Source organism: Streptomyces sp. NPDC101194 (genome assembly GCF_044767885.1).
GTDB lineage: Bacteria > Actinomycetota > Actinomycetes > Streptomycetales > Streptomycetaceae > Streptomyces.
Genome location: NZ_JBIWOS010000002.1, coordinates 416,723 through 474,113, shown reverse-complemented (window position 1 = coordinate 474,113; position 57,391 = coordinate 416,723). Strand labels below are relative to the sequence as shown.

Below are 57,391 nucleotides of genomic sequence, written 5' to 3'. Positions count from 1 at the left end.
TAGCCGAAGGGCCACAGGGCGTAGACGCCGATGCGGAAGGCCGCGAGACCGAACGGGATGCCGATGATCGTGATGCACAGCAGGAGTCCTGCGGCCATGTAGCCGAGGAACATCCAGAAGCCGCACAGGACCAGCCATATGACGTTCAGGATTGTCTTCACGGGCGATGACCTGCCATCTGCTCGAGTCGGGCGATGCGCTCCGCCATCGGCGGGTGTGTCGAGAACATCTTGGCCATGCCCTGGCCGGGACGGAAGGGGTTCGCGATCATCATGTGGCTCGCGGTCTCGATCCTCGGCTCGGGGGGCAGCGGGAGCTGTTTCGTGCCGGCGTCGAGTTTCCGCAGGGCGCTGGCGAGGGCCAGTGGGTCGCCGGTCAGCTGGGCCCCCGAGGCGTCCGCCTCGTATTCGCGGGAACGGCTCACGGCCAGCTGGATGACGGACGCGGCCAATGGCCCGAGGATCATGATCAGCAGCATGCCCAGGATGCCGGGCCCCTCGTCGTCGTTGGACCGGCCCACCGGGATCAGCCAGGCGAAGTTGACCAGGAACATGACGACGGAGGCGAGTGCTCCGGCGACGGACGAGATCAGGATGTCGCGGTTGTAGACATGACTCAGCTCGTGCCCGATGACTCCGCGCAGCTCCCGCTCGTCCAGGATCTGCAGGATGCCCTCGGTGCAGCAGACCGCCGCGTTGCGCGGGTTGCGGCCGGTGGCGAAGGCGTTGGGGGCCTGCGTCGGGGAGATGTAGAGCCGGGGCATGGGCTGACGGGCCGCTGTCGAGAGCTCGCGGACCATGCGGTAGAGCTGTGGCGCCTCGAACTCGCTGACGGGGCGGGCCCGCATGGCCCTGAGCGCCAGCTTGTCGCTGTTCCAGTACGCGTAGGCGTTGGTGCCGACGGCTACGAGGAGCGCGACGATCAGGCCCGTACGTCCGAAGAAGCTTCCGATGACGATGATGAGTGCGGACAGTCCCCCGAGGAGTACGGCGGTTTTCAGCCCGTTGTGCCGGCGGTGCACGGTACGCCCTCCAAGTGGTGCGGCAGGGGAACCCTTTGCTTGGTGGTCTCCACTCCCCCAGTGGAGCCTCCCGTACAGGTCAACGCCAGGCGAGGAGAGCTAGTTCCCTTGTGCGTGCGGCCGTGGAACCGGGCCTGTCCGGCATATGCGGCCGGATCGGGCTCTGGGCCGTACGAGTGGAGGGGCCGCGTGCGACGGCCCGTGCCCGGTGGCTCAGCGCTGGGCGGGCAGGCCGGCGATTGCGAGGGCCTCGGGGTCCGGCTCGATCTCGCTGGTGCAGTGGGCGCAGCGCGAGGCGATGGCCGGGATCTCGGTGTAGCAGCGGGGGCAGTCGCGCACGGCGGCCTTGATGTCGACCTTCTCGTCCACCTTGGAGAAGCGGCTCTGGACCTTCGTCATGGGAACGACGACACCGAAGTAGAGCACCGCAGCGGTGATCAGGAAGGCGATGGCGGCGGCCAGGAACTTCCCGTACGGGAAGATGGCGCCCTCGATCGAGAACTCCGCCGAGCTGAAGTCGCCGACGGAGCCGGTGGCGAGCCCGATCAGCGGCGTGATGAAGGCGGTGCTGAATCCGGTGACGACTGCGGTGAACGCGGCTCCCACGGCCAGCCCGATGGCCATGGAGATGACGTTTCCACGCAGGATGAAGTCCTTGAACCCGTTCAGCACTGCTCTTGCTCCTCTGGAAATGGGTGCGGGTGGGGATGTGCGGGCATGACCTTGCCCTGTGCGGGCGGCGCCGGGCAAACCGATCTTGGGAACGTCAGAAAAGATTGACGGCGGCGAACCTGAGGACCGTCTGCGGGGCACCGGAGAGCAGCACGCCGACGACGGCGGTGAGGCCGATCGCGAGCGTGAGGTGGGCCGGGGCGCGGAGCCCGGCGGGAACGGCGGCGCCCGCGGGTCCGCCTTCCGCCACGGGTGCGGCTGCGTCCTTTGAGACCTCCTCCGGGGAACGGAAGAGCGCGGCGGTCCACTGCAGGTAGTAGTAGAGCGCGATCACGACGTTGACGGCCATGACGACGGCGAGCCAGCCGAGTCCGGCGTCGACGGCCGCGGAGAACACCGTGACCTTGGCGAAGAGGCCGACGATGCCGGGCGGCAGGCCGGCCAGGCAGAGCAGGAAGAAGGCCATCGCCAGGGCGGCGAGGGGGCGGGTGGCGTACAGGCCGCGGTAGTCGGAGAGCCGGTTCCCCGCGCTCGTACGGGCGACGAGGGCGGCGACCGCGAAGGCGCCGAGGTTCACGACGGCGTACATGAGGGCGTACGCGACGGTGGAGCCGATGTGCTCGTCACTGGAGTACGCGGCGGCGGCGATCGGCACCAGGAGGTAGCCGGCCTGGGCGACGGACGACCAGGCGAGCAGGCGTACGGCGCTGCGGACGCGGGTGGCGTCCTGGCGCAGGGCGGCCACGTTGCCGATCGTCATGGTGAGCGCGGCGAGGACGGCGAGGGCCGGTCCCCAGACGTCGGCGTACGCCGGGAACGCGATCACGGTGACGAGGATGAGGCCGGAGAAGCCGACCGCCTTCCCGACGACCGAGAGGTAGGCGGCGACCGGCAGGGGGGCGCCGACATAGGTGTCGGGCACCCAGAAGTGGAAGGGCGCGGCGGCCGTCTTGAAGGCGAAGCCGACCAGGGTGAGGACGACGCCCGCCTGGGCGAGCGTGTCGAGCTGCCCCGGCACGTCGTCGAGCCGGGTGGCGATCTCCGTGAGGTGCAGGGTGCCGGTGGTCGCGTACACGAAGCTGACGCCGAGCAGCATGACGGCGGTCGCGACGACGGAGGAGAGGAAGAACTTCAGCGCGGCTTCGGAGGACCGCCGGTCGCCGCGCTTCATGCCGACCAGGGCGAAGGCGGGCAGCGAGGCGACTTCGAGGGCGACGACGAGGGTGGCGAGGTCGCGGGCGGCGGGCAGGAGCGCCGCACCCGACGCCGAGGACAGCAGGAGGAACCAGAACTCGCCTGCGGGGAGCCTGCGTGTGTCGCCGAGGGAGAGCAGGGCGGTCAGCAGGGCGCCGCCGAGCACCAGGGCCTGGATGACGAGGGCGAAGTGGTCGGCGGTGTAGCTGCAGGCCCCGGTGCCACCGGTGCCGGTGGCCGCGGCGGTCAGGCAGAAGGTGGAGCGGTCTCCGTCGCGCAGCGGGACGAGGAGGGCGAGTGCGGCGACGAGTCCGGCCATGGTGACCCACCCGAGGAGCGGCTTGCGCTCCTCGGGGAGGAAGAGGTCGGCGACCAGGACGATCAGGGCGACGGCCGCGACGACGACCGGGGGCGCGATGGCGAGCCAGTCGACGGACTGGACGAGGCTGGTGGTGTTCTCGGCCGCTGTGGTGACGACGCCCGGGGGAACGACGGCTGTGGTCACGACTTGCCTCCTGCGAGGAGCTTCTGCACGGCGGGGTCGGTGAGGCCGAGGAGGACGGCGGGCCACAGGCCGGCGAGGACGGTGAGGGCGACGAGCGGGGTCCAGGCGGCGAATTCGTAGCCCTGGATGTCGGCGATCCGGTGCGCTTCCTCGCGCTTCTCGCCCATGCAGACCCGGCGCACGACCAGGAGCATGTACGCGGCGGTGAGCAGGGTGCCGAACGCGGCGATCGACATGAAGGTGAGGAAGGCGGGGCGGCTGAGACCCTCGGCCGGGTCGAACGAGCCGAACAGGGCGAGCATCTCGCCCCAGAAACCGGCGAGTCCGGGCAGGCCCAGGGAAGCGACGGCGGCGAAGGCGAGGAGGCCGCCGAGGCGGGGCGCACGGCCGTAGAGCGCGGCCCCGGTGGCGCCGGAGAGGGTGTCGAGGTCCGCGGTGCCGTACCGGTCCTTGACCGCGCCCACCAGGAAGAACAGCAGGCCGGTGATGAGGCCGTGGGCGATGTTGGCGAAGAGCGCGCCGTTGACTCCGGTGGGGGTCATGCTCGCGATGCCGAGGAGCACGAAGCCCATGTGTCCGACGGAGGAGTAGGCGATCAGGCGCTTGAGATCGCCCTTGGAGCCCGGCCGGACCAGCGCGAGGCAGGCGAGCGATCCGTAGACGATGCCGACGACGGCGAAGGCGGCGAGGTAGGGCGCGAAGGTGTGCATCCCGTCCGGGGCGATGGGAAGCAGGATACGGACGAATCCGTACGTACCCATCTTCAGCAGGACGCCTGCCAGCAGGACCGATCCGACGGTCGGGGCGGCGGTGTGGGCGTCCGGGAGCCAGCTGTGCAGCGGCCACATCGGGGTCTTCACGGCGAGCCCGACACCGATCGCCAGAACGGCGATGACCTGCACGGACGAGGTGAGGCCCCGGCCGTTGTCAGTGGCGAGTGCCACCATGTCGAAGGTGCCGCTCTTCAGCCCGATGAGGAGCAGGCCCAGCAGCATGATCACCGAGCCGAGCAGTGTGTAGAGGATGAACTTCCAGGCGGCGGCCTGCCTCGCGGCACCGCCCCAGCGGGCGATGAGGAAGTACATCGGGATGAGCACCATCTCGAACGCCAGGAAGAACAGCAGCAGGTCGAGGACGGCGAAGGTCGCGAGGGTGCCGGACTCCAGGACGAGGACGAGTGCGACGAAGGCCTTCGGGGAGGGGCCCGCAGGCATCTTGAAGTAGCTGTAGAGGGCGCAGAGGAAGGTCAGCAGCGCGGTCAGCACGAGAAGGGGGAGCGAGATGCCGTCGACGCCGAGATGGATGCGGACGTCGAGCGCCGGGATCCAGCTGATGTCGGTGGTGGCCTGCATCTTCGACGGATGGTCGTGGTCGAAGCCGACGGCCAGCACGATCGTGGCGAGAAGGATCGCGCCGGTGACGGTCACACCGTGGCGGAGCACGGCCTGGTCGGGGCTGGATCCCTTCAGTCCGGGCGGGGCCGGCAGCAGCGCGGCCACGGCGCCGACGAGGGGGGCGACCACGATGAACGCGAGAAGGAACTGCATCACGGATGCGCTGATATCGATCACGGCTCACGACCCGGCGTTGATGGTGGCGAAGACGACGGCGGCGACCGCCAGGACCAGGGAACCGGCGAGGAGTGCGCCGAGGTAGGTCTGCACATTGCCGGTCTGGGCGCGGCGGACGGCGGTGCCGAGCCAGCGGGCGCCGGTGCCCGAGCCGCGTACGTATGTCTCGACGACCTCACGGTCCAGGAAGCTGACGAGACTCGCCGCGGCCCGTACGGGGCGGACGAACAGCGTCGTGTACAGGGCGTCGAGGTGGAAGCCGGCGGCGGCGTGGCGGTGCAGCGGGCCGAGCAGCAGGCGGCCCGGGTCGGCCGGGTCGGGAACCTCTCCGTCCGCGCCGTAGGCGGCTGTGTGGGCCGTCATCGCCTGGGCTTCGACGAGGGCGGGTTCGGCGTCGGGGTGGGCGACGACCATGCCGGCCGGGGTGCGGGCGGCGAGCGCCGAGGTGTGGCGCCAGGCGCCGTACGTGACGAGGCCGCCGGCGAGCCCGACGCCCGTGGAGAGGACGGCGGTGGTCAGGGACGGGCTGAGGCTGTGCCCGTCGAACCAGTCGGTGATCGCTCCGACGGTCAGTCCGAAGGCGATGGTGGGGACGGCGAGGACCCAGAGGACGGCGGTCATCGCGACGGGCTGCCTGCCGTGATCGGGGGCTTCGGCGCCGCGACCCCGGAAGGCGAGGAGCCAGAGGCGGGTGGCGTAGGCGGCGGTGAGGACGGCGGCGAGCAGTCCGGCCACCAGGACGGTCCAGCCGGCGGCGGCCGGGGCGACGTGCCGGTCCCCGAGCGCGGTGTGCTCGGCGGCTACGAGGACGGCTTCCTTGGAGAAGAAGCCGGCGAACGGCGGGATGGCGGCGAGCGCGAGAAGGGCGACGGTCATCGTCCAGCAGGCGTCCGGGATGCGCTTCGCCAGGCCGCCCATGCGGGACATGGCGGCGAGCGAGTTGGTCCCGGCGGCGTGGATGACGACGCCCGCCGCGAGGAAGAGGACGGCCTTGAACGCACCGTGGGACAGGAGGTGGAAGACGGCGGCGCCGCGATCACCGACGGCCAGGGCGCCGGACATGTAGCCGAGCTGGCCGATCGTCGAGTACGCGAGGACGCGCTTGATGTCGTCCTGGGCGAGGGCGGCGAGTCCCGAGCCGATCATCGTGATCGCCGCCATCACGGCGAGCACGACGAGGGCCGCGCCGGACTGGGCGAAGACGGGCAGGAGCCGGGCCACGAAGTAGATGCCGGCGGCGACCATCGTCGCGGCGTGGATCAGCGCGGAGACGGGGGTCGGGCCGGCCATCGCGTCGGGCAGCCAGGTGTGCAGGGGGAACTGGGCGGACTTGCCTGCGACGCCCGCGAGGAGCAGCAGGGCGATGAGCGTGGGGTGGTCCAGACCGCCGTTCGCGACGGCGCCCAGGATGCGGGTGATGCGGAACGAGCCGGTGTCGGCGGCGAGCGCGAACAGGCCGATCAGGAAGGGGACGTCGCCGAGCTTGGTGACCAGGAAGGCCTTGAGGGAGGCGGCGCGGGCTTCGGCCGTCTCCCAGTAGTGGCCGACGAGGAAGTACGAGCAGATGCCCATGATCTCCCAGCCGACCAGCAGCACCATCAGGTCGCCGGAGTAGACGACGAGCAGCATGGCGGAGGTGAAGAGGGAGACGAGGGCCGCGTACGAGGGGTAGCGGGGGTCGTCGCGCAGATAGGCGGTCGAGTAGATCTGCACGCAGGTCGCGACGAGTCCCACCAGGACGGCGACGAGAACGGCGAAGCCGTCGAGGTGCAGGGCGAGGTCGATGGGGACCGAGCCGGTGGGGGTGAGCCGGGTCGCCGCGTCGATGGCCCGCCCGCCGCCCTGACGGGAGGCGATGACGGCGGTGAGCACGAAGGCGGTGAGCGTGGGCAGTACGGCCAGGGGGCGTACGTAGCCGGGCGCGCGGCGTCCGAGAAGGAGACCGGCCGCGGCGCCCAGGAACGGAAGGAGTGGGACGAGGACGGCGAGGGTCGTGGTGGTCACGCGGTGGCCTCTGCCTTCTTTGCCTTCCCTGCCGCAGCAGTGGCCTGGTCTTCGGTGCCGATGGCCTCGTCGCCGGGAAGGGATTCGGCGGCGTCGGTCTCGGCGGTGTCGCGGAGGCGGTCGACGTCGGAGCTGCCGCGGTTGCGGTGGACGGCGAGGACGATCGACAGACCGATGCCGATCTCCGCGGCGGCGATGGCGATGGTGAACAGCGTGAGGGCCTGGCCTGAGTGGAGGGTGTCGCGGAGCCAGACGTCGAAGGCGACCAGGTTGAGGTTGACGGCGTTGAGCATCAGCTCGACGGACATCAGGACCAGGATCGCGTTGCGGCGGGCGAGCACTCCGTACAGCCCGGTGCAGAAGAGGAGGGCGGCGAGCACGGCGGGATAGGCGAGGTGCATCAGCTCTGCTCCTTACCGCGCTTGCGGGACAGGACGATCGCGCCGACGAGGGCGGCGAGCAGCAGGACGGAGAGTGCTTCGAACGGGAGCACCCAGTGCCGGAAGAGGAAGGAACCGGTCGCCTCGGTCGAGCCCCGGGCCGGTCCGTCCAGGTCGATCCAGGTGGTGCGGAAGGCGTCGACGACGACCCAGACGAGCGTGCCGGCGGCGGCCGTCGCCACACCGAGGGCGGCCCAGCGGTTGCCCGAGTCGGCATCCGGGGAGCGGCCGATGGGGGCCTTGGTGAGCATCAGTCCGAAGAGCAGGAGGACGACCACGGAACCGACATAGATCAGTACCTGCACCCAGGCGATGAACTCCGCGGTGAGCAGGAGGTACTCGACGGCGAGACCACCGAGCGCCACGACCAGCCAGAGGGCGGCGTGCACCAGCTGCTTGGTCGTGACGGTGACGAGGGCCGCGCCGAGGGTGGCGATGCCGACGAGGACGAAAGCGATCTCGATGCCGGTCGGTGAGAGGAAGCCGGAGTGGGCGGAGTGGGCCGCGGTGGCTGCGAGTGTCACTCCTCCCCCTCTTCTTCCGTCGTGACCTGCTGGGACTGCTGGGCTTCCTGCGCCTGCTCGGCTTCCTGTGCCTGCCGGGCCTGTTCGGCTTCCTTGATCCGCTGGGCTTCGAGCTTCTCCGCCGTCTTGCGGGCGGCGGCGATCTCCTTCGGTTCCTCCGCGCCCGGGTCGAGCGCGGGCGGTTCCGGCACCGTCCACATCCACTCGCGGAGCTTGTCGCGCTCATGGGTGAGTTCGAGGATGTCCGTCTCCGCGTACTCGAACTCCGGCGACCAGAACAGTGCGTCGAAGGGACACACCTCGATACAGATACCGCAGTACATGCAGAGCGAGAAGTCGATCGCAAAACGGTCGAGGACATTGCGGCTGCGCTCGCGGCCGCCCGGCGTGGCGGCGGGCACCGTCTCCTTGTGGGAGTCGATGTAGATGCACCAGTCCGGGCATTCACGGGCGCAGAGCATGCAGACCGTGCAGTTCTCCTCGAACAGGGCGATGACGCCGCGGGAGCGGGGCGGGAGCTCGGGCTGGACGTCCGGGTACTGCGCGGTGACCGTCTTCCTCGTCATCGTCCGCAGGGTGACGGCCAGGCCCTTGGCCAGGCCGGAGCCGGGGATGCGGGGCCGGGGGGTCGGGAGCGGCTCGGCCATCAGTTGATCGCCACCTTCACGATGCCGGTGAGCGCGATCTGCGCGAGTGCGAGCGGAATGAGGGTGGTCCAGGCGAGCTTCTGCAGCTGGTCCTCGCGGAGCCGGGGATAGCTCACGCGCAGCCAGATGACGACGAAGGCGAGGACCGCGGTCTTGAGGAGCGTCCAGACCCAGCCGAGGCCGTCGGCACCGAACGGGCCGTGCCAGCCGCCGAGGAAGAGGACGGTGGTCAGTGCGCACAGGACGACGATGCCCGCGTACTCGGCCAGCAGGAACAGCGCGAAGCGCAGGCCGGTGTACTCGGTGTACGCGCCGAAGATGATCTCCGAGTCGGCGACCGGCATGTCGAACGGCGGGCGCTGCAGCTCGGCGAGCCCGGCCACGAAGAAGACCAGGGCGCCGACGATCTGCCAGGGCAGCCACCACCACTCGAAGGCGTCGAGGATGCCCGGGAGGGAGACGGTGCCGGCCGCCATGGCCACGGACGCGGCGGCGAGCAGCATCGGCAGTTCGTAGGCGAGCAGCTGGGCGGCGGTACGCAGGCCCCCGAGGAGGGAGAACTTGTTGGCCGAGGCCCAGCCCGCCATCAGCGAGCCCAGCACTCCGACGCCCATCACGGCGAGCACGAAGAAGATGCCCGCGTCGACGACCTGTCCGACCGCGCTCTCCCCGGGGCCGATCGGGATGGCCACGAGCACGAGGAGGTAGGGAAGCAGGGAGACGGCCGGTGCGAGCTGGAAGACGCGGCGGTCGGCCTCGGCCGGGACGATGTCTTCCTTCTGCGCGAACTTCACACCGTCCGCGACGAGCTGGGCCCAGCCGTGGAAGCCGCCCGCGTACATGGGTCCCAGGCGGCCCTGCATATGCGCCATCACCTTGTGCTCGGTCTGCCCCACGACGAGCGGGAGGACCATGAACACGGCGAAGACGATGACGAGCCGGAGGGCGACGTCGAGTACGTCGTTCACACGTCATCGCCTCCGGAAGGACGGTCGGGGTGCGGCTCGGACGTGGGATCCGGGGCCGGGGTGGTGGGCTGGTCGGGGGCCGTCTCGTCGCGGGTGTCCGCGGAGGACGGCTCGGGTTCGGGGGCGTCGGTGGAGGACGGTTCGGGTTCGGGGATGGCGTCGTAGGCCGGGCGGGCGTGGTGCCAGGGGGCGTCGCCGCTTCCCTGCTTCGGCGTCGGCTTCTTCCGCGACGGCTCCGGGGCCGGCCCGTCCGGACCTGCTCCGCCCGGACCTGACTGGTCCCGGGAAGCCCGGCTCCGGGCTTCCCGGTCCGCGGCCGATCCCATCGGTGTCGTCCCGGATGCGGCCGGTCCGGTCGTGGCCGGTCCGGTCGTGGCCGGTTTCTCCTGCTCGGGCCGCTGGCTCGCCGAGCCCTGCGACGCGCTCCGGGCACGGCGCGGGGCTGCGGGGGGCGTGGACCCGGCCGTCGGCGCCGCCGGCTCCGGCTGCTGGCTCGCCGAGCCCTCGCTCACACTGCGGGCGCGACGCACCGGGCGGTCACCCGCCGCGCGCGGGGTACGGGCCGGCCGGGACGGGGCGGGCGGGAGCTGGCCCTTCAGGGGGCCCCATTCGTTCGGGTCGGGGACGCCGGGCGGCAGCATCGTGCGCCGCTTCGGGCCGCCGTGCTCCGACTCGCCCGGCTCCTTCGCACCCGGCCATGCCTTCGCGACACGTGCCGCCAGCACGAAGTCCTTGCGCAGCGGATGGCCCTCGAAGCCCTCGGGCAGCAGCAGCGGCACCAGATGCGGGTGGCCCTCGAAGCCGATGCCGAACATCTCGTGTGTCTCGCGCTCGTGCCAGGCGGCGCCCGCGTAGATGTCGATGGCGGTGGGCAGGACCGCCGCGTCGTGCGCGACGGTCGTACGGATCAGGAGCCGACGGACCCTGCCCTCGGCCAGGGCGGCGACGTGGACGCAGACGCGGAAGCCCGTGCCCGGCTCGTCGACCGCGCTCAGCCAGTCGAAATAGGTGCAGCCCAACACGTCGCGGGCCGTTTCCAGGGCGGCGGTCCAGGAGGCGGCCGGTACGTCGACGGTCAGCAGGTCGTACGCCGACTCGGCCGTCGCTCCTTCGCCGAAGAGCTCGGCCGCGGCGTCCGGGAGGCGGTCGTAGGCGTCGACGGCAGAGGCGTCGGTCATGTGCGGTCCTCCCCCGGTGTCGGCGGGGCGGCCACCAGGCCGCTGCGCAGTGCGGCGGTGGAGGGACGGCCGCCGCCCGACGCGTAGCGCTCGCCCAGCGACTCACGGGCGATCTTCTCCTGGAGCTTGAGGATGCCCTGGAGGAGCGCCTCGGGCCGGGGCGGGCAACCGGGTACGTAGACATCGACCGGGATGATCTGGTCGACGCCCTTCGTCACGGAGTACGAGTCCCAGTACGGGCCGCCGCAGTTGGAGCAGGCGCCGAAGGAGATGACGTACTTGGGCTCGGGCATCTGCTCGTACAGCCGCTTCACGGCCGGGGCCATCTTGTCCGTCACCGTGCCGGAAACGATCATGAGGTCGGCCTGGCGCGGACCGGGCGCGAAGGGGATCACACCGAGCCGGATGAAGTCGTGCCGGGCCATGGACGCGGCGATGAATTCGATGGCGCAGCAGGCGAGCCCGAAGTTGAAGACCCAGAGGCTGTAGCGGCGGCCCCAGTTCAGGACCACCTTCATCGGCTCCGGGGCCAGGCGCGACAGGACGCCGAGCCGCTTGGGCTCCGGCAGGAACGTCGGAACGGGCTGCGGTTCGGGCCCCACCCCGGGCACCGGCTCCGTCCCCGGTCGCGTCGCGGGGTGGCGCTCGGGGGGCGGCGGGCTCGTCACGTCCATTCGAGGACGCCCTTCTTCCATGCGTAGAGCAGTCCTACGGCCAGGAAACCGAGGAAGATGAACATTTCCACCAGAGTCGTCGCCCCGTATCCGGGAGCGGCGAATACGGTCGCCCACGGAAACAGGAAGATCGAGTCGACGGCGAAGATCACGTACAGGAAGGCATAGACGTAATAACGGACCTGGGTATGTGCCCATCCTTCACCCACCGGGTCCACGCCGCACTCGTACGTCAGGAGTTTCTCCGGCGTGGGAACCACGGGGCGCAGCAGTCGGCCGGCCCCGAAGGCCACCGCGACGAACAGCACACCGATCACGGCGAGCAGTCCGACCACGGAATAGCCGTGGAAGTAGTCCGACGCGAGAACGGTCGATTCCAGCAGATCCGCCACGTCCGTCCCTCGCTCCCTCGAACCCGTTCGACGATCTGTACGCACGGGAGTCTAGGCCCTGCTAAAGGGAGGGTAAGCAGCCGCATCGGACAACGGGTGGGGTTATCCCTACTTCACGCCACCCACGAGCCCCATGGCATGCGCGGTCGCCGCCCGGCAGGCTGGGGCCCATGACCATGAGCCCACTGGTGCCCGACAACGACCGGCCGCAGCCCGCCCGCTTCGCCCTCGATCGGTGGACATGGAAGGAGATCGGCCATCTCCTGGCCGACCTCCCCATGGCCCTGGCCGGGTTTGTTTACACAGTTGTCATGATCGGCATCGGCGTGGGGCTCGCGGTCACGGTGATCGGTCTCCCTCTGCTCGCCGCCGGCCTGCAGGGAGCGCGGCTGATCGGCCGGGCCGAGCGGGGCCGGGCGCGGGCGATGCTCGGGGTGTGGATCGACGAGCCCAGCCCGACGGTCATGTCACGCCGCGAGCAGGGCTTCTTCCCCTGGCTGTGGTCGAGCCTCGCGGACCCGGTGGGCTGGCGGGCGGTGCTGTACTGCTTCATCCGGCTGCCCTGGGGCGTACTCACGTTCGTCGTGACCTTTGTGAGCTTCTTCCTGCTGTGGCCGGTGCTCCCCTTCATCGCGCGATTCCTCGCCAATGCCGACCGGGCGATGGCGCGCGGGCTGCTGTCGCCCTCCAATGAGCTGGAGCGCAGGATCGCCGAGCTGGAGTCGGACCGCGGGGTGGTCGTCGACACGGCCGCCGCCGACCTGCGCCGCATCGAGCGCGACCTGCACGACGGCGCACAGGCCCGCCTCGTCGCCCTCGCCATGGACCTGGGCCTGGCGAAGGAGAAGCTGACCGACGACCCCGAGGCAGCCGCCCGGATGGTCGACGAGGCCCACGGCGAGGTCAAGGTCGCCCTCCAGGAACTCCGCGACCTCGCCCGCGGCATCCACCCCGCCGTCCTCACCGACCGCGGACTCGACGCCGCGCTCTCCGCCATCGCCTCCCGCTGCACCGTCCCCGTGACGGTGGGGGTGGATCTGGCGTCCCGGCCCGCCGAGGCCATCGAGGGCATCGCGTACTTCACGGTCTCGGAGCTGTTGCAGAACGTGAGCAAGCACAGCGCCGCCCGTTCGGCGTCCGTCGAGGTGTGGCGGACCGCGGACCGACTGCTGGTCCAGGTCGTCGACGACGGGCAGGGCGGAGCCCGGATGGACGGCGGCACGGGCATGGCCGGGCTGGCCGAACGGCTGGGTGCCGTCGACGGGCTGTTCGTCCTCGACTCACCGGTCGGTGGGCCCACCACGGTCACCGCGGAACTGCCCTGGCGGGACCGGGGGGCGGAGAAGGAGCCGAACCGCCCCCGGGCGGCCGGGCGCCCGTAGGGCGGGCCCGGCACGCCCCGGGCCCACCTGATCCGGACCGGCGGGATCGTGCCGGACCGGCCCAGGCCCTGGGCCGCGCCCGTCCCGGCCCGCCCGGGGCTGCCCCGTCCCGCCCGGCCCGGCACGATCCCGCCCGGTCCGGCAAGCTCTCCGGGGCGGACACTCCCCGTCCGCGCCGCCGGGTGGGGAAAACCCCCGGTCGAAGACGGATACCGCCCTCATGGTGCGCCGGCCCCCGGCCCAGCACCCTTGAGGGAGCGGCCGGAGCCCGGAATCACCGGGCACCGGCCACCGCCCCGGAACTCCGGACCTCGGAAGGCCGGAGCCCGGGACCCCGGGGAACCCGGAGCACGAACCCCCGACCGCATCTCGGACCGCCGAGAAGAAACGGACAGCACCCATGGCCACGGCATATGGACCGGACACTCGGGACCACCAGCGGTCCGGAGCCGGTTTCGGGAACCACCCCCCGGAGAAGCACTTCTTCCCGGCCGCGCTGCGCGCGCCGCTGGAGGGCAGGACCTGGCGCGAGTTCGGCTATCTGCTGCTGAGCCTGCCGATCAGCGTGGTCCTGTTCAGTTTCTCGATCGCCCTGACGTCCCTGAGCGCCGGCCTGCTGATCACCTTTCTCGGCATCCCGATACTGGCCGGCACGCTGGTCATGTGCCGGGGGTTCGGCGCACTGGAGCGGGCACGGGCGCGCGGGCTGCTGAGGCTGGACGTGGCGGACCCCGCACCGGCGCGCGGCAGGACCGGCGGCCTGATGCCCTGGGTGGGAGCGGTCCTCAAGAGCGGGGTCTCCTGGCGGCATCTGCTCTACGCGCTGCTGCACTTCCCCTGGGCGGTCTTCGCCTTCACCGTCTCGCTGACGCTCTGGACGTGCGGGTGGGCCACCTTCACCTACCCGCTGTGGCACTGGGTCTTTCCCTCGTACGTGGGGATCGACGGCATTCAGCTGTACGGCGACAAGACCCACCAGGTCTACCTGGACTCCTCCTTCGAGCTGGCCGCGACCAGTGTGTGCGGCCTGGTGCTCGTCCTCGTCACCCCGTGGATCATCCGTGGTCTGACGAGCGTGGACCGGCTGATGGTGGCCGGGCTGCTCGGGCCCTCCCGACTGGCGACGCGCGTCTCGGAGCTGGAGTCGGACCGCGGGGTGGTCGTCGACACGGCCGCCGCCGACCTGCGCCGCATCGAGCGCGACCTGCACGACGGCGCACAGGCCCGCCTCGTCGCCCTCGCCATGGACCTGGGCCTGGCGAAGGAGAAGCTGACCGACGACCCCGAGGCAGCCGCCCGGATGGTCGACGAGGCCCACGGCGAGGTCAAGGTCGCCCTCCAGGAACTCCGCGACCTCGCCCGCGGCATCCACCCCGCCGTCCTCACCGACCGCGGACTCGACGCCGCACTCTCCGCCATCGCCTCCCGCTGCACCGTCCCCGTGACGGTCGAGGTGGATCTGCCGTCCCGGCCCGCCCAGGCCATCGAGGGCATCGCGTACTTCACGGTCTCGGAGCTGCTGCAGAACGTGAGCAAGCACGCCCGCGCGACCCATGCGTCGGTCGACGTGTGGCGGACCGCGGACCGACTGCTGGTCCAGGTCGTCGACGACGGGCAGGGCGGAGCCGACGTGTCGTCGGGGAGCGGGCTGGCCGGGCTGGCCGAGCGGCTGGAAGCCGTGGACGGCGTCCTCGTCGTGGATTCGCCGCAGGGCGGTCCGACGCGGATCACGGCCGAGTTGCCGTGGCGCGGCTGAGCACACCCCGCAGGGCAACGTGACGGGAGAACCCCAGGTCGCAGCGGCTTTCGCCGCTCCTCGTCCCCGGCTGCCGCACCGGCTCGATTCCGCGCCGGTACGGCCGCCGGGGGCACCGCGCTGTCGATACTGGGATGCTGGAAGCCGTACGGGCAGAACCAGCGAACAGTGGGGGAAACAGCGTCATGGTGGAGGACAGGGTGCGGGTGGTCATCGCCGAGGATTCGGTACTGCTCCGGGAGGGGCTCACCCGGCTGCTGACCGATCTCGGGCATGACGTCGTCGCCGGGGTGGGGGACGCCGAGGCACTGATCAAGACGGTGCGCGATCTCGCCGGGCAGGACGCGCTGCCCGATGTGGTGGTCGCCGACGTGCGGATGCCGCCGACCCACACCGACGAGGGCGTACGGGCGGCCGTACGGCTGCGCAAGGACTATCCCGGGATCGGGGTGCTGGTCCTTTCGCAGTACGTCGAGGAGCGGTACGCGACCGAGCTGCTGGCCGGGTCCAGCCGGGGCGTGGGGTATCTGCTGAAGGACCGGGTCGCCGAGGTCCGGGAGTTCGTGGACGCCGTGGTCCGGGTGGCGCAGGGCGGTACGGCGCTGGACCCGGAGGTGGTGGCGCAGCTGCTGGGCCGGAGCCGTAAGCAGGACGTCCTGGCCGGGCTGACGCCGCGCGAGCGCGAGGTGCTCGGCCTGATGGCGGAGGGGCGGACGAACTCCGCGGTGGCCAGGCAGCTGGTGGTGAGCGACGGCGCCGTGGAGAAGCATGTCAGCAACATCTTCCTGAAGCTGGGCCTGTCGCCCAGTGACGGGGATCACCGCCGGGTGCTGGCGGTGTTGACCTACCTGAACTCCTGAAGAGCTGACACTCTGTCAGATATCTGACGCGGGTCGCGCGCATCACCGAGGTCACCGCGGGGGCCGGCATCGGCCACCGCGGCGACCGGGATCCCGGCCGTCGAAGAGCGCCCCGGGGTCCTAGAACCAAAGAATGAGTGCACAGCGTCTTCATCGAACGGCTGGGGGGCTTGCGAAACATGACAAATCGCTATCAAATCGCGTCTCAAAACAACGTCCACCATATGATCGATCCAGGGAAGGCGACCCTTACCGACGTAGGGTGGGCCTTGGGACCGCCGGCGGGCCGGCCGGTCCCGAGCCGCCGCCCCGAGGGAGGTCCAGTTCAGTGACCAGCCAGGTCAGTAGCCCAGCCGAACAGGCCGATGAGGCCAGCGAGGCGCTCGTCGGGGGACAGCGTGCCCCCCGCCCCGGTCACGCGGGCGCCGGCGAGAAGGAGATCCGCCGTCTGGACCGGGTGATCATCCGTTTCGCGGGTGACTCCGGAGACGGTATGCAGCTCACGGGTGACCGGTTCACCTCGGAGACCGCTTCCTTCGGGAACGATCTTTCCACGCTGCCGAACTTCCCCGCCGAGATCCGCGCCCCCGCAGGCACCCTGCCGGGGGTTTCCTCGTTCCAGCTGCATTTCGCCGATCACGACATCCTGACGCCGGGCGACGCCCCGAACGTCCTGGTCGCGATGAACCCGGCCGCCCTCAGGGCGAACCTCGGCGATGTGCCGCGCGGCGCCGAAATCATCGTCAACACCGATGAATTCACCAAACGCCCGATGGCGAAGGTCGGCTACGAGACCAGTCCCCTGGAGGACGGCTCGCTGGAGGCGTACAACGTCCATCCGGTGCCGCTGACCACGCTGACGATCGAGGCGCTGAAGGAGTTCGGGCTCTCCCGCAAGGAGGCCGAGCGCTCGAAGAACATGTTCGCCCTCGGGCTGCTCTCCTGGATGTACCACCGGCCGACCGAGGGAACCGAGGCGTTTCTTCGCGCCAAGTTCGCGAAGAAGCCGCAGATCGCCGAGGCGAACGTGGCCGCGTTCCGGGCCGGGTGGAACTTCGGGGAGACGACGGAGGACTTCGCGGTCAGCTACGAGGTGGCGCCGGCCTCGCAGACCTTCCCGACCGGCACCTACCGCAACATCTCCGGGAATCTGGCGCTGTCCTACGGTCTGATCGCCGCGGGCCGACAGGCGGATCTGCCGCTCTACCTGGGCTCGTACCCGATCACCCCGGCCTCCGACATCCTGCACGAGCTGAGCAAGCACAAGAACTTCGGTGTACGCACCTTCCAGGCCGAGGACGAGATCGCCGGCATCGGTGCCGCGCTGGGCGCCGCGTTCGGCGGATCCCTCGCGGTGACGACGACCTCCGGGCCGGGTGTGGCCCTGAAGTCGGAGACCATCGGGCTCGCCGTCTCCCTCGAACTGCCGCTGGTCGTCATCGACATCCAGCGCGGCGGCCCGTCCACCGGCCTGCCCACCAAGACCGAGCAGGCCGACCTGCTCCAGGCGATGTACGGGCGCAACGGCGAGGCCCCGGTCCCGATCGTCGCCCCGAGGACCCCGGCGGACTGCTTCGACGCCGCGCTCGAAGCCGCCCGGATCGCGCTGACCTACCGCACCCCGGTCTTCCTGCTCTCCGACGGCTACCTCGCCAACGGCTCCGAGCCGTGGAAGATCCCCGAGATCGACGAACTGCCCGATCTGCGCGTCCGGTTCGCCACCGGCCCGAACCATGAACTGGCCGACGGCACCAAGGTGTTCTGGCCGTACAAGCGCGACCCGCAGACCCTGGCACGTCCGTGGGCGATCCCCGGCACCCCCGGCCTCGAACACCGCATCGGCGGCATCGAGAAGCAGGACGGCAGCGGCAACATCTCCTACGACCCCGCCAACCACGACTTCATGGTCCGCACCCGCCAGGCCAAGATCGACGGCATCGAGGTCCCCGACCTCGACGTGGACGACCCGGCCGACGCGCGGACGCTCGTGCTGGGCTGGGGTTCGACCTACGGCCCCATCACCGCCGCCGTCCGCCGGCTGCGCGCCGCGGGGCACCCGATCGCCCAGGCCCATCTGCGCAACCTCAACCCCTTCCCGAGGAATCTCGGCGAGGTGCTGAAGCGTTACGACAAGGTGGTCGTGCCGGAGATGAACCTGGGCCAGCTCGCCACGCTCATCCGGGCCAAGTACCTCGTCGACGCGCACAGTTACAACCAGGTCAACGGTATGCCGTTCAAGGCCGAACAGCTCGCGACGGTTCTCAAGGAGGCCATCGATGCCTGACACCAACGAACTTCTCCAACTGGTGCCCAAGGCCGAGGCCAAACAGTCCATGAAGGACTTCAAGTCCGACCAGGAGGTGCGCTGGTGCCCCGGCTGCGGTGACTACGCGGTCCTCGCCGCCGTACAGGGCTTCATGCCCGAGCTCGGACTGGCGAAGGAGAACATCGTCTTCGTCTCCGGCATCGGCTGCAGCTCCCGCTTCCCGTACTACATGAACACCTACGGGATGCACTCGATCCACGGCCGCGCCCCGGCCATCGCCACCGGCCTCGCCTCCTCCCGCCGCGACCTGTCCGTCTGGGTCGTCACGGGCGACGGCGACGCGCTGTCCATCGGCGGCAACCATCTCATCCACGCGCTGCGCCGCAACGTGAACCTCAAGATCCTGCTCTTCAACAACCGGATCTACGGACTCACCAAGGGCCAGTACTCCCCCACCTCCGAAATCGGCAAGATCACCAAGTCGACGCCGATGGGCTCGCTCGACGCCCCCTTCAACCCGGTGTCCCTGGCCATCGGCGCGGAGGCGTCCTTCGTCGCCCGCACCATCGACTCCGACCGCAAGCACCTCACGAGCGTGCTGCGCGCGGCGGCCGACCACCCGGGCACGGCGCTGGTGGAGATCTACCAGAACTGCAACATCTTCAACGACGGCGCCTTCGAGATCCTCAAGGACAAGGACCAGGCACAGAACGCCGTCATCCGGCTGGAGCACGGCCGGCCGATCCTCTTCGGCGCGGACGACGACAAGGGTGTGGTGCGCGACCCGGCCACCGGAGACCTCAGGGTCGTCACGGTCACGGAGGAGAACCGGTCGCAGGTCCTTGTCCACGACGCCCATGCCGCCAGCCCCACCACGGCCTTCGCGCTGTCCCGGCTCGCCGATCCCGACACCCTGCACCAGACCCCCATCGGGGTACTGCGCAGCGTCGACCGACCGGTCTACGACACACAGATGGCCGAACAGCTCGACACCGCCGTCGAACAGAACGGCAAGGGCGACCTGGCCGCACTGCTCGCGGGCAACGACAACTGGACGGTCGTCGGCTAGCCGACGCACCAGGGGTGCCTCACCTCGCCGGACGGGCTGAATTTCGGCCCGTCCGGCGTTTGCGGCCGGGGGTGCGACCGGGCACCGCGCACCATGTGGCCATGGCCCTGGACCGCCCCGCGTACCGCATCAAGCGGCGTCTGCTCGGCAGAGCGCTCACCACCGAGCGCATCAGCGAGGAGAAGCTCGACAACCGGACGGCGCTCGGGGTGCTCGCCTCCGACTGCATCAGCTCGTCCGCGTACGGCTCCGAGGAGATGCTCCGGGTCCTCGTGCCCGTCGTCGGCGCCGCCGCCTTCACCCTGCTCATGCCGGTGACCGGCGCGATCCTGCTCGTCCTGCTGCTGCTGACCCTCTGCTACAGCGATGTCGTGATGATCTACACCCGGGCGGGCGGTTCGTACGTCGTCGCCCGGGAGAACTTCGGGCCCAACGTCGCGCAGATCGCCGCCGTGGCGCTGTTGGTCGACTACATCGTCACCGTCGCCGTGCAGGTCTCGGCCGGCACCAACGCCCTGATCTCGCTCGCCCATCTGATCGGCAACGGCTTCACCGGCCTGGACCATCTCCAGCTGCCGGTCTCCGTCGCCGTCATCGTGCTGCTCGCGTACGGGAACCTGCGCGGGGTCCGCGAGGCGGGCCGGGCCTTCGCACTGCCCGCCTATCTCTTCATGACCGCCGTCGGCCTCATCCTGCTCGTCGCCGCGCTGCGCGGGCTCACCGGTGAGCTGCCGCGCGCCGATCTGCACGCCGACGGGGTCGTGCCGCTCGGCACCCCGGGCAACAGCTGGCTGTACGGCGCCTCGCTCTTCATCGTGCTGCGCTCGTTCGCCAACGGCGGCTCGTCGCTCACCGGGCTCGAAGCGATCTCCAACGGCATCTCCACGTTCCGTGAACCCCAGGGCCGCAACGCCCGCCGCACCCTCGTCGCCATGAGCGTGGTCCTGGGCATCCTCGTCCTCGGTGTCTCCACGCTGGCCCACTTCACCCATGCCGTCCCGTACACCGACGGCACCCCGACCGTCATCGCGCAGGAGGCCCATCTCGCGTTCGGCGGCGGCCCGCTCGGGACGGTCGGGCTGGTCTTCGTGCAGCTGGCGACCGCGCTGGTCCTGTACACCGGCGCCAACACCCCGTTCACCGGCTTCCCGTACCTCGCCAGCTTCGTCGCCGCGGACCGGTTCCTGCCGAGGATGCTGACCCGGCGTGGGCACCGGCTGGCGTTCTCCAACGGCATCATCGCGCTGACCGTCGTCTCGCTGGCACTGCTGCTGGTGACCGGCGCCAGCGTGGACCGGCTGGTTGCGCTGTACGCGATCGGCGTGTTCACCGCCTTCACCATGGCCGGGGCCGGCCTCACCGCGTACCACCTGAGGCGCCGGGAGCCGTACCGCAGGCTGAAGATCGCGGTCAACGGGCTCGCCGCGGCCAGCTCGGCCGCCGTCGTGCTGATCTTCGCGGTCACCAAGTTCACCGAGGGCGCCTGGCTGGTCGTGGTGGTCTTCCCGCTCGGGGTCTGGGCGCTGACGCGGATCAACCGCGAGTACCGGCACGAGGCCGCCGCGCTGCAGAGCATCCATGCTCCGGGCGCCGACCGGGCGCGCTACCGCCGCCATCTGGTCTTCGTCCTCGTGGAGACGCTCGACCTGGCGACGCTGAAGGCCCTGCGGTACGCCCATGAACTGCGCCCGGACGAGATCCGGGCGGTGCACTTCGCGATCGACGAGGCGTACGGCAGACGGCTGGCCGCCCGCTGGGAGGCGACGGACGCCACATCCGTCTCGCTGGAGCTGGTGCAGTGCCCGGACCGGCGGCTGCGCCACGCGATGAAGGAGCTGGCGTCCCGCACCACGGAGGACGGGGACACCTGGCTGACGGTGCTGGTGCCCCGCCGGACCTACAGCAATGTGCTCGGAAAGCTGCTGCACCGGGGCACGGGCGAGCAGATGGCGAAGACGCTGGCGCAGCTGCCGCACGTGGCGGTGACGATCCTGCCGTTCGACGTCTCGCGGGCCCTGCGGGCGCTGGAGGAGGGGCGGTCGCCTCAGCCGGACTGACCCTGGGGTTCCCGGGCGTCCTGCGCCTCGCGCGCCTTCTGCCGGTCATAGGTCCCGCGCGCCGTCTGCACGGCGTCCAGGCGGCGCTCCGTCCAGCGTGCCAGCGCCCACACCTGCTCGGCGGCCTCCCTGCCCAGCCCGGTGAGCGAGTAGTCCACCCGCGGCGGGATCACCGGTTTCGCGTCCCGGTGCACGAAGCCGTCGCGCTCCAGCGTCTGGAGGGTCTGGGCCAGCATCTTCTCGCTGACGCCGCCGACCTCGCGTCGCAGCTCGCTGAAGCGGTACGAGCGTTCCAGCAGGGCGGCGAGGACCAGCACGCCCCAGCGGCTGGTGACATGTTCGAGCACCAGCCGGGAGGGGCACATCTGGCGGTTCACGTCGGGCTTCCGGTTCAGGTCACTCACGCTCATGCCAGTACCTTACTTCAAAGTGGGTACTTTCGATTGGTTAGTGCACTCCGTAGAGTGAGTGACACCGGACCGAACAAGGACCAGTGCCACCGAAGAGGAGAACCCCCCATGAGCATCGTTGTCACCGGAGCCACCGGAGAGCTCGGCCGCCTCGTCGTCGACCAGCTGCTCACCACCGTGCCCGCGAACGAGATCGCCGCCGTCGTCCGCGACGAGGAGAGGGCCGCCCCGCTCGCCGCCCTCGGCGTCGAGCTCCGCGTCGCCGACTACGACCGTCCGAAGTCCCTCGAGAACGCCTTCCGGGCCGGTGACCGCGTCCTGCTCATCTCCGGCAGCGAGGTCGGCAGGCGTGTGCCGCAGCACACCGCCGTCATCGAGGCGGCCAAGGCGGCGGGCGTCGCCCAGCTCGCGTACACCGGCGTACTGGGCGGCCCCGACGCCGACTTCCAGCTGGCCGCCGAGCACAAGGTCACCGAGCAGCTGATCCTGGACTCCGGACTGCCGCACACCTTCCTGCGCAACGGCTGGTACACCGAGAACTACACCGCCAACCTCGCCCCCGTCCTGGCGCACGGCGCCGTCGTCGCCAACGCGGGCGACGGCCGGGTCGCCTCCGCCACCCGCGCCGACTACGCCGCCGCGGCGGCCGCCGTGCTGACCGGCGAGGGCCACCTGGGTACGGTCTACGAGCTGAGCGGCGATGTCGCCTGGTCGTTCACGGAGTACGCCGCCGAGGTCGCGCGGGCCACCGGCAAGGAGATCACGTACAAGAACGTGCCGGCCGCCGTGCACCAGGAGATCCTGGTCGGCGCCGGTCTGCCCGAGGGCTTCGCGGCGATCCTCGTCGACGTGGACGCGGCGATCGAGCGCGGGCTGCTCGCCGGGACGAGCGGCGACCTGGCCCGGCTGATCGGCCGCCCGACGACGCCGCTGGCCGAGACGGTGGCAGCCGCGGTGGCCTCGGCGTAACTCCGCCGGACCCCCGCTCTCCTTCCCCTCACGCCTCAGGGGCCCCATGTCACGACCGTATGGCGATACGGCTATGACATGGGGCCCCTTCGGCGTTACCGTCGTGCAGTCGGCGGAGCAGTTGACACAGACATGTCGGGAGGGTCCGTGAAGGGGACAAATGAACAGCGGGCCGGACTGCTGTCCGGCATCGGCGCCTACGGCCTGTGGGGTCTCGTCCCCCTGTTCTGGCCGCTGCTGGAGCCCGCCGGCGCGATCGAGATCCTCGCCCACCGCATGGTCTGGTCCCTCGCGGTCGTGGGCATCGCGCTGCTCGTGCTGCGCCGCTGGTCATGGATCGGTGAGCTGATACGTCAGCCGAAGAAGCTCGGCCTGATAGCGGTCGCCGCGGCCGTGATCACGGTCAACTGGGGCCTCTACATCTGGTCCGTGAACAACGGCCACGTCGTCGAGGCCTCACTCGGCTACTTCATCAATCCGCTGGTCACCATCGCCATGGGTGTCCTGCTCCTCGGTGAACGGCTGCGTCCCGCGCAGTGGGTGGCGGTCGGCACCGGTGTCGCGGCGGTGCTCGTGCTGGCCATCGGTTACGGACAACCGCCGTGGATCTCGCTGATCCTGGCGTTCTCCTTCGCGACGTACGGCCTGGTGAAGAAGAAGGTCAACATGGGCGGCCTGGAGTCGCTCACCGCCGAGACCGCCGTACTGTTCGTGCCGGCGCTCGGCTATCTGCTGTGGCTGGGCGCCCGGGGCGATTCGACGTTCGGCTCCGAGGGCCTCGGTCACGCGTCCCTGCTCGCCGCGACGGGGGTCGTCACGGCCACGCCGCTCGTCCTGTTCGGGGCGGCGGCGATCCGTGTGCCGCTCTCCACGCTGGGCCTTCTGCAGTATCTGGCACCGGTCTTCCAGCTTGTCCTCGGCATCCTGTACTTCCACGAGGAGATGCCGCCGGAGCGGTGGGCCGGGTTCGCCCTGGTGTGGCTGGCGCTCACCCTGCTGACCTGGGACGCGTTCCGGACGGCGCGGCGGACGAGGGCGCAGGCACTGGCTCTGGCCGCGCAGCCTGCGCAACCTGGACCGTCGGCCGGGGACGCCGCTTCGTCCTCGCCCTCCGCAACCCCAGCGCGGTGATCAGCGCCCCCGCCACCACCATCACCAGCGGGACGACGAGCGCCGCCCGGTAGGCGGCCAGAGCGGCTCCGGGCGAGCCGTCCGTGCCGGCCGACGCGATCCCGTACACGGCCGTCACCGCCGAGATCCCGACGGCCGAACCGAACTGCGTCGAGGTGTGCAGGAGCCCGCCCGCCAGCCCCTGCTCCCGGTCCGGTACGCCGTCGGTCGCCGCGATCGTCAGCGGACCGTAGGCCAGGGCGAAGGCGGTCCCGATGAGGATCAGCGTCGGGAACATGGCCGCGTACGACCAGTCCCTCCCGACCGGCAGGAACAGCGCGTACGAGACGATGGCGAGCACGAAGCCGCCGAGTACGACCCGGGCATTGCCGAACCGGTTCACCAGGCGCGGGGTGAGGGTCGGCGCGATGACCGCGTCGGCGCCCATCGCCACCAGGGCGAGTGCGGTCTGCAGCGAGGACCAGCCGCGCAGTTCCTGGAGGTAGAGCGTCACCACGAACTGGAAGCCGAAGAACGAGCCCACGAACAGCAGGGCGCCGAGGTCGGCGCGGATCATCGAGGCCCGGCGCAGCAGGGCGAGTTCGACCAGCGGGGCCGCGGAGCGCCGCTCGATCAGGACGAAGGCCGCGATCAGGAGCAGCCCCGCGGCGAACGCCCCCGCCGACCACCCCCAGCCCGACGCCCCGTGCTCCAGGCGCACGATCCCGTACGCGAGCAGCAGCATCGCCCCGGCGGCCGTGGCGGCCCCCGCCAGGTCGAAGCCGCCGGTACGCGCCGGACGCGCCTCGGCCGGGACGATCCGGAGCGCGGCGAGCAGGATGGCGCCGGCCAGCAGCACGGGCGCGAAGAACACCCAGCGCCATCCGAGCTGGGTGAGGAGCCCGCCGATGACGAGGCCGAGCGAGAAGCCGCCGGCGGCGGTGCCCGCGAAGACCAGGAGTGCCTTGTTGCGCTGCGGCCCCTCCGCGTAGGAGGTGGTGATGAGCGACATCGCGGCCGGGGTCATGAACGCGGCGGCCACCCCGGTGACGAAGCGGGCGACGAGCAGCATCCAGCCGTGCTCCGCGAAGCCGCCGAGGCCGGAGAAGAGCAGGAAGACGGTGAGCCACAGCAGGAACATCCGCCGTCTGCCCAGCAGGTCGGCGGCGCGCCCGCCGAGCAGGGTGAATCCGGCGTATCCGAGCACGTAGGCGCTCATCACCCAGGCCGCGCTGCCGGTCGACAGACCGAGATCGGCCCTGATCGAGGGCACGGCCACGGCGAGCATGGCGACATCGATGCCCTCCAGGAAGATCGTGCCGCACAGGACGAGGAGCAGGACGCGGGCACGGGCGGTCATCACGGGCGGTCGGCTCCGGGCAGGCGATTCGGGCGCGGCAGACACAGCTGTCCCCTTCGGGTACGTGAATGGATCGGTTACTCGGAATAAGGTCGGTTCCCTCTTGTAACCAACGCCATCGTGGGCCAGCATCGGTTGCCATGGAAGAAGGCACTTCGAAGTCACCGAGTCACCTCAAGGGCACCGGGAGCGCGGGCGAGTTGATCGGCGATCCCGATCCGTTCCAGTGGGACACCCGTGAGGGCTGCGAGGTGCGGCAGATCCTCGATCGCGTCGCCGACAAGTGGTCACTGCTCGTCATCGCCCTGCTGGACCGGCGCAGGCTCCGCTTCACCCAGTTGCGCCGCGAGATCGACGGCATCAGCCAGCGGATGCTGACGGTCACCCTGCGCCAGCTGGAACGCGACGGGCTGGTCGAACGGACGGTCCACGCGGTGGTGCCACCACGCGTGGAGTACGAGCTGACACCGCTCGGCGGCACGCTGCACGCCACGATCCGGGCGCTCGTGACCTGGACCGAGGAGCACCAGAGCGAGATCGCGAGGGCGCGGGCCGCGTACGACACCCGCGAGGCCGCGGACACTCAACTTTAGTTACCGAGTTGCTTTTATGACTCAGTTGCGTTTTTCTGGACTCCCACGAACCGCGACCGAGGAGCTCTCCATGCCCGCATCCGCCCCGGCACCCGCCACCCAGGTACTGATCGTCGGCTCGGGCCCGACCGGCCTGACCCTGGCCTGCGAGCTGGCTCGGCGCTCGATCGACGTACGGATCATCGACAAGTCCCCGGATTTCCCGCGCAGTTCGCGGGCCAAGGGCCCCAACCCCCGTTCCCTGGAGGTCCTGGAGGACCTCGGCGTCGTGGACCGGGTGCTGGCGGCGGGCTCGACACCGCCGCTCATGCGCAAGTACCGGAACAGGCTGCCGATCGCCGACGCCGACCCGTTCGAGGCGTCCGGCCCGACACCCGACGCCCCGTACGACCGGCCGTGGATGATCGCCCAGTGGAAACTGGAGGAGATCCTGCGGGATCGCCTGGCGGAGTACGGCGTGCGCGTCGAACTCGGTTCCGAGGCAGTCGGGTTGACCGCCGGCCCCGAATCGGTGACCGTCGCGCTCTCCGACGGCCGGAGCATCGGCGCCCGGTACGTGGTGGGCTGCGACGGCGGGCACAGCCCGGTACGCAAGCTGCTCGGTGTCGCGTTCGAGGGGAAGACGACCGAGGAGCAGGCGATGGTCTGCGGGGACGTGGAACTGGACGGCCTCGACCGCGACTACTGGCACCAGTGGTTCGACGAGGACGGCGCCGTGCTGCTGTGTCCGATCCCGGGCACGCGGGCGGGCTGGTGGTTCCAGGCGGGTCCGGAGCGGGACGGGACCGGAACCCCCGTCCCGCCCTCGCTGGAGAGCTTCCAGCGGCTCTTCGCCCAGCACACCGGACTGCCGGGCACGCGCCTGTCGGGCGCCGCCCTGCTGTCCACGTACCGGGTCAACGAGCGCCTGGCCGACCGCTACCGGGTGGGCCGCGTACTGCTGGCCGGGGACGCCGCGCACGTGCACTCCGTCGCGGGCGGGCTGGGCATGAACACCGGGATCCAGGACGCGTACAACCTGGGCTGGAAGCTGGCCCGGGTCGTGACCGGCCGGGCGGATCCCGGGCTGCTGGACACGTACGAGGAGGAGCGGCTGCCCGTGGCCTCCTGGACGCTCGGCATCACCTCCGAGCGGCTGCGGATCACGCTCGACGCGATTCTGCGGCCGGGCGGCGGCCTGGACTCGGCGGTCAGCGGCGAGACCATGGGGCTGAGCCTCGGCTACCGCTGGAGCTCGCTCTCCCCCGCGGGCTCCACCACCCGCCTGCGAGCGGGTGACCGCGCCCCGGACGCCCCCTGCCTGGACGCCAGAACGGGTGCGCCCACCCGTCTCTTCGAGGCGTTCGCCGGACCGCACTTCACCCTGCTGGGCTTCGGTCCGGGCACGACCCGGGCCCTCCGGGCGACGGAAGCGGCGTACGGCGACGAGGTGCGGGCCTACGGCGTGGGCGACGGCCCCGCCGGGGCGGACGGGGACGGCCCCGCCCGGCTGGCCGACGGAGCGGGCCACGCCCGGACGGCGTACGGCATCGAGCCCGGCACCGACACGCTCGTCCTGGTCCGCCCGGACAATCACGTGGGCCTGATCGCGCCCGCGACGGACCACCGGGCCGTCGGGGCCTATCTGGACCGCCTGGACCATCCGGACCACGTGAGCGGTACGGCATTCAGGCGGCTCTGAGCGCGTCGCGCCGAGCATGACCGGGATTTGTCACACTTTTATATTTTCCTGACATCTTATGAACCGACTCATGCTGATGTCCGTGAGCTCCCGCATGCTCCTGCGCACCCTCGTCGCGGCCCTGTCCACGTTGTCGTTCCTCGTCTTCGGAACCTCGCCCACCGCGCACGGGGACACCGGCACGGACCTGGCCCTCCCGTCCGGCACCGATTCCACGCACCGCGTCCACGCCGTCGAGGCATGGGCCCCGCAGCACACCCCCGGCCCCTTGGGCCGCCGCCTCGTGGCCGGGCACGTGCGGGCGGCGTGATCGCGGCCCTAGCCGTTCGGGACGTGCCGGGCGCGGTGAGCCCGGACCTTGTGGAGGTTTCCGCAGTGCTCCATCGCGCACCAGCGCCGCCGCCCCGGCCGTGAGGTGTCGACGAAGAGCAACTTGCAGTTGTCGGAGCCGCATTCGCGGAAGCGGTCGGCATAGGGGCCGGTGAACAGCTCCACCGCGTCACGGGCGACGGTCGACAGAAGGGCCGTTCCGGTGGCGGCCGGAGCCCAGGAGAGGCCGCCGGAGCCGGCGTCGATGCGAGGAACGAGCGGGGGCTCGGCCGCCACGGCGTTCACCGTGGCGAGGTCGGCCGACGGGAGCGGGCGGCCGTACGCGCGGGCGGCGGTCAGATTCCAGAGGGCACCGCGCAGTTCGTGCGCGCGACGCAGCTCCGCCGCACTCACCGAGAGGGACAAGCCGCCCGGCAGCCGGCTCTCGCCCGCCCATCGCACCAGGTCGGCGGGGGTGTGCAGCACCTCGTACGCCGCGTACCGCGCGTACCCGCCGGTGGGCAGCAACTCCAGGCACAGAGCGCCGGGATCGAAGCGGTAGGGGCGGCCTTCCCTGGTACGGAGGATCAGTCCCGGCGTGCCTGTTGCCGACTCGGTCATGTAACCACTATAAACGGTTTCCATGACTCTGCACTGGAAGCTCGTCATCGACGCGTCCGATCCGCACGCCCAGGCCGCCTTCTGGGCCGAGGGCCTCGGCTACCTGGTCGAGGACAACAGCACACTGGTCGAGCGCGTGCTCGGCCTCGGGGCGGCGCCGGAAGAGGCAACCGTCCTGGTCGACGGACGCCGGGCCTGGCGCGACCTCGTGGCGGTGCGGCACCCGGACGACCCGTACGAGGAAGAGAGCGGAATGGGCCTCGGACGGCGACTGCTGTTCCAGCGCGTACCGGAGGCCAAGACCGCGAAGAACCGCCTCCACCTGGATGTGCACGCGGGCCCGGGGCGGCGCGAGGCCGAGGTGAAACGGCTGGAGGCGCTGGGCGCGACGGCGCTCCGCGAGGTCGATCAGCCCGGGGGCAGGTGGACGGTTCTCGCCGATCCCGAGGGCAACGAGTTCTGCGTCCAATAGCGTCGGACGAAGTCGGCGCCACGGAGTTCCCGTCGCGTCCGGGTGGGTCGGCGCCGCGGCGCGCCCCGGCCCATGAACGCTCGGACCGACCGCGCGGCAGCGCGCGTGCCCGCCGGGCCCTGCTGCCCGCCTCCGGGGTGAGCGGCAGGGCCCGGCCCGGACCGGCCGGTTCAGTCCTCCACCACGTCCTGGGGATACCAGCGCAGCTCCACGGTGTTGCCGTCCGGGTCCCGGACGTACACCGACTGCGCCTCACCCCGGGCACCGGAGCGGCCGACCGGGCCCTCCAGCACGGTGAAGGTGCCGGAGTCGATGACCTGCTGCCAGTCCAGCGGTTCGACGACCAGACAGATGTGATCGACGTTCGATTCGGAGCGCGGCCGGCCCAGCAGATCGATGATCATGCTCGGGCTGACCCGCACCGACGGGAACGGGAACTCACCGGCCCGCCACTCCTCGACCCTGATCGGCTCCAGGCCGAGCGGGCCGCAGTAGAACTCCAGGGAGCGCTCGACATCCCGCACATTGAGCACCAGGTGATCGAAGTCCTTGACTCTCACTCGCACGGCACTACCTTTCGGCCATTCGGATACGGTTCGGTTCGGTTCGGTTCGGTTCGGTTCGGTTCAGGAAGCCTCAGGGGCCGGAGCCCCCGGAGGAACCGGAGGCCATGGGACCTCCGCCAACAGGGGGACGATCTGCTCCTCCTCGTGATCCAGATGCGCGTTCAGCTCCCTGGACATCCTGTCCAGCTCCGCGTGGAAACGCTCGGAATCCTTGATGCCGATGTCCGCCAGCAGCGCCACCAACTCGCCCCGGATGCGCGCGACCGTGCGGTGTTCGTCGGCGAGCCGGGCGAAGGTGTCGGTCAAGTGCGGGTGGTGGCGGGCGATCCCGGGGAACAGGTGTGCGTCCTCGCTGGTGTGATGGAACTCCAGGGCCTGACAGAAGGCCAGGCAGCGCTGTCGGATCTGGAGCCCCGGGCCCGGGGGCGGTGGTTCGCCGGGGCCCCGGTGGGCCGCGCGTGCACGGAAGTGCGCGTCGGCCTCCGACTTCACCTGACGCAGCTGACCCCGCAGCCAGGTGTGGACCTCCATGACCTTGTCGGCAAGGGAGTCGACCTCGCGCGGGCCCTCCCAGCCGTCGGGCTCGGCACGCTCCAGCACCACGACCGGCAGGAGCCGGGCCGTCAGGGCCTGGTGGTCGCCGTACCCCGGCGCCACCCTCACCACGTGCGCGAAGAGTTCCTCGCGCCGCGCCCCCTGCGCGGGGACCGCGAGGGCCTGGAAGGTACGCGTGCCGAGCTCCACCCGCACCACGGGGTGGGCGAGCAGATCGTGGTACCAGGCGGGGCGGGCCGGGGCACCGAGGTCGGAGCCGACGACCAGCAGCGAATCGCCGTGGCGGACATGGCCGAGAGGAGTGGTGGACTCCTTCCCCGACCTCGCGCCGGTGGTCGTCAGCAGGAGCAGGTCGGCGCCTTCGAAGGGCCCGCCGACCTTCCCTCCGTTGGCGCGGAACTCCTCGATGACTGAGGGATCGAAAGATGTGGGCATACGTCTCTGTGTCTCCGGGACGAAGGGTGGGAGCCCGCAGTGGCTGCGGGAACGACTGACCGTGCTGCGCAGGGGACGCAGCCACCGCACGGACTTCCACCGCGCGCGCGGCAGCACTCGGCGCGATGCGGGGAAGCCCCCGGGGCCGGCCTTCCGATGGCGCACATGACAGTGCGGGGAAGCGCGAAGGCCGGGGACGGACGTACGGCGGCCGCGCCGCGTCAGTTACAGGGTTCGGAGCAGGAACTCATGACGGACCCCTCAGAAAAGGGTGTTCGCCCGACCGCCGGCCGGCCCACCGCTCTTTGGCCGGCGTCACGCGACACCGGTTTCATTACACGCAGCCGGCCGTCGCCTGTCAACGCGGAAGCACCCGGGCACAAGCCTCGGCGGGAGGCCGTCGCGACGACGCCCCGGGGGACGACGAGGCATGCGCATTTCGGCCAACCCCGTTGCCCCATGGGCTCGTTGCCCGCCCTGCGAGACGTCTCCGTCTGCGGCGGACGCGTCGGCCACCCCGTACGATCAAGGGACGGCGGGACGCCCCGTCCCTGCCGCGCCCGCACGCACCCCACTCCCACCAGGGGAAAACCAGTGATCACCGTCAGCCGGACAACGGCTTTTCGGGCCTGATCCGTGCCCATACGACCCGCGTACGCCCTCGTCGCCACCGATCTGGACGGCACCCTGCTGCGCCGCGACGACACGGTGAGCCCTCGTACCCGTGCCGCGCTCGCCCTGGCCGCCCGGGCCGGGGCGCGGCACCTCGTGGTCACCGGACGGCCCGTACCCGGCATACGAGGACTGCTCGCCGGGCTGGGCTACCGGGGGCCCGCGGTCTGCGGGCAGGGCACCCAGCTGTACGACGCCGGGACCGGGCGCCTGGTGCACGCGATCACCCTCGACCGGGAGGCGGCCGACAGCGCGCTCGGCAAGATCGAGGCCCAGGTGGGGCCCGTCTTCGCAGCCGTGGACCAGGACGGCGTCGAGGGCCGGACGCTGATCGAGCCGGGATATCTGATGCCCCACCCCACGCTCCCCGCCCAACGGACGCGTCATCGGCACGAACTGTGGTCCGCCCCCGTCGTCAAGGTGCTCGTCCGGCACCCCGAGCTGGGCGACGACGCGCTGGCCGAGGCGGCCCGTACGGCGGTCGGCGATCTCGCCTCCGTCACGCTCTCCGGCCCCGGCACCGTCGAACTGCAGCCGCTCGGCGTCGACAAGGGCAGCGGGCTCGCCCTGGCCGCCGATTTCCTGGGCGTGGACGCGCGCGACGCGATCGCCTTCGGGGACATGCCCAACGACCTGCCGATGTTCCGTGCGGCCGGGTACGGCGTCGCGATGGCCGACGCCCATCCGGACCTCCGGGCCGCGGCGGACGAGGTCACGTCGTCGAACGAGACCGACGGGGTCGCCGAGGTGCTGGAGCGGGTGTTCCGCTGAGCGGCGGGCCCCGCCGGTGCTGTGGCCGGACCGGAACCCACCCGGTCGGCCCCCGTGCCCTCCGGCAGTCCCGCGCCCGGCCGGGCGTCAGAGGGACATCAAGCAGTAGAGCCGGTGCGGTTCGTGCCGGGTTGCGGCCTCCGCGGCCAGGGTCGCCAGTTCCTTGAGGAAGTCGGCCAGTGGACCCGGCTCGCAGTCGTCGCCGAACTCCTCGATGCGTGACCAGGGTTCGGCCACGGCCTCCAGCTGTCCGGGCCGCGCGGACGCGAGGGCGTCGCGCAGCTCGTCCGTGAGCGTGACCAGCCAGCTGGAGTCGTGCTCGGGAGAGCTGAGCAGCCGGTTGAAACGCGGGAGCGCGGTGACATCCGCGTACGGCACGCCGGTGAGCAGGCTCTCGGCCTGCCCCAGCTGCACGTACGGGTCGATGTTCCAGAGCGGGAGTGCCGGGAGCCCGGCCGCTTCGACACCCGGGTCGAAGACCGTCAGGGCCGTGGTGTCGTCAGGTGCGCTGAAGTAGTCGTACAGGCTTCCCATGCCCGCATGCTCGCACGCCCGTCCGACATCGCCGTGCCGTCCGGCCGGATCTCATGGTTCCGGTGGCGCCCCCAGCGCCCCCAGCGCCCGCAGCACGTGATCGACCAGCGCCCTGATCGTCTCCTCGTCCTGCACCGGCTTGCGCAGCACATGGCGGTAGTACACCGGGCCGTACAGCATCTCCACCGCCAGCGGGAGGTCGGCGTCCGGCGGGATCTGGCCTTGTTCCTGGGCCCGTCGCAGACGGGCGACCGCCTCTTCGAAGCGGGGGTCGATCAGCTTCGTCCGAACAGTTTCCGCCAGTGCGTCGTCGTGGTGGACCTCGGAGAGGATCCCGGCGTACGCGGGGCCGTAGGGCGGCGTGGAGAGCAGCTTCACCGCACCCATCACATTGGCTCGCAGGTCGGCGGCGATGTCGCCGGTGTCGACGAACGGCGTCGTGCCGACCAGCGCGTCGGTGAACGCCTCCAGCATCACCGCGCTCTTCGACGGCCACCAGCGGTAGATCGTCTTCTTGCTGACACCCGCCCTGGCAGCGATGGCCTCGATGGTGACGCGGCCGTACCCCTTCTCCGTGCACAGCGCGAGGGCGGCTTCCAGGGTCGCCCTTCGTGATCTCTCGCTGCGGCGCAGTGAACTCGGCGATGTGATCATTCGGTGAGCATAGGTGTGTTTGAGCCAATCCTTGTTGACAGTCCGTCGCCAGAAGTCGAACAATACTGAGGCGGAAACGGAACGTGCCGTGTCGTATCGTTCCTGCTGTTCGCACCGTTCGTGCCGTTCGTGCCGCGACGAGCCGATCGGGGGACGGCTCGCCCGGCCGACGGCGCGAGGGCGATGCCGTCGGATGTCAGGCGGTGATGTCCTTCGCCGTGAAGCGGGCCCAGGCCGCAGAGCCGAACACCACCGCGTACAAACCCTGAAGGCCCAGGTTCTTCACCACCTCGTCCCAGTAGACGGGCTCGCGCAGCAGGTCCGCGTACGACATCCAGTAGTGCGGGAAGAGATACGGGTGGATGCCGCTCAACTGCGGGATCGTGTCCACGATCTGCACGGTGATCAGCATTCCGACGGTGGCGGCCATCGCCGCGATTCCACTGCCGGTGAGGGTCGAGATGAACAGCCCGATCGCCGCGAATCCGATCAGTGACGCCGCGACCACCACCGCGATCAGGCCGGCCCGCAGCAGCCCTTCGCCGAAGCCGATCCGGGTCCCGGAGATGGTGGTGACCTCTCCCACGGGGAAGAGCAGCGACCCCACGGCGAGCGCCGAGAGGGCCACGACCAGGGTCGCGACCAGGCAGAACGCGAGGACGGAGGCGTACTTCGTCAGCAGCAGCCGGGTCCGGCCGGCCGGGGCGACCAGCAGATAGCGCAGGGTTCCGGCGTTGGCTTCCCCGGCGATCGAGTCGCCCGCCACGACCCCGACGGCCATCGGGAGGAAGACCGGGAGCGTCACCGCGAGGGCCGCGAAGACCAGGAACAGCCCGTTGTTGGTGACCTGGGAGAGGAACGCGGGGCCGCCCCCCTCACCGCCCGGTCCCGGTGAGGAGCCGTGGTCGGTCTCGATCTTCACCGCGATCCCGATGAGCACGGGAACGGCGGCCAGCACCCCGAGCAGCGCGAGGGTGCGCCAGCGGCGGAATGTGGTGCTCAGTTCGGAGCGAAGGATCCCGAAGGTCCACAGCGGGTTGCGCGTCCTGTCCGCCGCCACGGGTGCGACTTCAGCCTGCGACATCGAATCCCTCTCCGGTGAGTGCGACGAAGGCGTCCTCCAACGAGGCCCGTTCGATGCCGAAGGACCTCAGGCGTACGTCGGCGTGCACCAGCGCCGAGCTGAGGTCCGCGAGCTCGACATCGCCCGGCGGGGCCTCGGCGCTCACCCGGTCGCCGTCGACCGTGACGCCGGTGAGGCCCTGCTCCTTGAGGACGCGGGCGGCATCGCCCGGGTCCGGGGTGGTCACGGCCAGCCGGCCGCGGGCGCCCGCCGCCAGATCCGCGACCGGCCCCTGGACGACCAGTCGGCCCCTGGCCATCACCGCGACATGGGTGCAGACCTGCTCGATCTCGTCGAGGAGGTGGGAGGAGAGGAAGACGGTGGTGCCGTCCGCCGCCAGTTCCCTCACCAGCGTGCGGATCTCGCGCATGCCCTGCGGGTCCAGGCCGTTGGTCGGCTCGTCCAGGACGAGCAGGCGGCGCGGCTGCAGCAGCGCGGCGGCGAGACCGAGGCGCTGCTTCATGCCGAGCGAGTACGCCTTGGCCTTCTTGCCGGCCGCGGCGGCCAGCCCGACCCGGTCCAGGGCCTGTGCGACCCGGACCCGGCGGGTGCGCGGATCGGCGGTCGGATCGGCCGAGTCGTAACGCAGCAGATTGTCCCGGCCGCTCAGGAAGCCGTACAACGCGGGCCCCTCGATCAGCGCCCCCACCTGCGGAAGTACGGTGCGGGCCGCGTGCGGCATGGGCCGGCCGAGTACCTGCGCGGTGCCGGACGTGGGGTCGATCAGGCCCATCAGCATCCGGATCGTGGTGGTCTTCCCGGAGCCGTTGGGCCCGAGGAACCCGAAGACACTGCCGCCGGGAACGTCGAGGTCGAGGCCGTCCACGGCGAGCTGGCCGCCGCGGTACCGCTTGGTCAGGCCCCGCGTCTCGACAACGGCCCCGGCGGACCCGGTCACCGCCTGCGGCCCGATCGCGGTCCCAGGCTCTGTCATGCGTACTCCCCAAGGATCGAATAGGGCCGGGTCCGGCGGATCGGGGCCGGACAGCACGGCTCGGCGCGCACCGCCCCGCCGTACGGAGAGTACGGCGGGGCGGGTGAGCGGCAGCGCGAAACGCGGTGCGCCCCTGTGTCAGGCGGCGTTGTTCGCGGCCTTGACCAGCGCGTCCGGCGTCACCGCGCCGACGTACACCTTGCCGTCGTCCGTCATCAGGGCGTTGACCAGGCGGGTCTTGAAGACCGTGCCGGAGCCGAACTTGCCGCTGACCTTGTCGCCCAGCGCGTCCAGGAACTGCTGCGCCTCGGCCGGTACGTCACCCGACGCCTTCGAGGGGAGACCGGTGCCGCCCGGGGTCCTGATCTCGGCGATCGCGTTCCAGCCCTCGCCGATGACCTTCGTGTCCTTGCCGCCCTCGGCCCCGGCGCCCAGTCCGCCGGCCCCCAGGCCCTCCGCGCCCGGGAACATGCCCGGACCCTTGTCCCCGTCGGCCTTCCGCTGCGCCTTCGCGTCGTCGGCCTCGGTCACCTTGGTGCCCTTGGGCGGGGTGAACGTGAACGAGGAGGCGGCCGGCTTCCCGAAGTCGACCTTGGTGAACCCGGCGTCGACGACGGCCTTGCCACCGCTGCTCGGAAGCAGTGTGAACTTCAGCGGCACACCGTTCTTCGCGTCGACCGCGACCGTGACCGAGCCGATCGTGGAGCCGCTCTGCCGGGGCTTGATGACCAGCTTGTACGCGTCACGTCCGGCGATCCGCGCCGTGCCGTCGACCGTCACCGAGGTGGTGGGGCCCGCGGCCTTCAGGACCTGCTCGGCGAGTGCCTTCGGCGTGGTCGGCACGGACTCGGGGACCGGGGCCGGGCGCTCGGCCTTCTTCCCGCTCCCGTCCTCCGTGGCGTGGTACGCCTCGTTGGAGCCGCTGTCGTACGCCCAGACCTGATCGCCGTTGCGGATCAGGCTGTACTCCGCCGCGCCGTCCAGGATCGACACCCGCTGCTTGTCGGGGCCGTCGGCGGCCACCCGCAGGGTGTGCGTGCCGGACGCCAGCTCCGTCATCTTCTTCTGCGGGTCGGCGCCGGAATCACCCCTGCCGCTGCTGCCGCCCTGGGCGAAGGAGCCGGCCAGACCGCCGAGCGACGGAATGCCGAGGTCCGTGCTGATCTTCGCCGTGCCGGAGAACTGCTGGGCGTCCGAAGCGGCGATCTTCTCGATGAGCTGCTGTGCGGTGATCTTCGGCAGATCGGGGTCACCGGTGCTCGCGAGCGCCGGGACGAGCCCGATCGTCGCGGCCGCCACCCCCGCCACCGCGACCGGGACGATGTAGCGCGCCGCCCTCCGGCGGCCGACGGCGGTGCCCCTGGTCCCGCCGTTCGTCTCAACGCTGTCGTTCGGTGCCATGTGTGCCCTACCTCCGTGGTCGGCGGCTTCCGTCCGGATGCACTCGTCCACTCCGCGCCGCCATTCTCACCCGATTTGCTCAGGAGTGGTTGTTCTCCATCTGACCAAACCGGCGATGCGAAAGCGTCACTCCCGGGGAGCAACTCCGCCTACCTCTTCGGTATGACACCCCCGGGGCGGGCCTGCCCCCGTCCCGTAGGGGTACCGCGCCCACGGCCCCGAAGCCGGCTCTCAGCCCGCGCGGTGCACCACCGCGTCGCACAGCTCCTCCAGCGCGGCCTTCGCGTAGCCCTCGGGCAGCGGCGTCAGTGTGGCGCGCGCCTCCTGCGCGTACCGGACGGTGTCCCGCCGGGCCTGCTCCAGCGCCGGGTGGGCGCGCAGCCTGCGCAGCGCCTCGGCGTGCCGCGTGTCGTCGCTCAGGTCGCCGTCCAGCAGCTCGACGAGTTCCAGGTCGTCCGGCTTCCCGTCGGCCGCGGCGCGGGCCCGCAGATGGAGCACGGGGAGCGTCGGGATGCCTTCGCGCAGGTCGGTGCCGGGGGTCTTGCCGGACTCGTGGGAGTCGGAGGCGATGTCGAGTACGTCGTCGGCGAGCTGGAAGGCGACGCCGAGGCGCTCCCCGTACTGGGTGAGGACGTCGACGGCGGACTCGTCCGCACCGGCCATCATCGCGCCGAACCGGCAGGCCACGGCGATCAGCGAGCCGGTCTTGCCGCGCATCACTTCGAGGTAGTGCTCGACCGGGTCGCGCCCGTCGCCCGGACCGGCGGTCTCCAGGATCTGTCCGGTGACCAGCCGCTCGAACGCCTCCGCCTGGATGCGTACGGCCTCCGGACCGAGGTCGGCCAGTATGTGGGAGGCGCGGGCGAAGAGGAAGTCGCCGGTCAGGACGGCCACCGAGTTGCCCCAGCGGGTGTTGGCGCTGTCGACGCCACGGCGCACGTCCGCCTCGTCCATCACGTCGTCGTGGTAGAGCGTCGCGAGGTGGGTCAGCTCGACGACGACCGCCGCGGGCACGACGCCCGGCGCGTCGGGGTCGCCGAACTGGGCCGCCAGCATGGCCAGCAACGGCCGGAAACGCTTGCCCCCGGCGCGTACGAGATGCTGCGCGGCCTCCGTGATGAAGGGCACGCCGCTCTTGGTGGCATCGAGCAGCCCCGACTCGACAGCAGCCAAACCGGCCTGGACATCGGCCTCAAGAGCGTGGTCCCGCACGCTCAGTCCGAACGGCCCGACGACGGTCACGAGGGGATCTCCTGTCTGCTGACGATCACACGGAATGTCGATGTGTCGCTGTCATCACTCAAGTCAGCGTATCCGGTCCCCTTTGGATCACCGTGGGCGCCTTCCCGCCACCGCCGGTATGTTCGGGATCAGCTCATACGATCTGGAGTTCTCCCTTTGTCCCACACGGCCACCGACACCGAACCGACTCAACCGCCGCCCAGCGACGACCATGCCTTTTTCGGCCAGCCACGGGGTCTGATGACCCTGTCCGGCCTGGAGGTCTGGGAACGGTTCTCGTTCCTCGGCATGCAGGCGATCCTGGTCCTCTACTTCGCCGACACCGTCGCCCGCGGCGGCATGGGGATGGAACCGGGCACCGCGGCCTCCGTCTCTGCCGCCTACGGCACCCTCGTCTACCTGGTCTCCGTGGCCGGCGGCTGGCTGGCCGACCGGATCCTCGGCTCGTACCGCGCCGTCCTGTACGGCGGAATTCTCATTGCCTGCGGGCATTACGCCATGGCGGTGCCCAGCGACGCCATGACATGGACCGGCCTCGGTCTGATCAGCGCCGGCACCGGTCTGCTCAAGCCCAATGTGGCGACCATGGTCGGCAAGCTCTACCGCACCGCCGACGAACGTCGCGACGCCGGCTTCGCGCTCTATTACATGGGCATCAACATCGGCGCGTTCCTCGGCCCGCTCGTCACCGGCTGGCTCGGGGACCATGCGAGCTGGCACTGGGGCTTCTCCGCCGCCGCCTTCGGTATGACCCTCGGCCTGATCCAGTACGTACTGGGCCGGCGTCACCTGGCCGGCCGAAAGCACAGCGCCGAATTCGCGCTGGAACCGGCGCCGATGCGCCGTGCCGTACGGCTGATCGTGATCGGCGCCGTCGTGGTCGCCGCCGTCGCCACCGCGCTGTCCCTGGCGGGCTGGCTGACCATGGGCCGCTTCGTCGACCTGCTCACCCTGGTGTCGGTGATCGCACCGGTCGTGTACTTCGCGGTGATGTTCCGCAGTCCGCGGGTCACCGGCGAGGAACGCGGCAGGCTGCGCCCGTACGTGGTGCTGTTCCTGGCCTCCGTCGTCTTCAACTTCATCCTCTTCCAGGCGTACTCGACGATGATGCTGCTCGCGTCGACCAACGCCCGTACCGAGATCCTCGGCTTCCACTTCCCGGCGAGCTGGTACGCCTCGGCGCTCGGCGCCTTCGAGGTCGCGCTCGCCCCGGTGGTCGCCACCGTCTGGGCCCGGATGGGCCCGCGTCAGCCGCACGCCTCCAACAAGATCGCGATCGGGGTGATCCTCGGCGGGCTGTCCTTCCTGCTGATGGTGCTGCCGACCTCCGGGCACACCGGTGACACCTATCGGATGGCCGCCTGGTGGATCGTCGGCTCGTACCTGCTGCTCGGCCTCGGCGACATCCTGTTGGAGACCTCCGGCATGTCCGCGACCACCAAGCTCGCGCCCAAGGCGTTCGCCAGCCAGACGATGGCGCTCTGGTTCCTCTCGCTGGCCCTCGCCAACGGCATCCAGGCCCAAGTCGTGAAGCTGTACGGCGAGGTGTCCAACCCCGCCTACTTCGGTGTCAATGGCGCGATCGCGGTGGTGGGCGGCGTGGCTGTCGTCGCCGCCGCCCCCTGGCTCAAACGCACCATGCACCCCGTCCACTGAGGTACCGCCATGCACATCCGCACCACGTTTCCGTATGACACCACCCACGAGGACGTCCGTATTCCGCTGCCGGACGGCACCCGGCTGTACGCCCGGATCTGGCGGCCCGTCACCGACGAACCCGTCCCCGCGCTCCTCGAATACCTGCCGTACCGGCTGAGCGACTGGACGGCGCCGCGCGACTGGCAGCGCCACCCCTGGTACGCCGGCCACGGCTACGCCTCCGTCCGGGTGGACGTACGCGGACACGGCAACAGCGAGGGTCTGCCGGGCGACGAGTACGACGCGACGGAACTGGCCGACGGGGTCGCCGTCATCCACTGGCTGGCCCAGCAGGAGTGGTGCTCCGGCCGGGTCGGCATGTTCGGAATCTCCTGGGGCGGCTTCAACTCGCTCCAGATCGCGGCCCTGGCCCCCGAACCGCTGAAGGCCATCGTCACCGTCTGCTCGGCCGACGACCGCTACGACAACGACGTCCACTACATGGGCGGCTCGGTCCTCGGCGTCGACATGCACGCCTGGGCGGCCACCATGCTGGCCTTCGTCTCCCGCCCGCCGGACCCGGCGCACGTCGGCGAGGGCTGGAAGGACATGTGGCTGAAGCGGCTGGAAACGGTCGAACCGTTCATCCACACCTGGCTGGCGCACCAGACCCGCGACGACTACTGGAAGCACGGCAGCGTCTGCGAGGACTACTCCGCGATCCAGGCCCACGTCCTCGCGGTGGGCGGCTGGCACGACCCGTACCGCGACACGGTTCTGCGGCTCGTCGAGCACCTCGCCCCGGACAAGGTCCGCGGGCTGATCGGCCCCTGGTCGCACCAGTACCCCGACCGCGGTCTGCCGCCCGGCCCGGCGATCGGATTCCTCCAGGAGACGCTGCGCTGGTGGGACCAGCACCTGAAGGGCGAGGACACCGGCATCATGGCGGAGCCGCTGCTCCGGTCCTGGATCAGCGAGTCGCACCGCCCCGCCACGGTCTACGAGACGCTGCCGGGACGCTGGGTCGGCGACACCTCCTGGCCGTCCCCGACCATCACGCCCGTCGTGTACGCCCTCCAGGGCGGTCCGCAGATCGTCGACTCGCCGCAGCAGACCGGCCTGGACGCCGGGCGCTTCTTCCCGTTCGGCAACGACGCCGACCTGCCGCCCGACCAGCGCGACGAGGACGCCAAGTCGGTCTCGTTCGAGTTCCCGGTCGAGGACGCCCCGATCGAGATCCTGGGCCGCGCCCGGGTGAAGCTGCGCATCCGGATGGACGTGGCACGTGGCCAGGCCATCGCCCGGCTCTGCGACGTCGCACCGGACGGCTCCTCCACCCTGGTCACCCGCGGGGCGCTCAACCTCTCCGCCCGGCACGGCCGCGACCGCGCGGACGACTGGCCGGTGGGCGCGACCGAGGACGTGACCTTCGAGCTCAACGGCATCGGGCACACCTTCCCGCCCGGCCACCGGATCAGGCTCGCGATCTCGTCCTCGTACTGGCCGTGGATCTGGCCGCAGGCGGGCTCGGTCGGCTTCACCCTGGACGCCGACGGCAGCTCCCTCGAACTGCCGGTGCGCCGCCACACCGAGGACCCGGCGATCCGTTTCGAGGAACCGGAACAGTCGGAGCCGCTCGGCGTCGTCCACCCCGTCACGCTCGACGGGCAGCGCCCCGAACGCCTGGTCGTCCGCGATGTCGCCAAGGGCGAGTGGCGGCTGGAGGTCGACCCCCGCTACGGCGGCACCCGGGTCTATCCGGACGGCCTCGAATTCACCGAGGACGCCCTGGAGACCTACACGATCCAGGAGAACGACCCGCTCTCCGCCCGCACTCGCTCCGACTGGGCGATCCGGCTGCACCGGCCGGAGCTGGCGTGGGACGTGACGATCGAGACCCGGTCCGAGATCGGCGCGGACGACACCGACTTCATCACGTCCGACGAGGTGGTGTGCAAGGACGGCGGCGAGGTCGTCTTCCACCGGACCTGGGAGAAACGGATCCCCCGCACGGCCGGATGAACCACCGCCGTGCCCCCGCGCCCCGGGGGCACGGCGGAACTTTCCGGGCATCAGGAGCAGTTGGGGCACTCCCGCGGGGTGGCGACACCGACGTAACGTGTCCTCCAAGCGACCTGGAAAGCGAGGCAGCAACACATGCCCGAGCAGAGCAGCCCGCTCGATCTGGCCGAGGGCGATCCCTTCGGTCCGCACAACCTTCCCTACGGTGTGTTCTCCACCCCCGACCACCCCGGGGACCGCCGGGTCGGCGTCCGCATCGGCAACCACGTCCTGGACGCCGGAGCCGCGGCACACGCACTCGGCTCGCCCTACGCACAGCTCCTCGCCCAGCCGGACCTGACCGCGCTGCTGGCCGCGGGCCGCACCGCCTGGCGGGACGTCCGGCGGGCCCTGACCGCGTGGGTGACGGTCCCGGCACACCGCGCGGACATCGAACCGCTGCTGCACCCGATCGAGTCCGTGACGCTCCATCTGCCGTACGAGGTCGCGGACTACGTCGACTTCTACGCGAGCGAGCACCACGCCACCAACGTCGGAAAGATCTTCCGGCCGAACGGCGACGCGCTGACGCCCAACTGGAAGCACCTCCCGATCGGCTACCACGGCAGGTCCGGCACCGTCGTCGTCTCCGGTACGGACGTGGTGCGCCCCTCCGGCCAGCGCAAGGCACCGTCCGACGCGGCCCCGGTCTTCGGCCCGTCCGTCAAGCTCGACATCGAGGCCGAGGTCGGCTTCGTCGTCGGAGTCGGCTCCGAGCAGGGCCGCCCGGTCCCGCTCGGCGACTTCCGCGAGCACGTCTTCGGGCTCTGCCTGCTCAACGACTGGTCGGCGCGGGACATCCAGGCCTGGGAGTACGTCCCGCTCGGCCCGTTCCTCGGCAAGTCCTTCGCCACGTCCGTATCGGCCTGGGTGACACCGCTCGAAGCCCTGGAGGCGGCCCGGATCGCGCCCCCGGCCCGCGACTTCCCGCTGCTCCCCTATCTGGAGGACGCGGGCGAGGAGGAGGCCGGCGGCCTCGACCTGCGGATCTCCGTCGCCATCAACGGACAGCCGGTCGCCGAGCCGCCGTTCGCCACCATGTACTGGACGGCGGCCCAGATGCTGGCCCAGATGACGGTGAACGGGGCGTCGCTGCGCACCGGTGATCTGTACGGCTCGGGCACGGTCAGCGGCGCCGAGCCCGGGCAGCGCGGCTCCCTCCTGGAGCTGACCTGGAACGGTCGCGACCCGCTGGACCTGCCGGACGGCAAGCGGACGTTCCTGGAGGACGGCGACACGGTGACGATGACGGCCTGGGCACCGGGCCCGGACGGCACCCGGGTCGGCCTCGGCGAGGTCACGGGACGGATCGTGCCCGCGTCGTGAACCCCGCTGCCCCGGAGCACACGCTTCCCGAGGAACTGCTCCTGCTCGCCCTGGACCCGCGGCGCGGCAAGCCGTACTGCCGAAACCGTTTCCTGGAGTACGGGATGGCGGGCGCGGTCCTCGCGGAGCTGGAGCTCCACGGCCGGATCGTCGAACAGCTCGGCCGGATACGGGTGATCAGCCCGCAGCCTCCCCAGGACCCGCTCCTCGCGCAGGTCCTGGGGAGCCTGCCTGCCCCGGACGGGGGCGGGCTCGCGGGCGGCGTCGGCGCGAAGGCGTGGATCCGGCGGACCGGCCGATACGTCGAGGAGCTGTGCCTGGAGCATCTGGTGGGCCGCGCGGTCCTGCGCAGGGAGACCCACCGGCTCCTCGGTCTGCTCCCCTACCACCGTCACCCGGCGGCCGACCCGGCCCTGTCGGCCGCGGTCCGGGAACGCTTCGCGGCCGCCGAGGCGGCCGGCTTCCCGGACCCGCGCAGCCGCACCCTGGCAGCGCTGGTCTCGGCGACCGGCCTGTCGGGCGCCGTGGCACAGGGCGGCTGGGGAAGCCGCTCGACGATGCGCGACCTGGTGCGCGACGAGTGGACCGCGTACGCGGTGCGCCGGAACGTACGCCAGGACAAGGCGAACCAGGGCGGGGGCGGCGCGGGAGGCGGCGGAGGCGGCGACGACTGACCAGGGCAGACGCCGGCCGGGGCGCCCGACGGTCAGCAGTGCGCGGATCGTTCACACGTTTGGGGGGAGCCGCACCCCGTTCCCGGCGGATACGCTGGAATCTCCCGCGAGACTCCGCGTCATGGGAGCACTGATGAGCACCGAACCCGAGGCCTCCGAGCCGCGGTGGGCGGTTCCGCCCGTGGGCGGCTGGACCGCCGATGACCTGGACACACTCCCGAATCTGCCTCCGCACACGGAGCTGATCGACGGGAGCCTTGTCTTCGTGAGTCCGCAGACCGTATTCCACGAGCGCGCGATCGACTATCTCAAATGGCAGCTGCAATCGCTTGCGCCGCTCGACTTCGAGGTCTTTCGCGAATTCACCATCGACGTCGACTGGCAGAACCGGCCCGAACCCGATGTGGTCGTCGTGCGGGCGGACGCGGTCGAGGGTCTGCGGCAGACACGGTTCCCCGCCGATGCGGTGCTGCTGGCGGTCGAGGTCGTGTCCGACGAGTCCCTGACCCGGGACCGCGAGACCAAGCCCGTGAAGTACGCCCGGGCGCGGATCCCCCACTACTGGCGGGTGGAGAACCAGGAAGGCCGAGTGGTGGTCTACGTCTTCGAGCTGGAACCGGCCACCGGTGCCTACACCTCCACCGGTATCTTCCACGAGCGGATGAAGGTCTCCCTTCCCTTCCCGGTCGATCTCGACCTCACCGCGATTACCGCGCGCCGCCGGGCAGCGGCTCCGGAGTAGCTCCGGCGCCGCCACCGGCCGGCCCCCGCACTCACTCGTACTCGGGCGGTTCCTCGTCCCAGCCGAACTCCGGGTCCGGGTCGGGGACCGTCACGGGTGCGGCCGGGCGCGGGGCGGGCGCCTGCGCCGCCGGGGCTGCGGGGGCCGGTTCCGCAGCGGTCGGCTCCCCCGACGACGCGAGCACCTCCAGCACCCCCTCGCCGTACGTCGCCAGCTTCTTCTCGCCCAGGCCGCTGATACCGCCCAGCGCGGACACCGAGTCCGGCCGCACCGTGGCGATCTCGCGCAACGTCGCGTCGTGGAAGATGACGTACGCCGGGACGCCCTGCTCCTTCGCCTGCGCACCGCGCCAGGCCCGCAGCGCTTCGAAGACCGGAACGGCCTCGGGCGCCAGCTCGGCCGCCGCCGCCTGGGACTTCGCCTTGCGTTCGCCCTTCGTGGAGCGCGACGCGGGCTTCGGTGCCTCCTTGCGCAGCAGCACCTCGCGCTCCCGGCCGAGGACGGAGCCGCTCTCCTGGGTCAGCACCAGCGTTCCGTACTCGCCCTCGACCGCGATCAGCCCCTGGGCGAGCAACTGCCGCACCACTCCGCGCCATTCGGCCTCGGACAGCTCCTCGCCGATACCGAAGACCGAGAGCTGGTCGTGGTCGAACTGGATGACCTTCGCCGTCTTGCGGCCGAGCAGGATGTCGATGATCTGGCCCGCACCGAATTTCTGTCCCCGCTCGCGCTTCAGCCGGACCACGGTCGACAGCAGCTTCTGCGCGACCACCGTGCCGTCCCACGACTCGGGCGGGGTGAGGCAGGTGTCGCAGTTGCCGCAGGCCGCGGTGCCGGGCTCCTGGCCGAAGTACGTCAGAAGCTGGGCGCGGCGGCACCGGACCGTCTCGCACAGGGCCAGCATCGAGTCGAGGTGGGAGGCGGCGCGGCGGCGGAACGCCTCGTCGCCCTCGCCGCCCTGGATGAGCTTGCGCTGCTGGACGACGTCCTGGAGTCCGTACGCCATCCAGGCCGTGGACGGCAGCCCGTCACGCCCGGCACGGCCGGTCTCCTGGTAGTAGCCCTCGACCGATTTCGGCAGGTCCAGATGGGCGACGAAGCGTACGTCCGGCTTGTCGATGCCCATGCCGAACGCGATGGTCGCGACGACGACCAGGCCGTCCTCGCGCAGGAAGCGGGACTGGTGGGCGGCGCGCGTGGCCGCGTCCAGACCGGCGTGGTACGGAACGGCTTCGATGCCGTTGCGGCAGAGGTACTCGGCGGTCTTCTCCGTCGAGTTGCGCGACAGGCAGTAGACGATGCCCGCGTCCCCGGGGTGTTCGTCCTTGAGGAAGGAGAGCAGCTGCTTCTTCGGGTCGGCCTTCGGCACGATCCGGTACTGGATGTTGGGCCGGTCGAAGCTGGCGACGAAGTGCTTCGCGTCGGGCATGCCCAGACGCTGGGTGATCTCCTGGTGCGTGGCGTTGGTCGCGGTGGCCGTCAGGGCGATGCGCGGTACGTCGGGCCAGCGCTCGCCGAGGACGGAGAGCGCCAGGTAGTCGGGCCGGAAGTCGTGGCCCCACTGGGCCACACAGTGCGCCTCGTCGATGGCGAAGACGGAGATCTCGCCGCGGGAGAGCAGGCCGAGGGTGGAGTCCAGGCGGAGCCGCTCGGGGGCCAGGTAGAGCAGGTCGAGCTCGCCGGCCACGAACTGGGCCTCCATCGAGCGGCGCTCGTCGAAGTCCTGCGTGGAGTTGATGAAGCCGGCCCGCACACCGAGCGCCCGCAACGCGTCCACCTGGTCCTGCATGAGGGCGATCAGGGGCGAGACGACAATGCCCGTACCGCCTCTGACCAGGGACGGGATCTGGTAGCAGAGAGACTTTCCGCCGCCGGTCGGCATGAGCACGACGGCGTCGCCGCCCGCGATCACATGGTCGACGATCGCTTCCTGCTCGCCGCGGAAGGCCTCGTACCCGAACACCCGGTGCAGCGTCCGCCGCGCGTCGCTCTCGCTCACGTCCATGGTCCCGCCCGTCACGCTCATCGCTCTGTCCCCCGAGATCCCGGGTCCGTCCCGTTCCGTCCTGCCACCGTCCCCTGCCACGATAGGCGCCGCCTACGACAACGCCGGACGGGCTCGACCTCTCGAACCCGTCCGGCGTTGTCATGGCGGTGCACCGGCTGTGCGTGTGTGCGCTACCTCACGAACACTCCCGCCTGGCCGGCCAGGTCCAGGAAGTACTGCGGGGCGAGGCCCAGCACCAGCGTGACCGCGACACCGACCGCGATCGTCGTCATCGTCAGCGGGGACGGGACGGCGACCGTCGGGCCGTCCGCCTTCGGCTCGCTGAAGAACATCAGCACGATGACGCGGATGTAGAAGAACGCGGCGATCGCCGAGGAGATCACACCGACCACGACCAGGCCGCCCGCGCCACCGTCGGCCGCGGCCTTGAAGACGGCGAACTTCCCCGAGAACCCGGAGGTGAGCGGGATACCGGCGAAGGCCAGCAGGAACACCGCGAAGACCGCGGCGACCAGCGGCGAGCGCCGGCCGAGCCCGGCCCACTTCGACAGGTGCGTCGCCTCGCCGCCCGCGTCGCGCACCAGGGTGACGACGGCGAACGCGCCGACCGTCACGAAGGAGTACGCGCCCAGGTAGAAGAGGACCGACGAGATGCCGTCCGGGGTGGTCGCGATGACACCGGCGAGGATGAAGCCCGCGTGGGCGATCGAGGAGTAGGCGAGCAGTCGCTTGATGTCGGTCTGGGTGATGGCGACGATCGCACCGCCCAGCATCGTGACGATCGCGACGGCCCACATGACCGGGCGCCAGTCCCAGGCGAGGCCCGGCAGCACCACGTACAGCAGTCGCAGCAGCGCGCCGAACGCCGCGACCTTGGTGGCCGCGGCCATGAAGCCGGTCACCGGGGTCGGGGCGCCCTGGTAGACGTCCGGGGTCCACATGTGGAACGGGACGGCGCCGACCTTGAAGAGCAGACCGGTCAGGATCATCGCGCCGCCGATCAGGAGCAGCGCGTCGTTGCCCATGGTGTCCGCGAGCGCCGGATCGATCCGGGTGACCGAGCCGTCGACCACGTTCGCGATGGTGGCGTACGAGACGGAGCCCGCGTAGCCGTACAGCAGGGCGATCCCGAAGAGCAGGAACGCCGACGAGAAGGCGCCGAGCAGGAAGTACTTCACCGCGGCCTCCTGCGACATCAGCCGCTTGCGGCGGGCGACGGCGCACAGGAGGTAGAGCGGGAGGGAGAAGACCTCCAGGGCCACGAAGAGCGTCAGCAGGTCGTTGGCCGCCGGGAAGACCAGCATCCCGGCCACGGAGAAGAGGACCAGCGGGAAGACCTCGGTGGTGGTGAAGCCGGCCTTGACCGCGGCCTTCTCGCTGTCGCTGCCGGGGACCGATGCGGCCTGTGCGGCGAAGGAGTCGACGCGGTTGCCGTGCGCGGCGGGGTCGAGCCGCCGCTCGGCGAAGGTGAAGACGGCGACCAGCGAGGTCAGCAGGATGGTGCCCTGCAGGAACAGCGTCGGCCCGTCGATCGCGAGGGCGCCCATCGCGGCGATGTGCGCCTTCGTCGTGCCGTACCCCCCGGCGGCCAGGCCGATCACCGCGGCGAACGCGGCGGCGAGGGCGACGACCGTCAGGAAGACCTGCGTGTAGTAGCGGGACCGGCGCGGCACGAAGGCCTCGACGAGCACGCCCACGACGGCGACACCGATCACGATCAGCACCGGGGTCAGCTGGGCGTACTCGATGACCGGTGCCTTGAACTTCTCGGCCGGGGCGGCCGATGTCACCCCGCCCGCCGTCGTCCACAGGCTGTGGACAGCTGTTGCGCTCACTTGGCGGCCTCCACCTCAGGCTGGGGGTCCTTCTTCTGGACGTCCGACATGGTGTGCTGCACCGCCGGATTCACGATCTCCGTCAGCGGCTTCGGATAGACACCCAGGAAGAGCAGCAGCGCGATCAGTGGGAGAACCACCACCAGCTCCCGGACCTTGAGGTCCGCCATGCCCTGGACCTCGGCCTTCACCGGGCCCGTCATCGTCCGCTGGTAGAGGACGAGGACGTACAGCGCGGCGAGCACGATGCCGGTCGTGGCGACGATGCCCGCCGCCGGGTACGCGCTGAACGCGCCGACCAGGACCAGGAACTCACTGACGAACGGGGCGAGTCCGGGCAGCGACAGGGTGGCCAGACCGCCGATCAGGAAGGTGCCGGCCAGGACGGGCGCCACCTTCTGCACCCCGCCGTAGTCCGCGATGAGCCGCGAACCGCGCCGGGTGATCAGGAAGCCCGCCACCAGCATCAGCGCGGCCGTCGAGATCCCGTGGTTGACCATGTAGAGCGTGGCACCCGACTGGCCCTGGCTCGTCATCGCGAAGATGCCGAGGATGATGAAACCGAAGTGCGAGATCGACGCGTAGGCGATCAGGCGCTTGATGTCGCGCTGGCCGACGGCGAGCAGCGCCCCGTAGACGATGCTGATCAGTGCCAGGACGACGATCACCGGCGTCGCCCACTTGCTGGCCTCCGGGAAGAGCTGGAGGCAGAAGCGGAGCATCGCGAAGGTGCCGACCTTGTCGACGACCGCGGTGATCAGGACGGCGACCGGGGAGGTCGCCTCGCCCATGGCGTTGGGCAGCCAGGTGTGCAGCGGCCACAGCGGGGCCTTCACCGCGAAGGCGAAGAAGAACCCGAGGAAGAGCCACCGCTCCGTACCGGTCGCCATGGAGAGCGAGCCGTTGGCCCGTGCCTCGGCGATCTCGGAGAGGGAGAACGTCCCCGCGACCACGTACAGCCCGATCACGGCGGCCAGCATGATGAGCCCGCCGACGAGGTTGTAGAGGAGGAACTTGACGGCGGCGTACGAACGCTGGGCCGCCGCGTTCTCGTCGCTGCCGGCGTGGGCCCGGTCCCCGAAGCCGCCGATGAGGAAGTACATCGGGATGAGCATGGCTTCGAAGAGGATGTAGAAGAGGAAGACATCGGTGGCCTCGAAGGAGAGGATCACCATCGCTTCGACCATCAGGATCAGGGCGAAGAAGCCCTGGGTCGGCCGCCAGCGGTACGGCTTGGTCTCGCCGGGGCCTCCCCTGCCCGAACCCTGTTGAGAGCTCGGGGAAGGGTCGGCGTCGTGCCAGCCGGCCAGGATGACGAAGGGGATCAGCAGGGCGGTGAGCGCCATGAGCGCCACCCCGATGCCGTCCACGCCCAGTTCGTACCGGACGCCGAAGTCCTTGATCCAGGCGTGCGATTCGGTGAGCTGGTAGCGGGCACCACCGGGCTCGAACCTGGCGAGCGCGATGCCCGCCAGCACGAGCGTGGCCAGCGAGAACAGCAGCGCCAGCCATTTGGCAGCGGTGCGCCGGGCGGCGGGGACGGCGGCGGTGGCGATCGCACCGATCGCCGGGAGGGCCGCCGTCGCCGTCAGGAGGGGAAAGGACATGGTGATCAGACCGCCCTCATCAGCAGGGTCGCGGCGATGAGGACCGCCGTACCGCCGAACATCGAGACCGCGTAGGAGCGGGCGTAGCCGTTCTGCAGCTTGCGCAGCCGGCCGGAGAGCCCGCCCATCGAGGCGGCCGTGCCGTTGACGACGCCGTCGACCAGGGTGTGGTCGACATACACCAGGGAGCGGGTGAGGTGCTCGCCGCCGCGGACCAGGACCACATGGTTGAAGTCGTCCTGGAGGAGATCGCGACGGGCCGCCCGGGTGAGCAGCGAGCCGCGCGGGGCGACGACCGGGACCGGCTTGCGTCCGTACATCGCCCAGGCGATGGCGACACCGACGACGAGCACCACCATCGTGGCCGCCGTGACGGTCGTGGCGCTGACCGGGGCGTGCCCGTGGCTGTGCCCGGTGACCGGCTCCAGCCAGTTCAGGAAGCGGTCACCGATGGAGAAGAGGCCTCCGGCGAAGACCGACCCGAAGGCCAGGATGATCATGGGGATGGTCATCGACTTCGGGGACTCGTGCGGATGCGGCTCGTTCCCCTGCTCGTCCGGCTGCCAGCGCTTCTCCCCGAAGAACGTCAGCAGCATCACGCGCGTCATGTAGAACGCGGTGATCGCGGCACCCAGCAGGGCCACCGAGCCGAGGATCCAGCCCTCGGTGCCGCCCTTGGCGAAGGCCGCCTCGATGATCTTGTCCTTGGAGAAGAAGCCGGACAGACCGGGGAAGCCGATGATCGCCAGATAGCCGAGGCCGAAGGTGATGAAGGTGACCGGCATGTACTTCCGCAGGCCGCCGAACTTCCGCATGTCGACCTCGTCGTTCATGCCGTGCATGACCGAACCGGCGCCGAGGAAGAGCCCCGCCTTGAAGAAGCCGTGCGTCACCAGGTGCATGATCGCGAAGACATAGCCGATCGGGCCGAGCCCGGCGGCCAGGATCATGTAGCCGATCTGCGACATCGTCGACCCGGCGAGGGCCTTCTTGATGTCGTCCTTCGCGCAACCGACGATCGCACCGAACAGCAGCGTGACCGCACCGACGACCACGACGACCAACTGCGCGTCCGGCGCGGCGTTGAAGATCGCCCCGGAGCGGACGACGAGGTAGACGCCCGCGGTCACCATGGTCGCGGCGTGGATGAGGGCCGAGACCGGGGTCGGGCCCTCCATCGCGTCACCGAGCCAGGACTGCAGCGGCACCTGGGCCGACTTGCCACAGGCCGCGAGCAGCAGCATCAGGCCGATCGCCGTCAGCTTGCCCTCGCTCGTCTGGCCGGTCTCCGCCAGCACGGGGCCGAAGGCGAACGTGCCGAAGGTGGTGAACATCAGCATGATCGCGATCGACAGGCCCATGTCGCCGACCCGGTTGACCAGGAATGCCTTCTTGGCGGCCGTGGCCGCGCTCGGCTTGTGCTGCCAGAAGCCGATCAGCAGGTACGACGCCAGACCGACGCCCTCCCACCCGAGGTACAGCAGCAGGTAGTTGTCCGCGATGACCAGGATCAGCATCGCCGCGAGGAACAGGTTCAGATAGCCGAAGAAGCGGCGCCGGCGTTCGTCGTGCGCCATGTAACCGATCGAGTAGATGTGGATCAGGGTGCCCACACCGGTGATCAGCAGCACGAACGTCATCGACAACTGGTCGAGCTGGAAGGCCACATCGGCCCGGAAGCCCTCGACCGGGATCCAGCTGAACAGCTTCTGGTGCAGCGCCCGGTCGTCCGCGCCCTTCCCCAGCATGTCGAGGAAGAGCACGACGCCGATGACGAAGGACACGGCGGCGAGCAGGGTGCCGACCCAGTGTCCGGCGCGGTCCAGCCGTCGGCCGCCGCAGAGCAGGACCGCCGCTCCGAGCAGGGGCGCCGCGACGAGCAGCGCAATCAGGTTCTCCACGATTCAACGTCCCCTTACAGCTTCATCAGGCTGGCGTCGTCGACCGAGGCCGAGTGGCGGGAACGGAACACCGACACGATGATCGCGAGCCCGACCACGACCTCCGCGGCGGCGACGACCATCGTGAAGAAGGCGATGATCTGGCCGTCGAGATTGCCGTGCATCCGGGAGAAGGTCACGAACGCGAGGTTGCAGGCGTTGAGCATCAGCTCCACGCACATGAACACCACGATCGCGTTCCGCCGGATCAGCACCCCGGCCGCACCGATCGTGAACAACAGGGCGGCCAGATAGAGGTAGTTGACCGGATTCACTTGGCGACCTCCTCGTCTTCGTTGTCCCGGCCGAGCCGCTCCTCGGCGCGCTGCTCCAGCGCCTTGAGCCGGTCCAGCGACTCGTTGGACACATCGCGGATCTGGCCGCGGTTGCGCAGCGTCTGCATGACGGTGAGCTCGGACGGTGTGCCGTCCGGGAGCAGACCCGGGATGTCCACGGCGTTGTGCCGGGCGTAGACGCCGGGGGCGGGCAGCGGCGGCAGCTGCTTGCCGCGTACGCGCGCCTCGGACATCTCCCGCTGGGTCCTTGCCCGTTCGGTGCGCTCCCGGTGGGTGAGCACCATCGCGCCGACCGTCGCCGTGATCAGCAGGGCGCCGGTGATCTCGAAGGCGAAGACGTACTTGGTGAAGATGAGGCTGGCCAGCCCCTCGATGTTCCCGCCGTGCTCGGTGTTGGCCGTGCCGAGACCGTTGAAGCTGTTCAGCGAGGCGTTGCCGATGCCCGCGATCAGCAGGACCCCGAAGCCGATGCCGCAGCCCGCGGCGAGCCAGCGCTGGCCCTTGAGGGTCTCCTTCAGCGAATCGGCCGCCGTGACGCCGACGAGCATGACCACGAAGAGGAACAGCATCATGATCGCGCCGGTGTAGACGACGATCTGGACGATGCCCAGGAAGTAGGCGCCGTTGGCGAGGTAGAACACCGCCAGGACGATCATGGTCCCGGCGAGGCTCAGCGCACTGTGCACGGCCTTCTTCATCAGTACGGTGGACAGCGCGCCGAGCACGGCGACGATGCCCAGCACCCAGAACTGGACGGCCTCGCCGGTCGAGGTCTGGGAGGCCGCCGCGGCCAGGCCGGTCATGCGTCCACCTCCTGCGCCGAGCCGTTGCTCTCACGGCCGCCGTCCGACGGCTTCTCGCCCTTGGAGACCGCGGTCTGACGCTCCGTGCCGGGCGCGGCCTCGGTGACCAGACCCCGGTAGTAGTCCTGCTCGTCCATCCCGGGGTAGATCGCGTGCGGAGTGTCGACCATGCCCTCCTCCAGGCCCGCGAGCAGCTCGTCCTTGGTGTAGATCAGGCTCTCGCGACTGGTGTTGGCGAGCTCGAACTCATTGGTCATCGTCAGCGCCCGGGTCGGGCACGCCTCGATGCACAGCCCGCAGAGGATGCAGCGCGCGTAGTTGATCTGGTAGACGCGGCCGTAGCGCTCCCCCGGGGAGTAGCGCTCCTCGTCGGTGTTGTCCGCGCCCTCCACGTAGATCGCGTCCGCCGGACAGGCCCAGGCACACAGCTCACAGCCGACGCACTTCTCCAGACCGTCCGGGTGACGGTTGAGCTGATGCCGGCCGTGGAAGCGCGGCGCCGTCACCTTCTGCGTTTCCGGATACTGCTCGGTCAACCGCTTCTTGAACATGGCCTTGAAGGTCACGCCGAAGCCGGCGACGGGGTTCTGGAACTTCTCCTCCGAAGGTTCTGATGACTCAGACACCGTCAGCCTCCTTTCCGTCACTCGAATTTCCGTCACTCTCAGTATCCGGTCCGCCACTGACAACGAGCTCCCGCTCGCCGCGCGGCCTTCGGCGCGGCACCGGCGGCAGGGTCTGTCCGGGCAGTGGCGGCACCGGGAATCCGCCCGCCATCGGGTCGAACGCCGGCTCCGGTCCGGCGTCCGCCGCCTCGGCCCGGCCCTTCTTGTCGCGGAAGATGTCGGCGACGAAGGAGATCAGCAGGATGGCGATCACGGCCCCGGCCACGTACAGCACGATCTTCGAGAAGTCGTAGCCCTCGTTGCGCAGTGCCCGCACCGTCGCGACCAGCATCAGCCAGAGCAGCGAGACCGGGATCAGGACCTTCCAGCCGAGCTTCATCAGCTGGTCGTAGCGGACCCGCGGCAGCGTGCCGCGCAGCCAGATGAAGAAGAACAGCAGCAACTGGACCTTGAGGACGAACCAGAGCATCGGCCACCAGCCCTGGTTCGCGCCCTCCCAGAAGGTGCTGATCGGCCACGGGGCCCGCCAGCCGCCCAGGAACAGGGTCGTGGAGACCGCCGAGACGGTGACCATGTTGACGTACTCGGCGAGCATGAACATCGCGAACTTGATCGACGAGTACTCGGTGTTGAAGCCGCCGACGAGGTCGCCCTCGGACTCCGGCATGTCGAACGGGGCCCGGTTGGTCTCACCGACCATCGTGACGATGTAGATGATGAAGGAGACCGGCAGCAGCAGGATGAACCAGCGGTCCTGCTGCGCCTCCACGATCTTCGAGGTCGACATCGACCCGGAGTAGAGGAAGACCGAGGCGAACGCGGCGCCCATCGCGATCTCGTAGCTGATCATCTGCGCGCAGGAGCGCAGGCCGCCGAGGAGCGGGTACGTCGATCCGGACGACCAGCCCGCCAGCACGATGCCGTAGATCCCGACCGAGGCGACCGCGAGGATGTAGAGCATCGCGATGGGCAGGTCGGTGAGCTGCATCGCCGTACGGTGCCCGAAGATCGAGACCTGGTTGTCGGACGGGCCGAACGGGATCACCGCGATCGCCATGAACGCCGGAATGGCGGCGACGATCGGCGCCAGCACGTACACGACCTTGTCGGCCCGTTTGACGACGACGTCTTCCTTCAGCATCAGCTTGATGCCGTCGGCGAGCGACTGGAGCATGCCCCAGGGGCCGTGCCTGTTGGGTCCGATGCGCAGCTGCATCCAGGCGACGACCTTGCGCTCCCACACGATCGAGAAGAGCACGGTCACCATCAGGAACGCGAAGCAGAACACCGCCTTGATGACGACGAGCCACCACGGGTCGGTGCCGAACATCGACAGATCCTCGGCGGCGAGTACGGCACGGTGCGGTGCCGCGGCCAGTTGAGCGAAGGCAGTCACGCCCCCACCTCCGGTGTGACGTCGGGAGTGCCCGGTGCGGCGGGGCCGATCCGGACCAGGCCGCCGGGCCGGGCACCGGTGTCGGCCGGGATGCCCCGCCCGACGGAGTTCAGCGGCACCCAGACCACGCGGTCCGGCATGTCGGTGACCTTCAACGGGAGTTCGACGCCGCCCGCCGGACCGGTGACGGCCAGCAGATCGCCGTCCTTCACACCCGTCTCGGCCGCGGTGGCGGCGGAGAGCCTGGCGACCGAGGCGTGCCGGGTGCCGGCCAGCGCTTCGTCGCCCTCCTGGAGCCGGCCCAGGTCGAGCAGCATCCGGTGGCCCGCGAGGATCGCCTCCCCGTCGCCGGGCCTGGGCAGCGGTCGCGCCGACTCGTTCGGGTCGGTGGCGTGCGCACCGGCCCAGCCGCCCAGCCGGTCCAGCTCACGGCGTACGGACTTCAGGTCCGGCAGCGCGAAATGGGTGTCCATGGCGTCGGCCAGCATGTGCAGCACCCGGGCATCGGTCGGCGCGAGCGTCCGTGTCATCTGCTCGGGCTTCAGCGCGGCCTCGAACATCCGCGCCCTGCCCTCCCAGTTGAGGAAGGTGCCGGGCTTCTCGGCCACCGCGGCGACCGGGAGGACCACATCGGCCCGCTCGGTCACCTCGCTGGGCCGCAGCTCCAGCGAGACCAGGAATCCGACCTGGTCCAGGGCTTCCAGGGCCCGTGCCGGGTTCGGCAGGTCCGCGGGCTCGACCCCGGCGACGAGCAGCGCGCCCAGTTCGCCGGTGGCCGCGGCCTCCACGATCTGGCCGGTGTCGCGGCCGAAGCGGGACGGGAGTTCGGCGACGTTCCAGACGGCCGCCACCTCGTCCCTGGCCCGCGGGTCGGTCGCCGGCCGGCCGCCGGGCAGCAGCGACGGAAGCGCGCCCGCCTCCACCGCGCCGCGCTCGCCGGCCCGCCGCGGGATCCACACCAGCGCGGCCCCGGTCGCGGTGGCGGTCCGTACCGCGGCGGTCAGCCCGCCCGGCACCTCGGCCAGCCGCTCGCCGACCACGATCACCGCACCCTCGCCGCGCAGCGCCTCGGCCGCGACGGCTCCGTCGCCGTCGAGTCCGACGCCGCCCGCGATCGCGTCGAGCCACTCGGTCTCCGTGCCGGGGGCGGCGGGGAGCAGCGTGCCGCCCGCCTTCTCCAGCCCTCGGGTGGCGTGCGAGGCGACGGCGAACGTGCGCTGTCCGTGCTTGCGGTTCGCCTTGCGCAGCCGCAGGAAGACGCCGGGCGCCTCCTCCTCGGACTCGAACCCGACCAGCAGCACCGTCGGGGCCTTCTCCAGCGAGGTGTACGTGACACCCGAGCCGTCCAGGTCCCGGCCCCGTCCGGCCACGCGGGCGGCCAGGAAGTCGGCCTCCTCGCCGCTGTGCGCCCGCGCGCGGAAGTCGACGTCGTTCGTGTCGAGGGCGACCCGGGCGAACTTGCTGTACGCGTACGCGTCCTCGACGGTCAGCCGGCCGCCGATGAGGACACCCGTCCTGCCGCGTGCGGCGGTCAGCCCGGCAGCCGCGGCGGCCAGCGCCTCGGGCCAGCTCGCCGGTTCCAGGACACCGTCCGCGTTGCGTACCAGCGGGGTGGTGAGCCGGTCCCGTTGCTGCGCGTAGCGGAAGCCGAAGCGGCCCTTGTCGCAGACCCACTCCTCGTTGACCTCGGGGTCGTTGGCGGCGAGCCGCCGCATGACCTTGCCGCGCCGGTGGTCGGTGCGGGTGGCACAGCCGCCCGCGCAGTGCTCGCACACCGACGGCGACGACACCAGGTCGAAGGGCCGGGACCGGAACCGGTACGCCGCCGAGGTCAGCGCCCCGACCGGGCAGATCTGGATGGTGTTCCCGGAGAAGTACGACTCGAACGGGTCGCCCTCGCCCGTACCGACCTGCTGGAGGGCACCGCGCTCGATCAGCTCGATCATCGGGTCGCCCGCCACCTGGTTGGAGAACCGGGTGCAGCGCGCGCAGAGCACGCACCGCTCTCGGTCCAGCAGCACCTGGGTGGAGATCGGGACGGGCTTCTCGTACGTCCGCTTCTTCCCGTCGAAGCGGGAGTCGGCGTCGCCGTGCGACATCGCCTGGTTCTGCAGCGGGCACTCGCCGCCCTTGTCGCAGACCGGGCAGTCCAGCGGGTGGTTGATGAGCAGCAGCTCCATCACACCCTTCTGCGCCTTCTCGGCGACCGGCGAGGTCAGCTGCGACCGCACCACCATGCCGTCGGTGCAGGTGATGGTGCAGGACGCCATCGGCTTGCGCTGGCCCTCGACCTCGACGATGCACTGGCGGCAGGCGCCGACCGGATCGAGGAGCGGGTGGTCGCAGAAGCGCGGGATCTCGATGCCGAGGAGTTCGGCGGCCCGGATGACCAGGGTGCCCTTGGGCACGCTGATCTCGATGCCGTCGATCGTCAGCGTGACGAGGTCCTCGGGCGGAACGGCCGCCTCGCCGCCCCCGGAGGGCGCACTCGTGGTGACTGTCATGCGTTCACCCCCTGGTGAGCGTTCTTGTCGTCGGCCCAGGCGGTCGACCTGGCGGGATCGAAGGGGCAGCCCCGGCCCGTGATGTGCTCCTCGTACTCCTCGCGGAAGTACTTCAGCGAGGAGAAGATCGGTGAGGCGGCGCCGTCGCCGAGGGCGCAGAAGGACTTGCCGTTGATGTTGTCGGCGATGTCGTTGAGCTTGTCGAGGTCGGCCATCTGTCCCTTGCCTGCCTCGATGTCGCGGAGCAACTGGACCAGCCAGTACGTGCCTTCACGGCACGGCGTGCACTTGCCGCAGGACTCGTGGGCGTAGAACTCGGTCCAGCGGGTGACCGCCCGCACGA

The 57,391-nt window shown here is 70.5% G+C and carries 51 protein-coding genes and 1 pseudogene (2 of these 52 cut by a window edge); 18 read left to right on the top strand and 34 right to left on the bottom strand.

Going from position 1 to position 57,391, the window contains the following annotated elements:
• From ACIRP2_RS08825 to ACIRP2_RS08765, 13 genes are all read right to left on the bottom strand, one after another.
• Positions 1-161, bottom strand: partial view of a YccF domain-containing protein gene (locus ACIRP2_RS08825; RefSeq protein WP_376210977.1) — the 5' end (the start) only. The gene continues 232 nt to the left of window position 1, outside the view; the window shows 161 of its 393 coding nt (coding positions 1-161); its start codon is at positions 159-161; the stop codon falls past the left edge of the window.
• Positions 158-1,021 (bottom strand): zinc metalloprotease HtpX, encoded by an 864-nt coding sequence (htpX, locus tag ACIRP2_RS08820; RefSeq protein ID WP_404247981.1) that lies wholly within the window; start codon positions 1,019-1,021, stop codon positions 158-160. The genes ACIRP2_RS08825 and htpX overlap by 4 nt, the downstream gene beginning before the upstream one ends.
• Before the next feature lie 213 nt (positions 1,022-1,234).
• Positions 1,235-1,693: an MscL family protein gene (locus ACIRP2_RS08815; RefSeq protein ID WP_404247979.1), complete on the bottom strand. Its 459-nt coding sequence runs from the start codon at positions 1,691-1,693 to the stop codon at positions 1,235-1,237.
• A gap of 94 nt (positions 1,694-1,787) precedes the next feature.
• Positions 1,788-3,392, bottom strand: coding sequence for an NADH-quinone oxidoreductase subunit N (locus ACIRP2_RS08810; protein WP_404247977.1), 1,605 nt, complete (start codon positions 3,390-3,392; stop codon positions 1,788-1,790).
• Complete coding sequence (locus ACIRP2_RS08805; RefSeq protein ID WP_404249406.1) at positions 3,389-4,939, bottom strand: NuoM family protein; 1,551 nt, start codon at positions 4,937-4,939, stop codon at positions 3,389-3,391. Before ACIRP2_RS08805 ends, ACIRP2_RS08810 begins: the two co-directional genes overlap by 4 nt.
• Positions 4,940-4,966: 27 nt before the next feature.
• Entirely contained in the window at positions 4,967-6,967 is a 2,001-nt protein-coding gene (locus ACIRP2_RS08800) for an NADH-quinone oxidoreductase subunit L (RefSeq protein WP_404247975.1), read from the bottom strand.
• The gene (gene nuoK / locus ACIRP2_RS08795) at positions 6,964-7,368 is read right to left on the bottom strand and encodes an NADH-quinone oxidoreductase subunit NuoK (RefSeq protein WP_404247973.1); all 405 of its coding nucleotides are present in this window, start codon (positions 7,366-7,368) and stop codon (positions 6,964-6,966) included. The genes ACIRP2_RS08800 and nuoK (ACIRP2_RS08795) overlap by 4 nt, the downstream gene beginning before the upstream one ends.
• The gene (locus ACIRP2_RS08790) at positions 7,368-7,931 is read right to left on the bottom strand and encodes an NADH-quinone oxidoreductase subunit J (RefSeq protein WP_404247971.1); all 564 of its coding nucleotides are present in this window, start codon (positions 7,929-7,931) and stop codon (positions 7,368-7,370) included. Before ACIRP2_RS08790 ends, nuoK (ACIRP2_RS08795) begins: the two co-directional genes overlap by 1 nt.
• Positions 7,928-8,578 (bottom strand): NuoI/complex I 23 kDa subunit family protein, encoded by a 651-nt coding sequence (locus ACIRP2_RS08785; RefSeq protein WP_404247969.1) that lies wholly within the window; start codon positions 8,576-8,578, stop codon positions 7,928-7,930. Before ACIRP2_RS08785 ends, ACIRP2_RS08790 begins: the two co-directional genes overlap by 4 nt.
• Complete coding sequence (locus tag ACIRP2_RS08780; RefSeq protein WP_404247967.1) at positions 8,578-9,546, bottom strand: NADH-quinone oxidoreductase subunit H; 969 nt, start codon at positions 9,544-9,546, stop codon at positions 8,578-8,580. The genes ACIRP2_RS08785 and ACIRP2_RS08780 overlap by 1 nt, the downstream gene beginning before the upstream one ends.
• The gene (locus ACIRP2_RS08775) at positions 9,543-10,724 is read right to left on the bottom strand and encodes an NADH-quinone oxidoreductase subunit C (RefSeq protein ID WP_404247965.1); all 1,182 of its coding nucleotides are present in this window, start codon (positions 10,722-10,724) and stop codon (positions 9,543-9,545) included. Before ACIRP2_RS08775 ends, ACIRP2_RS08780 begins: the two co-directional genes overlap by 4 nt.
• The gene (nuoB, locus tag ACIRP2_RS08770) at positions 10,721-11,398 is read right to left on the bottom strand and encodes an NADH-quinone oxidoreductase subunit NuoB (protein ID WP_404247963.1); all 678 of its coding nucleotides are present in this window, start codon (positions 11,396-11,398) and stop codon (positions 10,721-10,723) included. The genes ACIRP2_RS08775 and nuoB overlap by 4 nt, the downstream gene beginning before the upstream one ends.
• Positions 11,389-11,790: an NADH-quinone oxidoreductase subunit A gene (locus ACIRP2_RS08765; protein WP_404247961.1), complete on the bottom strand. Its 402-nt coding sequence runs from the start codon at positions 11,788-11,790 to the stop codon at positions 11,389-11,391. Before ACIRP2_RS08765 ends, nuoB begins: the two co-directional genes overlap by 10 nt.
• Positions 11,791-11,960: 170 nt before the next feature.
• Here ACIRP2_RS08765 and ACIRP2_RS08760 point away from each other — a divergent pair, with 170 nt between their 5' ends.
• From ACIRP2_RS08760 to ACIRP2_RS08735, 6 genes are all read left to right on the top strand, one after another.
• The gene (locus ACIRP2_RS08760) at positions 11,961-13,172 is read left to right on the top strand and encodes a sensor histidine kinase (RefSeq protein ID WP_404247959.1); all 1,212 of its coding nucleotides are present in this window, start codon (positions 11,961-11,963) and stop codon (positions 13,170-13,172) included.
• 400 nt (positions 13,173-13,572) lie between these two features.
• Complete coding sequence (locus tag ACIRP2_RS08755) at positions 13,573-14,928, top strand: sensor histidine kinase (protein ID WP_404247957.1); 1,356 nt, start codon at positions 13,573-13,575, stop codon at positions 14,926-14,928.
• Between the two features lie 185 nt (positions 14,929-15,113).
• Complete coding sequence (locus tag ACIRP2_RS08750; protein WP_404247955.1) at positions 15,114-15,788, top strand: LuxR C-terminal-related transcriptional regulator; 675 nt, start codon at positions 15,114-15,116, stop codon at positions 15,786-15,788.
• A gap of 328 nt (positions 15,789-16,116) precedes the next feature.
• The gene (locus ACIRP2_RS08745; protein ID WP_404247953.1) at positions 16,117-18,072 is read left to right on the top strand and encodes a 2-oxoacid:acceptor oxidoreductase subunit alpha; all 1,956 of its coding nucleotides are present in this window, start codon (positions 16,117-16,119) and stop codon (positions 18,070-18,072) included.
• Complete coding sequence (locus tag ACIRP2_RS08740; protein ID WP_404247951.1) at positions 18,065-19,123, top strand: 2-oxoacid:ferredoxin oxidoreductase subunit beta; 1,059 nt, start codon at positions 18,065-18,067, stop codon at positions 19,121-19,123. The genes ACIRP2_RS08745 and ACIRP2_RS08740 overlap by 8 nt, the downstream gene beginning before the upstream one ends.
• Positions 19,124-19,224: 101 nt before the next feature.
• Positions 19,225-21,180, top strand: a complete 1,956-nt coding sequence (locus tag ACIRP2_RS08735) for an APC family permease (protein ID WP_404247949.1) — start codon at positions 19,225-19,227, stop codon at positions 21,178-21,180.
• Here the strand turns inward: ACIRP2_RS08735 and ACIRP2_RS08730 are convergent.
• Complete coding sequence (locus ACIRP2_RS08730; RefSeq protein ID WP_404247947.1) at positions 21,168-21,590, bottom strand: winged helix-turn-helix transcriptional regulator; 423 nt, start codon at positions 21,588-21,590, stop codon at positions 21,168-21,170. The two genes, ACIRP2_RS08735 and ACIRP2_RS08730, sit on opposite strands and share 13 nt — an antisense overlap.
• 108 nt (positions 21,591-21,698) lie before the next feature.
• Between ACIRP2_RS08730 and ACIRP2_RS08725 the strand changes: the two genes are divergently transcribed.
• Positions 21,699-22,559 (top strand): SDR family oxidoreductase, encoded by an 861-nt coding sequence (locus ACIRP2_RS08725; protein ID WP_404247945.1) that lies wholly within the window; start codon positions 21,699-21,701, stop codon positions 22,557-22,559.
• A 147-nt stretch (positions 22,560-22,706) separates the two neighbouring features.
• Positions 22,707-23,690 carry an EamA family transporter RarD gene (gene rarD / locus ACIRP2_RS08720; protein ID WP_404247943.1) on the top strand — a complete coding sequence of 328 codons (984 nt, stop codon included), beginning with the start codon at positions 22,707-22,709 and terminating at the stop codon, positions 23,688-23,690.
• A gap of 187 nt (positions 23,691-23,877) precedes the next feature.
• On the opposite strand, the pseudogene ACIRP2_RS08715 reads toward rarD, so the two are convergent.
• Positions 23,878-24,957 (bottom strand): annotated as a pseudogene (locus ACIRP2_RS08715) (MFS transporter); the annotation flags it as partial.
• Positions 24,958-25,169: 212 nt separating this feature from the next.
• Between ACIRP2_RS08715 and ACIRP2_RS08710 the strand changes: the two are divergent.
• The 3 genes from ACIRP2_RS08710 (at position 25,170) to ACIRP2_RS08700 (ending at position 27,613) form a co-directional block, all read left to right on the top strand.
• Positions 25,170-25,622 (top strand): winged helix-turn-helix transcriptional regulator, encoded by a 453-nt coding sequence (locus ACIRP2_RS08710; RefSeq protein ID WP_404247941.1) that lies wholly within the window; start codon positions 25,170-25,172, stop codon positions 25,620-25,622.
• A gap of 70 nt (positions 25,623-25,692) precedes the next feature.
• Entirely contained in the window at positions 25,693-27,303 is a 1,611-nt protein-coding gene (locus ACIRP2_RS08705) for an FAD-dependent monooxygenase (protein WP_404247939.1), read from the top strand.
• Between the two features lie 82 nt (positions 27,304-27,385).
• Positions 27,386-27,613, top strand: a complete 228-nt coding sequence (locus tag ACIRP2_RS08700) for a hypothetical protein (protein ID WP_404247937.1) — start codon at positions 27,386-27,388, stop codon at positions 27,611-27,613.
• An 8-nt stretch (positions 27,614-27,621) separates the two neighbouring features.
• Here ACIRP2_RS08700 and ACIRP2_RS08695 read toward each other — a convergent pair whose 3' ends face one another.
• A complete protein-coding gene (locus tag ACIRP2_RS08695) occupies positions 27,622-28,233 on the bottom strand; it encodes a CGNR zinc finger domain-containing protein (protein WP_404247935.1) in 612 nt (203 codons plus the stop codon).
• Positions 28,234-28,255: 22 nt separating this feature from the next.
• Here ACIRP2_RS08695 and ACIRP2_RS08690 point away from each other — a divergent pair, with 22 nt between their 5' ends.
• Positions 28,256-28,705 (top strand): VOC family protein, encoded by a 450-nt coding sequence (locus tag ACIRP2_RS08690; protein WP_404247933.1) that lies wholly within the window; start codon positions 28,256-28,258, stop codon positions 28,703-28,705.
• Positions 28,706-28,875: 170 nt separating this feature from the next.
• On the opposite strand, the gene ACIRP2_RS08685 is transcribed toward ACIRP2_RS08690, so the two are convergent.
• Entirely contained in the window at positions 28,876-29,265 is a 390-nt protein-coding gene (locus ACIRP2_RS08685) for a VOC family protein (RefSeq protein WP_404249404.1), read from the bottom strand.
• 66 nt (positions 29,266-29,331) lie between these two features.
• Complete coding sequence (locus ACIRP2_RS08680; RefSeq protein ID WP_404247931.1) at positions 29,332-30,261, bottom strand: nitroreductase/quinone reductase family protein; 930 nt, start codon at positions 30,259-30,261, stop codon at positions 29,332-29,334.
• A 636-nt stretch (positions 30,262-30,897) separates the two neighbouring features.
• On the opposite strand from ACIRP2_RS08680, the gene ACIRP2_RS08675 reads away from it, so the two are divergent.
• Positions 30,898-31,704, top strand: coding sequence for an HAD family hydrolase (locus ACIRP2_RS08675; RefSeq protein ID WP_404247929.1), 807 nt, complete (start codon positions 30,898-30,900; stop codon positions 31,702-31,704).
• Between the two features lie 87 nt (positions 31,705-31,791).
• Here the strand turns inward: ACIRP2_RS08675 and ACIRP2_RS08670 are convergent, their stop codons facing one another.
• From ACIRP2_RS08670 to ACIRP2_RS08645, 6 genes are all read right to left on the bottom strand, one after another.
• On the bottom strand, positions 31,792-32,238 hold the full coding sequence (locus ACIRP2_RS08670; protein WP_404247927.1) for a hypothetical protein: 447 nt from the start codon (positions 32,236-32,238) through the stop codon (positions 31,792-31,794).
• Between the two features lie 51 nt (positions 32,239-32,289).
• Positions 32,290-32,892 carry a TetR/AcrR family transcriptional regulator gene (locus tag ACIRP2_RS08665; RefSeq protein WP_404247925.1) on the bottom strand — a complete coding sequence of 201 codons (603 nt, stop codon included), beginning with the start codon at positions 32,890-32,892 and terminating at the stop codon, positions 32,290-32,292.
• 196 nt (positions 32,893-33,088) lie between these two features.
• Entirely contained in the window at positions 33,089-33,976 is an 888-nt protein-coding gene (locus ACIRP2_RS08660; protein WP_404247923.1) for an ABC transporter permease, read from the bottom strand.
• Positions 33,963-34,949, bottom strand: coding sequence for an ATP-binding cassette domain-containing protein (locus ACIRP2_RS08655; protein ID WP_404247921.1), 987 nt, complete (start codon positions 34,947-34,949; stop codon positions 33,963-33,965). Before ACIRP2_RS08655 ends, ACIRP2_RS08660 begins: the two co-directional genes overlap by 14 nt.
• A gap of 138 nt (positions 34,950-35,087) precedes the next feature.
• A complete protein-coding gene (locus ACIRP2_RS08650; protein ID WP_404247919.1) occupies positions 35,088-36,350 on the bottom strand; it encodes an outer membrane lipoprotein carrier protein LolA in 1,263 nt (420 codons plus the stop codon).
• Positions 36,351-36,581: 231 nt separating this feature from the next.
• Complete coding sequence (locus tag ACIRP2_RS08645; RefSeq protein ID WP_404247917.1) at positions 36,582-37,592, bottom strand: polyprenyl synthetase family protein; 1,011 nt, start codon at positions 37,590-37,592, stop codon at positions 36,582-36,584.
• A gap of 156 nt (positions 37,593-37,748) precedes the next feature.
• On the opposite strand from ACIRP2_RS08645, the gene ACIRP2_RS08640 reads away from it, so the two are divergent.
• The 5 genes from ACIRP2_RS08640 (at position 37,749) to ACIRP2_RS08620 (ending at position 44,033) form a co-directional block, all read left to right on the top strand.
• On the top strand, positions 37,749-39,248 hold the full coding sequence (locus tag ACIRP2_RS08640) for a peptide MFS transporter (RefSeq protein WP_404247915.1): 1,500 nt from the start codon (positions 37,749-37,751) through the stop codon (positions 39,246-39,248).
• Between the two features lie 9 nt (positions 39,249-39,257).
• Positions 39,258-41,252: a CocE/NonD family hydrolase gene (locus ACIRP2_RS08635; protein ID WP_404247913.1), complete on the top strand. Its 1,995-nt coding sequence runs from the start codon at positions 39,258-39,260 to the stop codon at positions 41,250-41,252.
• Positions 41,253-41,387: 135 nt separating this feature from the next.
• Positions 41,388-42,617 carry a fumarylacetoacetase gene (gene fahA / locus ACIRP2_RS08630; RefSeq protein ID WP_404247911.1) on the top strand — a complete coding sequence of 410 codons (1,230 nt, stop codon included), beginning with the start codon at positions 41,388-41,390 and terminating at the stop codon, positions 42,615-42,617.
• Positions 42,614-43,291, top strand: coding sequence for a GPP34 family phosphoprotein (locus ACIRP2_RS08625; protein WP_404247909.1), 678 nt, complete (start codon positions 42,614-42,616; stop codon positions 43,289-43,291). Before fahA ends, ACIRP2_RS08625 begins: the two co-directional genes overlap by 4 nt.
• A 133-nt stretch (positions 43,292-43,424) precedes the next feature.
• The gene (locus tag ACIRP2_RS08620; RefSeq protein WP_404247907.1) at positions 43,425-44,033 is read left to right on the top strand and encodes a Uma2 family endonuclease; all 609 of its coding nucleotides are present in this window, start codon (positions 43,425-43,427) and stop codon (positions 44,031-44,033) included.
• Positions 44,034-44,064: 31 nt separating this feature from the next.
• Here the strand turns inward: ACIRP2_RS08620 and recQ are convergent, their stop codons facing one another.
• The 10 genes from recQ to nuoF form a co-directional block, all read right to left on the bottom strand.
• Positions 44,065-46,059, bottom strand: coding sequence for a DNA helicase RecQ (recQ, locus tag ACIRP2_RS08615; RefSeq protein WP_404247905.1), 1,995 nt, complete (start codon positions 46,057-46,059; stop codon positions 44,065-44,067).
• A gap of 152 nt (positions 46,060-46,211) precedes the next feature.
• Positions 46,212-47,876: an NADH-quinone oxidoreductase subunit NuoN gene (gene nuoN, locus ACIRP2_RS08610; RefSeq protein WP_404247903.1), complete on the bottom strand. Its 1,665-nt coding sequence runs from the start codon at positions 47,874-47,876 to the stop codon at positions 46,212-46,214.
• Complete coding sequence (locus ACIRP2_RS08605; protein ID WP_404247901.1) at positions 47,873-49,483, bottom strand: NADH-quinone oxidoreductase subunit M; 1,611 nt, start codon at positions 49,481-49,483, stop codon at positions 47,873-47,875. The genes nuoN and ACIRP2_RS08605 overlap by 4 nt, the downstream gene beginning before the upstream one ends.
• A gap of 5 nt (positions 49,484-49,488) precedes the next feature.
• Positions 49,489-51,384, bottom strand: coding sequence for an NADH-quinone oxidoreductase subunit L (nuoL, locus tag ACIRP2_RS08600; RefSeq protein ID WP_404247899.1), 1,896 nt, complete (start codon positions 51,382-51,384; stop codon positions 49,489-49,491).
• A gap of 14 nt (positions 51,385-51,398) precedes the next feature.
• Positions 51,399-51,698, bottom strand: a complete 300-nt coding sequence (gene nuoK / locus ACIRP2_RS08595; RefSeq protein ID WP_093543641.1) for an NADH-quinone oxidoreductase subunit NuoK — start codon at positions 51,696-51,698, stop codon at positions 51,399-51,401.
• Entirely contained in the window at positions 51,695-52,522 is an 828-nt protein-coding gene (locus tag ACIRP2_RS08590; protein WP_404247897.1) for an NADH-quinone oxidoreductase subunit J, read from the bottom strand. Before ACIRP2_RS08590 ends, nuoK (ACIRP2_RS08595) begins: the two co-directional genes overlap by 4 nt.
• Positions 52,519-53,148 (bottom strand): NADH-quinone oxidoreductase subunit NuoI, encoded by a 630-nt coding sequence (gene nuoI / locus ACIRP2_RS08585; protein ID WP_404247895.1) that lies wholly within the window; start codon positions 53,146-53,148, stop codon positions 52,519-52,521. The genes ACIRP2_RS08590 and nuoI overlap by 4 nt, the downstream gene beginning before the upstream one ends.
• On the bottom strand, positions 53,141-54,544 hold the full coding sequence (gene nuoH, locus ACIRP2_RS08580; protein ID WP_404247893.1) for an NADH-quinone oxidoreductase subunit NuoH: 1,404 nt from the start codon (positions 54,542-54,544) through the stop codon (positions 53,141-53,143). Before nuoH ends, nuoI begins: the two co-directional genes overlap by 8 nt.
• The gene (locus ACIRP2_RS08575; RefSeq protein ID WP_404247891.1) at positions 54,541-57,048 is read right to left on the bottom strand and encodes an NADH-quinone oxidoreductase subunit G; all 2,508 of its coding nucleotides are present in this window, start codon (positions 57,046-57,048) and stop codon (positions 54,541-54,543) included. The genes nuoH and ACIRP2_RS08575 overlap by 4 nt, the downstream gene beginning before the upstream one ends.
• Positions 57,045-57,391, bottom strand: partial view of an NADH-quinone oxidoreductase subunit NuoF gene (nuoF, locus tag ACIRP2_RS08570; RefSeq protein ID WP_404247889.1) — the 3' end only. Its footprint extends 1,027 nt past the window's final position; 347 of the gene's 1,374 nt are visible here — the last part of the coding sequence; its start codon lies off the right edge, out of view; it ends in the stop codon at positions 57,045-57,047. Before nuoF ends, ACIRP2_RS08575 begins: the two co-directional genes overlap by 4 nt.

Coding starts and splice junctions, on each gene's coding strand:
- ACIRP2_RS08660 (WP_404247923.1), bottom strand. CDS start 33,976: ATGTCGCAGGCTGAAGTCGCACCCGTGGCGGCGGACAGGACGCGCAAC.
- ACIRP2_RS08635 (WP_404247913.1), top strand. CDS start 39,258: ATGCACATCCGCACCACGTTTCCGTATGACACCACCCACGAGGACGTC.
- ACIRP2_RS08785 (WP_404247969.1), bottom strand. CDS start 8,578: ATGGCCGAGCCGCTCCCGACCCCCCGGCCCCGCATCCCCGGCTCCGGC.
- ACIRP2_RS08775 (WP_404247965.1), bottom strand. CDS start 10,724: ATGACCGACGCCTCTGCCGTCGACGCCTACGACCGCCTCCCGGACGCC.
- ACIRP2_RS08680 (WP_404247931.1), bottom strand. CDS start 30,261: ATGCCCACATCTTTCGATCCCTCAGTCATCGAGGAGTTCCGCGCCAAC.
- ACIRP2_RS08690 (WP_404247933.1), top strand. CDS start 28,256: ATGACTCTGCACTGGAAGCTCGTCATCGACGCGTCCGATCCGCACGCC.
- ACIRP2_RS08805 (WP_404249406.1), bottom strand. CDS start 4,939: ATGCAGTTCCTTCTCGCGTTCATCGTGGTCGCCCCCCTCGTCGGCGCC.
- ACIRP2_RS08755 (WP_404247957.1), top strand. CDS start 13,573: ATGGCCACGGCATATGGACCGGACACTCGGGACCACCAGCGGTCCGGA.
- ACIRP2_RS08740 (WP_404247951.1), top strand. CDS start 18,065: ATGCCTGACACCAACGAACTTCTCCAACTGGTGCCCAAGGCCGAGGCC.
- ACIRP2_RS08730 (WP_404247947.1), bottom strand. CDS start 21,590: ATGAGCGTGAGTGACCTGAACCGGAAGCCCGACGTGAACCGCCAGATG.
- ACIRP2_RS08605 (WP_404247901.1), bottom strand. CDS start 49,483: ATGTCCTTTCCCCTCCTGACGGCGACGGCGGCCCTCCCGGCGATCGGT.
- ACIRP2_RS08710 (WP_404247941.1), top strand. CDS start 25,170: ATGGAAGAAGGCACTTCGAAGTCACCGAGTCACCTCAAGGGCACCGGG.
- ACIRP2_RS08620 (WP_404247907.1), top strand. CDS start 43,425: ATGAGCACCGAACCCGAGGCCTCCGAGCCGCGGTGGGCGGTTCCGCCC.
- ACIRP2_RS08590 (WP_404247897.1), bottom strand. CDS start 52,522: ATGACCGGCCTGGCCGCGGCGGCCTCCCAGACCTCGACCGGCGAGGCC.
- ACIRP2_RS08655 (WP_404247921.1), bottom strand. CDS start 34,949: ATGACAGAGCCTGGGACCGCGATCGGGCCGCAGGCGGTGACCGGGTCC.
- ACIRP2_RS08650 (WP_404247919.1), bottom strand. CDS start 36,350: ATGGCACCGAACGACAGCGTTGAGACGAACGGCGGGACCAGGGGCACC.
- ACIRP2_RS08735 (WP_404247949.1), top strand. CDS start 19,225: ATGGCCCTGGACCGCCCCGCGTACCGCATCAAGCGGCGTCTGCTCGGC.
- ACIRP2_RS08760 (WP_404247959.1), top strand. CDS start 11,961: ATGACCATGAGCCCACTGGTGCCCGACAACGACCGGCCGCAGCCCGCC.
- recQ (WP_404247905.1), bottom strand. CDS start 46,059: ATGAGCGTGACGGGCGGGACCATGGACGTGAGCGAGAGCGACGCGCGG.
- ACIRP2_RS08575 (WP_404247891.1), bottom strand. CDS start 57,048: ATGACAGTCACCACGAGTGCGCCCTCCGGGGGCGGCGAGGCGGCCGTT.
- nuoB (WP_404247963.1), bottom strand. CDS start 11,398: ATGGACGTGACGAGCCCGCCGCCCCCCGAGCGCCACCCCGCGACGCGA.
- nuoK (WP_404247973.1), bottom strand. CDS start 7,368: ATGCACCTCGCCTATCCCGCCGTGCTCGCCGCCCTCCTCTTCTGCACC.
- ACIRP2_RS08705 (WP_404247939.1), top strand. CDS start 25,693: ATGCCCGCATCCGCCCCGGCACCCGCCACCCAGGTACTGATCGTCGGC.
- ACIRP2_RS08725 (WP_404247945.1), top strand. CDS start 21,699: ATGAGCATCGTTGTCACCGGAGCCACCGGAGAGCTCGGCCGCCTCGTC.
- ACIRP2_RS08665 (WP_404247925.1), bottom strand. CDS start 32,892: ATGATCACATCGCCGAGTTCACTGCGCCGCAGCGAGAGATCACGAAGG.
- ACIRP2_RS08695 (WP_404247935.1), bottom strand. CDS start 28,233: ATGACCGAGTCGGCAACAGGCACGCCGGGACTGATCCTCCGTACCAGG.
- ACIRP2_RS08670 (WP_404247927.1), bottom strand. CDS start 32,238: ATGGGAAGCCTGTACGACTACTTCAGCGCACCTGACGACACCACGGCC.
- fahA (WP_404247911.1), top strand. CDS start 41,388: ATGCCCGAGCAGAGCAGCCCGCTCGATCTGGCCGAGGGCGATCCCTTC.
- ACIRP2_RS08750 (WP_404247955.1), top strand. CDS start 15,114: ATGGTGGAGGACAGGGTGCGGGTGGTCATCGCCGAGGATTCGGTACTG.